This is a genomic window from Microbacterium enclense (genome assembly GCF_004022425.1).
Classification (GTDB): Bacteria; Actinomycetota; Actinomycetes; order Actinomycetales; family Microbacteriaceae; genus Microbacterium; species Microbacterium enclense_A.
Genome location: NZ_RBZY01000002.1, coordinates 1 through 56,856 on the forward strand (window position 1 = coordinate 1; position 56,856 = coordinate 56,856).

Annotated in this window: 55 protein-coding genes (1 of these 55 only partly in view); 44 read left to right on the top strand and 11 right to left on the bottom strand. The window is 70.5% G+C overall.

The genetic code is table 11. The annotated features are described in order from the left end of the window. On the top strand, positions 1–347 hold a 347-nt coding region (locus D8Y23_RS00535; RefSeq protein ID WP_205796680.1), incomplete at its 5' end, for a cellulose binding domain-containing protein. A 107-nt stretch (positions 348–454) separates the two neighbouring features. Here D8Y23_RS00535 and D8Y23_RS00540 read toward each other — a convergent pair. Further along, complete coding sequence (locus D8Y23_RS00540; RefSeq protein ID WP_128216230.1) at positions 455–1,252, bottom strand: alpha/beta fold hydrolase; 798 nt, start codon at positions 1,250–1,252, stop codon at positions 455–457. A gap of 57 nt (positions 1,253–1,309) precedes the next feature. Between D8Y23_RS00540 and D8Y23_RS00545 the strand changes: the two genes are divergently transcribed. The 5 genes from D8Y23_RS00545 to D8Y23_RS00565 all read left to right on the top strand — a co-directional run bounded on the left by D8Y23_RS00545 (position 1,310) and on the right by D8Y23_RS00565 (position 4,601). Continuing rightward, entirely contained in the window at positions 1,310–1,876 is a 567-nt protein-coding gene (locus tag D8Y23_RS00545; protein ID WP_128216231.1) for a mismatch-specific DNA-glycosylase, read from the top strand. Between the two features lie 77 nt (positions 1,877–1,953). Further along, on the top strand, positions 1,954–2,250 hold the full coding sequence (locus D8Y23_RS00550) for a DUF1905 domain-containing protein (protein WP_128216232.1): 297 nt from the start codon (positions 1,954–1,956) through the stop codon (positions 2,248–2,250). Between the two features lie 4 nt (positions 2,251–2,254). Further along, a complete protein-coding gene (locus D8Y23_RS00555) occupies positions 2,255–2,707 on the top strand; it encodes a prepilin peptidase (protein WP_128216233.1) in 453 nt (150 codons plus the stop codon). Between the two features lie 135 nt (positions 2,708–2,842). Then, a complete protein-coding gene (locus D8Y23_RS00560; RefSeq protein WP_128216234.1) occupies positions 2,843–3,865 on the top strand; it encodes a YihY/virulence factor BrkB family protein in 1,023 nt (340 codons plus the stop codon). 28 nt (positions 3,866–3,893) lie between these two features. Beyond that, the gene (locus D8Y23_RS00565) at positions 3,894–4,601 is read left to right on the top strand and encodes an NAD(P)H-hydrate epimerase (protein WP_128216235.1); all 708 of its coding nucleotides are present in this window, start codon (positions 3,894–3,896) and stop codon (positions 4,599–4,601) included. Positions 4,602–4,633: 32 nt separating this feature from the next. Here D8Y23_RS00565 and D8Y23_RS00570 read toward each other — a convergent pair whose 3' ends face one another. After that, positions 4,634–5,368 (bottom strand): glutamine amidotransferase, encoded by a 735-nt coding sequence (locus D8Y23_RS00570; protein WP_128216236.1) that lies wholly within the window; start codon positions 5,366–5,368, stop codon positions 4,634–4,636. 68 nt (positions 5,369–5,436) lie between these two features. On the opposite strand from D8Y23_RS00570, the gene D8Y23_RS00575 reads away from it, so the two are divergent. Together D8Y23_RS00575 and D8Y23_RS00580 are read left to right on the top strand one after the other, a co-directional pair. Beyond that, entirely contained in the window at positions 5,437–5,664 is a 228-nt protein-coding gene (locus tag D8Y23_RS00575; protein ID WP_128216237.1) for a response regulator, read from the top strand. Then, entirely contained in the window at positions 5,661–6,302 is a 642-nt protein-coding gene (locus tag D8Y23_RS00580) for a CYTH domain-containing protein (protein ID WP_128216238.1), read from the top strand. The genes D8Y23_RS00575 and D8Y23_RS00580 overlap by 4 nt, the downstream gene beginning before the upstream one ends. Before the next feature lie 59 nt (positions 6,303–6,361). Here the strand turns inward: D8Y23_RS00580 and lpdA are convergent, their stop codons facing one another. Together lpdA and D8Y23_RS00590 are read right to left on the bottom strand one after the other, a co-directional pair. Beyond that, positions 6,362–7,759 carry a dihydrolipoyl dehydrogenase gene (lpdA, locus tag D8Y23_RS00585; protein ID WP_128216239.1) on the bottom strand — a complete coding sequence of 466 codons (1,398 nt, stop codon included), beginning with the start codon at positions 7,757–7,759 and terminating at the stop codon, positions 6,362–6,364. Positions 7,760–7,768: 9 nt separating this feature from the next. After that, positions 7,769–8,410: a copper resistance CopC family protein gene (locus D8Y23_RS00590; RefSeq protein WP_240663708.1), complete on the bottom strand. Its 642-nt coding sequence runs from the start codon at positions 8,408–8,410 to the stop codon at positions 7,769–7,771. Between the two features lie 244 nt (positions 8,411–8,654). On the opposite strand from D8Y23_RS00590, the gene D8Y23_RS00595 reads away from it, so the two are divergent. From D8Y23_RS00595 to D8Y23_RS00605, 3 genes are all read left to right on the top strand, one after another. Continuing rightward, a complete protein-coding gene (locus D8Y23_RS00595) occupies positions 8,655–9,146 on the top strand; it encodes an FHA domain-containing protein (protein WP_128216240.1) in 492 nt (163 codons plus the stop codon). Next, entirely contained in the window at positions 9,146–9,832 is a 687-nt protein-coding gene (locus D8Y23_RS00600; protein WP_128216241.1) for a MerR family transcriptional regulator, read from the top strand. The genes D8Y23_RS00595 and D8Y23_RS00600 overlap by 1 nt, the downstream gene beginning before the upstream one ends. A gap of 96 nt (positions 9,833–9,928) precedes the next feature. Beyond that, positions 9,929–10,471, top strand: coding sequence for a MerR family transcriptional regulator (locus D8Y23_RS00605; RefSeq protein ID WP_077049868.1), 543 nt, complete (start codon positions 9,929–9,931; stop codon positions 10,469–10,471). 157 nt (positions 10,472–10,628) lie between these two features. Here the strand turns inward: D8Y23_RS00605 and D8Y23_RS00610 are convergent, their stop codons facing one another. Next, the gene (locus D8Y23_RS00610) at positions 10,629–11,441 is read right to left on the bottom strand and encodes a ParA family protein (protein ID WP_128216242.1); all 813 of its coding nucleotides are present in this window, start codon (positions 11,439–11,441) and stop codon (positions 10,629–10,631) included. A 69-nt stretch (positions 11,442–11,510) separates the two neighbouring features. Between D8Y23_RS00610 and D8Y23_RS00615 the strand changes: the two genes are divergently transcribed. The 3 genes from D8Y23_RS00615 to D8Y23_RS00625 are packed head-to-tail and all read left to right on the top strand — an operon-like array spanning position 11,511 to position 17,562. Then, positions 11,511–14,918, top strand: coding sequence for a pyruvate carboxylase (locus D8Y23_RS00615; RefSeq protein ID WP_128216243.1), 3,408 nt, complete (start codon positions 11,511–11,513; stop codon positions 14,916–14,918). A gap of 47 nt (positions 14,919–14,965) precedes the next feature. Further along, the gene (locus D8Y23_RS00620; protein WP_240663709.1) at positions 14,966–17,074 is read left to right on the top strand and encodes a MinD/ParA family ATP-binding protein; all 2,109 of its coding nucleotides are present in this window, start codon (positions 14,966–14,968) and stop codon (positions 17,072–17,074) included. Further along, positions 17,071–17,562, top strand: a complete 492-nt coding sequence (locus tag D8Y23_RS00625; protein WP_128216244.1) for a peptide deformylase — start codon at positions 17,071–17,073, stop codon at positions 17,560–17,562. Before D8Y23_RS00620 ends, D8Y23_RS00625 begins: the two co-directional genes overlap by 4 nt. 93 nt (positions 17,563–17,655) lie before the next feature. Here the strand turns inward: D8Y23_RS00625 and D8Y23_RS00630 are convergent, their stop codons facing one another. Further along, positions 17,656–19,482: an AMP-dependent synthetase/ligase gene (locus D8Y23_RS00630; RefSeq protein ID WP_128216245.1), complete on the bottom strand. Its 1,827-nt coding sequence runs from the start codon at positions 19,480–19,482 to the stop codon at positions 17,656–17,658. Positions 19,483–19,641: 159 nt separating this feature from the next. On the opposite strand from D8Y23_RS00630, the gene D8Y23_RS00635 reads away from it, so the two are divergent. The 3 genes from D8Y23_RS00635 to D8Y23_RS00645 are packed head-to-tail and all read left to right on the top strand — an operon-like array spanning position 19,642 to position 22,640. After that, a complete protein-coding gene (locus tag D8Y23_RS00635; RefSeq protein WP_128216246.1) occupies positions 19,642–20,577 on the top strand; it encodes an ROK family glucokinase in 936 nt (311 codons plus the stop codon). A gap of 2 nt (positions 20,578–20,579) precedes the next feature. Then, positions 20,580–21,293, top strand: coding sequence for a lysophospholipid acyltransferase family protein (locus D8Y23_RS00640; protein WP_128216247.1), 714 nt, complete (start codon positions 20,580–20,582; stop codon positions 21,291–21,293). Between the two features lie 9 nt (positions 21,294–21,302). Then, on the top strand, positions 21,303–22,640 hold the full coding sequence (locus D8Y23_RS00645) for a class II 3-deoxy-7-phosphoheptulonate synthase (RefSeq protein WP_128216248.1): 1,338 nt from the start codon (positions 21,303–21,305) through the stop codon (positions 22,638–22,640). A 73-nt stretch (positions 22,641–22,713) separates the two neighbouring features. Here D8Y23_RS00645 and pknB read toward each other — a convergent pair whose 3' ends face one another. Further along, positions 22,714–24,642 (bottom strand): Stk1 family PASTA domain-containing Ser/Thr kinase, encoded by a 1,929-nt coding sequence (gene pknB / locus D8Y23_RS00650; protein ID WP_128216249.1) that lies wholly within the window; start codon positions 24,640–24,642, stop codon positions 22,714–22,716. Between the two features lie 54 nt (positions 24,643–24,696). Continuing rightward, positions 24,697–25,716 carry a LysM peptidoglycan-binding domain-containing protein gene (locus D8Y23_RS00655; RefSeq protein ID WP_128216250.1) on the bottom strand — a complete coding sequence of 340 codons (1,020 nt, stop codon included), beginning with the start codon at positions 25,714–25,716 and terminating at the stop codon, positions 24,697–24,699. A gap of 138 nt (positions 25,717–25,854) precedes the next feature. On the opposite strand from D8Y23_RS00655, the gene D8Y23_RS00660 reads away from it, so the two are divergent. Continuing rightward, entirely contained in the window at positions 25,855–26,199 is a 345-nt protein-coding gene (locus D8Y23_RS00660) for an Rv2175c family DNA-binding protein (protein ID WP_128216251.1), read from the top strand. Positions 26,200–26,218: 19 nt separating this feature from the next. Here the strand turns inward: D8Y23_RS00660 and D8Y23_RS00665 are convergent, their stop codons facing one another. Continuing rightward, the gene (locus tag D8Y23_RS00665; RefSeq protein WP_128216252.1) at positions 26,219–27,310 is read right to left on the bottom strand and encodes a polyprenyl synthetase family protein; all 1,092 of its coding nucleotides are present in this window, start codon (positions 27,308–27,310) and stop codon (positions 26,219–26,221) included. A 64-nt stretch (positions 27,311–27,374) separates the two neighbouring features. On the opposite strand from D8Y23_RS00665, the gene D8Y23_RS00670 reads away from it, so the two are divergent. From D8Y23_RS00670 to D8Y23_RS00760, 19 genes are all read left to right on the top strand, one after another. Then, the gene (locus D8Y23_RS00670; protein ID WP_128216253.1) at positions 27,375–27,761 is read left to right on the top strand and encodes a DUF3040 domain-containing protein; all 387 of its coding nucleotides are present in this window, start codon (positions 27,375–27,377) and stop codon (positions 27,759–27,761) included. A 318-nt stretch (positions 27,762–28,079) separates the two neighbouring features. Next, positions 28,080–28,511 carry a division/cell wall cluster transcriptional repressor MraZ gene (gene mraZ, locus D8Y23_RS00675; RefSeq protein ID WP_128216332.1) on the top strand — a complete coding sequence of 144 codons (432 nt, stop codon included), beginning with the start codon at positions 28,080–28,082 and terminating at the stop codon, positions 28,509–28,511. Positions 28,512–28,607: 96 nt separating this feature from the next. Then, the gene (gene rsmH / locus D8Y23_RS00680) at positions 28,608–29,561 is read left to right on the top strand and encodes a 16S rRNA (cytosine(1402)-N(4))-methyltransferase RsmH (protein WP_128216254.1); all 954 of its coding nucleotides are present in this window, start codon (positions 28,608–28,610) and stop codon (positions 29,559–29,561) included. Next, entirely contained in the window at positions 29,558–30,175 is a 618-nt protein-coding gene (locus D8Y23_RS00685; RefSeq protein WP_128216255.1) for a hypothetical protein, read from the top strand. The genes rsmH and D8Y23_RS00685 overlap by 4 nt, the downstream gene beginning before the upstream one ends. Before the next feature lie 4 nt (positions 30,176–30,179). Further along, on the top strand, positions 30,180–31,976 hold the full coding sequence (locus tag D8Y23_RS00690; RefSeq protein WP_128216256.1) for a peptidoglycan D,D-transpeptidase FtsI family protein: 1,797 nt from the start codon (positions 30,180–30,182) through the stop codon (positions 31,974–31,976). Between the two features lie 51 nt (positions 31,977–32,027). Continuing rightward, positions 32,028–33,440: a UDP-N-acetylmuramoyl-tripeptide--D-alanyl-D-alanine ligase gene (locus D8Y23_RS00695; RefSeq protein WP_128216257.1), complete on the top strand. Its 1,413-nt coding sequence runs from the start codon at positions 32,028–32,030 to the stop codon at positions 33,438–33,440. Further along, complete coding sequence (mraY, locus tag D8Y23_RS00700; RefSeq protein WP_128216258.1) at positions 33,437–34,543, top strand: phospho-N-acetylmuramoyl-pentapeptide-transferase; 1,107 nt, start codon at positions 33,437–33,439, stop codon at positions 34,541–34,543. Before D8Y23_RS00695 ends, mraY begins: the two co-directional genes overlap by 4 nt. After that, on the top strand, positions 34,540–36,060 hold the full coding sequence (gene murD, locus D8Y23_RS00705) for a UDP-N-acetylmuramoyl-L-alanine--D-glutamate ligase (RefSeq protein WP_128216259.1): 1,521 nt from the start codon (positions 34,540–34,542) through the stop codon (positions 36,058–36,060). Before mraY ends, murD begins: the two co-directional genes overlap by 4 nt. A gap of 17 nt (positions 36,061–36,077) precedes the next feature. Then, positions 36,078–37,316 (top strand): putative lipid II flippase FtsW, encoded by a 1,239-nt coding sequence (gene ftsW, locus D8Y23_RS00710; RefSeq protein ID WP_128216260.1) that lies wholly within the window; start codon positions 36,078–36,080, stop codon positions 37,314–37,316. 58 nt (positions 37,317–37,374) lie between these two features. Next, complete coding sequence (locus tag D8Y23_RS00715) at positions 37,375–38,448, top strand: UDP-N-acetylglucosamine--N-acetylmuramyl-(pentapeptide) pyrophosphoryl-undecaprenol N-acetylglucosamine transferase (RefSeq protein ID WP_128216261.1); 1,074 nt, start codon at positions 37,375–37,377, stop codon at positions 38,446–38,448. 99 nt (positions 38,449–38,547) lie between these two features. Continuing rightward, complete coding sequence (gene murC / locus D8Y23_RS00720; protein ID WP_128216262.1) at positions 38,548–39,954, top strand: UDP-N-acetylmuramate--L-alanine ligase; 1,407 nt, start codon at positions 38,548–38,550, stop codon at positions 39,952–39,954. A 3-nt stretch (positions 39,955–39,957) separates the two neighbouring features. Beyond that, positions 39,958–40,893 carry an FtsQ-type POTRA domain-containing protein gene (locus tag D8Y23_RS00725; protein ID WP_128216263.1) on the top strand — a complete coding sequence of 312 codons (936 nt, stop codon included), beginning with the start codon at positions 39,958–39,960 and terminating at the stop codon, positions 40,891–40,893. Between the two features lie 150 nt (positions 40,894–41,043). Further along, entirely contained in the window at positions 41,044–42,222 is a 1,179-nt protein-coding gene (gene ftsZ / locus D8Y23_RS00730) for a cell division protein FtsZ (RefSeq protein ID WP_128216264.1), read from the top strand. Positions 42,223–42,288: 66 nt separating this feature from the next. After that, positions 42,289–42,972, top strand: a complete 684-nt coding sequence (locus D8Y23_RS00735; protein ID WP_128216265.1) for a YggS family pyridoxal phosphate-dependent enzyme — start codon at positions 42,289–42,291, stop codon at positions 42,970–42,972. 31 nt (positions 42,973–43,003) lie between these two features. Continuing rightward, complete coding sequence (locus D8Y23_RS00740; RefSeq protein ID WP_128216266.1) at positions 43,004–43,474, top strand: cell division protein SepF; 471 nt, start codon at positions 43,004–43,006, stop codon at positions 43,472–43,474. A 6-nt stretch (positions 43,475–43,480) separates the two neighbouring features. Continuing rightward, on the top strand, positions 43,481–43,783 hold the full coding sequence (locus tag D8Y23_RS00745) for a YggT family protein (protein WP_022877736.1): 303 nt from the start codon (positions 43,481–43,483) through the stop codon (positions 43,781–43,783). 121 nt (positions 43,784–43,904) lie between these two features. Next, on the top strand, positions 43,905–44,522 hold the full coding sequence (locus D8Y23_RS00750) for a DivIVA domain-containing protein (RefSeq protein WP_128216267.1): 618 nt from the start codon (positions 43,905–43,907) through the stop codon (positions 44,520–44,522). Positions 44,523–44,531: 9 nt separating this feature from the next. Then, on the top strand, positions 44,532–45,116 hold the full coding sequence (gene lspA, locus D8Y23_RS00755; RefSeq protein ID WP_128216268.1) for a signal peptidase II: 585 nt from the start codon (positions 44,532–44,534) through the stop codon (positions 45,114–45,116). A gap of 1 nt (position 45,117) precedes the next feature. Next, positions 45,118–46,041 carry an RluA family pseudouridine synthase gene (locus tag D8Y23_RS00760; RefSeq protein ID WP_128216269.1) on the top strand — a complete coding sequence of 308 codons (924 nt, stop codon included), beginning with the start codon at positions 45,118–45,120 and terminating at the stop codon, positions 46,039–46,041. A 6-nt stretch (positions 46,042–46,047) separates the two neighbouring features. Here the strand turns inward: D8Y23_RS00760 and D8Y23_RS00765 are convergent, their stop codons facing one another. Continuing rightward, positions 46,048–46,521, bottom strand: a complete 474-nt coding sequence (locus D8Y23_RS00765; protein WP_128216270.1) for an NUDIX domain-containing protein — start codon at positions 46,519–46,521, stop codon at positions 46,048–46,050. A 100-nt stretch (positions 46,522–46,621) separates the two neighbouring features. Here D8Y23_RS00765 and dnaE point away from each other — a divergent pair, with 100 nt between their 5' ends. The 5 genes from dnaE (at position 46,622) to D8Y23_RS00790 (ending at position 54,385) form a co-directional block, all read left to right on the top strand. After that, positions 46,622–50,086, top strand: coding sequence for a DNA polymerase III subunit alpha (gene dnaE / locus D8Y23_RS00770; RefSeq protein ID WP_240663713.1), 3,465 nt, complete (start codon positions 46,622–46,624; stop codon positions 50,084–50,086). Positions 50,087–50,184: 98 nt separating this feature from the next. Next, positions 50,185–51,480, top strand: coding sequence for a hypothetical protein (locus D8Y23_RS17020; protein WP_240663710.1), 1,296 nt, complete (start codon positions 50,185–50,187; stop codon positions 51,478–51,480). Positions 51,481–51,542: 62 nt separating this feature from the next. Further along, positions 51,543–52,844 carry a histidinol dehydrogenase gene (hisD, locus tag D8Y23_RS00780; protein ID WP_128216272.1) on the top strand — a complete coding sequence of 434 codons (1,302 nt, stop codon included), beginning with the start codon at positions 51,543–51,545 and terminating at the stop codon, positions 52,842–52,844. Positions 52,845–52,857: 13 nt separating this feature from the next. Then, the gene (gene nrdR / locus D8Y23_RS00785; RefSeq protein WP_128216273.1) at positions 52,858–53,349 is read left to right on the top strand and encodes a transcriptional regulator NrdR; all 492 of its coding nucleotides are present in this window, start codon (positions 52,858–52,860) and stop codon (positions 53,347–53,349) included. A 10-nt stretch (positions 53,350–53,359) separates the two neighbouring features. Next, positions 53,360–54,385 (top strand): quinone-dependent dihydroorotate dehydrogenase, encoded by a 1,026-nt coding sequence (locus D8Y23_RS00790; protein ID WP_128216274.1) that lies wholly within the window; start codon positions 53,360–53,362, stop codon positions 54,383–54,385. A gap of 69 nt (positions 54,386–54,454) precedes the next feature. Here the strand turns inward: D8Y23_RS00790 and D8Y23_RS00795 are convergent, their stop codons facing one another. Beyond that, on the bottom strand, positions 54,455–55,027 hold the full coding sequence (locus D8Y23_RS00795) for a DUF3043 domain-containing protein (RefSeq protein WP_240663711.1): 573 nt from the start codon (positions 55,025–55,027) through the stop codon (positions 54,455–54,457). Positions 55,028–55,073: 46 nt separating this feature from the next. On the opposite strand from D8Y23_RS00795, the gene D8Y23_RS00800 reads away from it, so the two are divergent. Continuing rightward, the gene (locus tag D8Y23_RS00800) at positions 55,074–56,468 is read left to right on the top strand and encodes a dipeptidase (RefSeq protein ID WP_128216276.1); all 1,395 of its coding nucleotides are present in this window, start codon (positions 55,074–55,076) and stop codon (positions 56,466–56,468) included. A gap of 72 nt (positions 56,469–56,540) precedes the next feature. Then, positions 56,541–56,856, top strand: partial view of an iron-sulfur cluster insertion protein ErpA gene (erpA, locus tag D8Y23_RS00805; protein ID WP_076490686.1) — the 5' portion only. 50 nt of this gene lie beyond the right edge of the window; only the first 316 of its 366 coding nucleotides appear in the window; it begins with the start codon at positions 56,541–56,543; the stop codon falls past the right edge of the window.

Genomic DNA, 56,856 nt, shown 5'->3' on the forward strand with positions numbered 1-56,856 from the left:
CCACGGCCACGCCCAAGCCGACGCCCAAGCCCACCGCGAGCCCGGCTCCCGCGTCGGTCGCGGTGGCGTACCTTCCCCAGAGCGCGTGGGGAGAGGGGTACGTGAGCGAGCTGACGGTCACGGCTGCCGGGCCCGTCACCTCCTGGACGGCCTCGTGGGAATCGCCCGGCGCACGGGCCGTCGTCAACGCCTGGGGCATGACCTGCAGCGTCGCCTCATCGACCGTCACGTGCCGCGGCGACGGGTGGGCGGCCTCTCCCGCTCCGGGGCAGACCGTCCGCGTCGGACTCCAGGTCGCCGCCTCGTCCGCACCGACCTCCCCGCGGCTGACCGTCACCGCGAAGTGACGCGCGTGCCCGCGGCGTCCCCGTGTCGTCGCGCGGGTGCGCGAGGGCTGGTGCGCGAGGGCCCGCCGTCCTTACGTCGGTGATCGCCGTCCCGGGCGGGGCGGCGTTCAGAGCCCGCGCGACAGGAACGCCACGCCGGCCTCACGGAACGCGCGGGCACCGGGGGCGTTGACGTGGTGCCGCCCCGGGATGTCGACGAACTCCCCCTGCGGGAGGAGGGACGCGAGCCGCGCCGACTGGTCGTGGATCGGGTCCTCCGTGCCGGTCGCGATGAGAACGGGCTGCGGCGGCGGTGAAGCAGGGTCGGGGTCGGTCTCGCCGAGACGCATGCCCTCCGCGATGGCGACGAGGGCGCGGAGGTCGTTGCCGGCGACACGATCGGCGAGCGACATGTAGCGCTGGGTGGTGGCATCCTGAACCGGCTCGCCGCGATCGAGGAACGCCCGGGCCTGATCGACGTGCAGGCGGGCGAGCGGTCGGCCGTCCGGGATACCGCCCAGGACCGCGCGCTCGACGTGCTCGGGGGCGTCGACGGCGAGCTGCCATCCCACCCGACCGCCGAGGGAGTAGCCCAGATACCGGACCTGGTCGACGAGGTAGGTGTCGAGCACGGCGACGAGGTCGGAGACGAGCGCGCTCATGCGGTACGACTCGGCGTCGTGCGGCTTGTCGCTCAGGCCGTGTCCGCGCTGGTCGACGGCGAGGACGCGGAAGCCGGCGCGCAGCAGATCGCGCACCCAGCCCGTGTTGACCCAGTTGTCGCGCGTCGACGACCCGAATCCGTGGACACACAGCACGGGCGGGGCGTCGGGGTCGCCCCACGCATACGTCGCGAGGCGGACGTTGTCGCCCACGATCACGAACTGCGCCGGGGGGACTTCGGTGAGCGCGGGCACGGCATCCATTCCGCCGATCCTGGCACAGCGGGTCGCCCCAGGCGTCGATGTGGTCATAGTGGTCGCATGGGGTATTCACGCGCCGAGCTGGAGACGTTCCGGGATGCCACGATCCCCGACCTCGCGGGACCGGGGGTGCGACTGCTGTTCGTGGGCATCAACCCGGGCCTGTGGACGGCCGCCACCGGCACCCCCTTCGCCCGGCCCGGCAACCGGTTTTGGCCCGCGCTGGTCGAGGCGGGGATCCTGTCGCGCCTTCCCGCCTACACGGGACCCCTGGATGCCACCGACCGCGAGATGATCGTCGCTGCGGGCGTGGGGGTGACCAACCTCGTCGCCCGGGCCACCGCGCGAGCCGACGAATTGACCCGCGACGAACTCCGGTCGGGCGCAGCCGCGCTGGAAGCGCGGGTCGCGGCGCTCTCGCCGCACGCGGTGGCCGTCGTCGGCCTGGACGCCTACCGCCGGGGCTTCGACCGTCCGAAGGCGGTGGCGGGCCGACAGGCCGAGAGCATCGGGGGAGTCCCGACGTGGGCGCTGCCGAATCCCAGCGGGCTGAACGCGCACGACACCGTCTCGTCGCTGGCCCGGGCCTACGCGGCGCCCGCGCGAGCCGCGGGGATTCTCGCGTGACCCCTCCTCCCCAGGGGAGAGCGGCGGCGAGCGATGACCGTCGACGGGTAGGGTGACGCCGTCGAAAGGAGACGCGCGTGATCGTGGAGTTCGAGGGGGCGGTCTTCCGCTGGGAGGCGCGACTCGACAGCGACTGGTACTTCGTCGCGCTGCCGCTGGAACTCAGCGAGGCTGTGCGCGAGACGCAGACGCACCGGCGCGGCTTCGGCGGTGTGCGGGTCGAGGCCTCGATCGGGGCGTCGACGTGGCGGACGTCCGTGTTCCCCCAGTCCGACGGGGCGTACGTGCTGCCCCTGAAGCGGGCGGTCCGCGAGAGCGAGGGCATCGCGCCCGACGGCATCGTCCTCGTCCACCTGTCCGTCATCGACGCCTAGCCGCGTGCTCGGCGTCGCCCTCGTCCTCTTCGCAGCGCTGTCCGTCCTGCTCGCCGTCGTGGATGCCCGCCGCCACCGTCTTCCCCACGCGCTCGTCCTGCCCGGCCTCGGCTGCGCGCTGGCCCTTCTGACCTCCGCGGCTCTGGCCGCCGGCACGCCCGGACGCCTCGCGGGGATCTGGGGCGGAGCGGCATCCGCGTTCCTGTTCTGTCTGGTGCTTCACCTCGTCCGTCCCACGGGCTTCGGAGGCGGGGACGTGACGCTCGCCGCGCTCATCGGCGCCCACCTCGGCTGGTTCGGGCTGGATGCCGTGATCGCGGGGCTCCTCGCCGGGTTCGTGTGCGGCGGGGTCGCGGCCGCGGGAGTGCTGCTCGCGGGTGCGCGGCGGGTCGAGTTCGCCTTCGGGCCACCCCTGCTGCTCGGGGCGTGGTGGGTACTGCTCGGCGAGGTGGGCTAGCGCGATGAACGTCGCAGGATCCGCCGGTCTTAGCAGATGCCGACCGCCATCCTGCGATCCCGGCGGCGTTCTGCGATGCGGGGCCGCCGGTCAAGCCTCCCGGGCGGATCCGTGCGGCCCGCCTAACCTGAGGAAATGGCTGATCTCCTCCGTCGCGTCACCGCGTGGGCCCTGCGGCTGCGCCTCGTGCGCGCCTACCTCGTCTACTCGGGACGGCGCGGGCCGATGCTCGCCGACAGCGTGACCTACCGCACCCTCTTCAGCGTCTTCGCCGGCGTGCTCATCGGGTTCTCCTTCGCGGCTCTCTGGCTCGCCGGGAACCCCGACGCGCTCGCCGCGCTCGTGCGATCGGTCGACAGTGTCATCCCGGGGCTCGTCGGAGCGGACGGGCTCATCGACGTCGAGAACATCCAGGCTCCGGAGGGGCTCACGGTCGCCGGCATCCTCGGATCCATCGGTCTGCTGGGCGCGGCGATCGGTGCGGTCGGGTCGCTGCGCTCGGCGCTGCGCCAGATCGCCGACGTCACCACCGAGGACACGTTCATCGTGTGGGTGCTCCTGCGGAACCTGGCGCTCGCGGTCGGGATCGGTGTCGCGCTCGCCGCGGCCGCGGGCGTGACCTTCCTCGCCACCGCGGGTCTGACCGTCGTACGGGATTGGCTGGGCATCTCGGCGGACTCGTGGATCACCGGCATCCTGACCTGGCTCGTCTCCACCCTCGTCGTCCTGGCCCTCGACACGGCCGTCGTCGCGGCGGCCTTCGCGCTGTTGTCGGGGGTTCGCGTGCGACGGGCCACGTTGCTGCGGGGAGCTCTCCTCGGCGGCGTCGGACTGGTCGCGCTGCAGCAGCTCTCCGGGCTGTTCGTCAGGGGAGCGGGGGGCAACCCGCTGCTGGCGACGTTCGCCGCGCTCATCGCGCTGCTGCTGTGGCTCAACCTGTCGAGTCAGGTGATCCTCATCGCCGGTGCCTACATCACCGTCGGGCACGAGGAGGACCAGGACCGCATCCGTGCCAAGTTCGGTGCGGAAACGCTCCTGCAGTTCCGCGTGCAGCGCGCCGAACGTGCGGTGCAGGCCGAGGTGAGTGAGTTGGATGCCGCTCGCGCGGCCGAGGCGAAGGAACGCGAAGCGGTGGCGAAGACTAACGCGGACGAGTGACGGGCACGGGCGCGTCTAGGGTGGCGGCATGACCGACCGAATCGTCGCGTACACCGCCGACGCGATCCGCTCGGCGGAGGCCCCGCTGCTCGCGGCCGGGCGACCGCTCATGCGCGACGCCGCGCGGGCCCTGGCCGATGTCGTCGTCGAGGAACTCGCCCGAACACCCGGCTCGGTGCTGGTGCTGGCCGGCTCCGGCGACAACGGCGGCGATGCGCTCTTCGCCGCGGCGGATTTCGCTCGTCAGGCGGACCGGGTCGACATCGTCCTCACCCGTGATCGGGTGCACCGCGAGGCTCTCGACGCGGCCGTCGCCGCGGGTGCCCGCCTCCGGGACGCTTCCGAGATCTGCCTCGCCGATGCCGATCACGCCCTGGTGGTCGACGGCATCCTGGGCATCGGTGCGTCGCCCGACGCGCGGTTGCGCGGGACGGGACGCGCCGTCGTCGAGGCGCTCCTGCCTGCCGTGGTCGCCGAACGCGTGCGGGTGGTGGCCGCGGACGTCCCGAGCGGTCTGCACCCCGACACCGGTGAGGCGGATGCCGCGGTCCTCCCCGCCCACGTCACGGTGACATTCGGCGCGGTGAAGGCCGGGTTGCTGCGCGGACGCGGCCCCGAGCTCTCCGGCCGCGTCGTGCTCGTTGACCTCGGCCTCGAGCCTCAGCTGCGGCTCGTGCAGCCGGCGATCACGGCCGCCGTGCCGATCGTCCGGCATACGCCCGCCGAGCGGGCGTAGCTCGGGCGGTCGGTCTCGGCGCCGCCCGCCGGTCAGTCGGCGTAACGCTCGACGAACGCGCGCAGGATGCCACCGGTCGCCGTCACGGGCGTACGACGCACGGCCGCGAGGGTGAGGTCGAGCTCATCCGGCGCGAAGTACCCGTACGACGCGTACGCGTGGATCCGCGTGACGATCCCGGCGAGGTCGAGTTCGGGATGGAACTGCGTGGCGTACACGTTCCGGCCGACGCGGAACATCTGCACGGGGCAGGTGGGGGACGAAGCGAGCAGTGTCGCCGTCGCCGGCAGGCGCGAGATCGCCTCCTTATGACCCACGAATGCCGGGAAGCGGTCCGGCAACCGGCCCAGGAGCGGGTCGACGCGGCCGGCCTCGGTCAGCGTGACATCCACGACGCTGATCGGTTCGGCGTACGTCCCGTCGATGGGCGCGCCGAGGTGCGTGCCGAGGGTGCCGACCCCGTAGCACGCTCCGAGGAACGGCGCGTCCCGGGCCACGACGCGGTCGACGAGCTCGGCCATCTCGGCCTCCACCCGCCGCTGCACCGCGGACTTCTTCTCCCAGGGGTCGGAGGCGTTGAACGGACTGCCCCCGACAAGGATGCCGGCGACTTCGTCGAGGTCGATCTCGGGCATCGGGTCGCGCTCGAGGCGGATGCGCCGCAGCCGCTCGGGCGGAAGGCCCGTGAACCGGAGGAAGAGGGCGTACTCCTCGTCGGCGGGGAGGTCCTCGGCGCGGGTCGCCAGGAGCACGAAAGGGCGATCCACCCGAGCGAGTCTAGGCGAGGGGTGTCAAGGCGCCGACCGCCGCGGGGACCCCGGTCTACTCTGGGCGCATGGCTATTGCACGACTGACCGGAGGCCCGCTCGACGGGCAGGCGATTCCGCTCGAGAACGAGTCCGACGACACGCTGATCATGCCCTACAGCGAGGGGCAGCTCGTCTACCGCCGCGAGGGCGGTCTCGAGAACACCGGCGATTCCGACGGGCCCACGCAGGCGGTCTTCACCTACATCGAAGAGACCGAGGAGATCAACCGCGAAGCGAACGAGCGGGACGATTGAGCGGGGCCGCCCAGGGGGCGTCGTCGGTCGAGGTCGAGTCCAAGTACGACGTCGACGGGGACACACCCCTCCCCGACTGGTCGCACCTGCCCGGGGTCGCCCGCGTCGGTGACCCCGAACCGCGCGACCTCGACGCGCGCTATCTCGACACTCCGGACACCGATCTGGCACGCAACGGCGTCGCCGTCCGCCGCCGTCGGGGTGGTCCCGACGAGGGCTGGCACGTGAAGGCCCCGGCCGAGGGCGGACGCTCCGAAACCCAGTGGCCGCTGGGAGAGCTCGGTGACCCCGAAGCCGACCCCGTCGTTCCGGAGGAGATCCAGGATGCCGTGGCGGCGTGGGCGCACGGCCCGTTCCTCCCGCTCGCGCGCGTGCGCAACCACCGCACGGCCTACGCGCTCTTCGATGCGGAGGGCGGCGTCGTCGCCGAGTTCGTCGACGACCGGGTCCGCGCTCGCGACGAGCGTCGCGGCGTCGAATCGGAGTGGCGCGAGTGGGAGGTCGAGCTCGGCCCGGCCGGGCCCGCCGATCGCGAGGGCCGCGCCGTCCTGTTCGCCGCAGTGGATGCCGCCGTGTTCGCCGCGGGCGGTCGCCCCGCGGCATCCGGATCCAAACTCGCCCGGGCGCTCGGCCACTGACGGGCCGTTACGAGAAAAGCCCGCCCGGACGACCCGGGCGGGCTTTCTTCGTGAGTCGATCAGAGGTTGATCATGTGGCCGACGAGGCCGTGGAAGGCCTCCTGCAGGCCCTCCGACAGCGTCGGGTGGGTGTGCACGTTCCGCGCGGCCTCGAGAGCGGTGAGGTCCCACTTCTGCGCGAGCGTCAGCTCGGGGAGGAGTTCGGAGACGTCGGGGCCGATGAGGTGGCCGCCGATGAGCTCGAGGGTCTCGGCGTCGGCGACGAGCTTGACGAAGCCGACGGGCTCGCCCAGGCCGTTGGCCTTGCCGTTGGCGGAGAAGGGGAACTTCGCGACCTTGATGTCGTGACCGGCGTCGCGGGCCTGCTGCTCGGTGAGGCCGAACGAGGCGACCTGCGGGTTGCAGAAGGTGGCGCGGGGCATGTTGCGGTAGTCGCCCAGGGTCTGGGTCTCGGCGTTGCCGATCGTCTCGGCGGCGACGACGCCCTGCGCCTCGGCGACGTGGGCGAGCTGCAGCTTCGCGGTGACGTCACCGATGGCGTAGATGTGCGGGACGTTCGTGCGCATGTGGTCGTCGATGTCGATCGCGCCGCGCTCGGTGAGCTTCACCCCGGTGTTCTCCAGGCCGAAACCGTCGACCTTGGGGGCGAAGCCGATGGACATGAGCACGCGGTCGGCGTCGATGGAGCCCTGCGCGCCGTCCTTGCCGGTGTACGCGACGGTGACCTTGTCGCCGTGATCGGTGACGGAGTCGACCTTGGTGGAGGTGAGGATGTCGACGCCGTAGCTCTTGTACTGCTTCTGGATCTCTTTCGAGACCTCGGCGTCCTCGTTGGGGAGGGCGCGGTCGAGGAACTCGATGATGGTGACCTTCACGCCGTAGTTCGTCATGACGTACGCGAACTCCATGCCGATCGCGCCGGCACCGACGATGACGATGGAGCCGGGGAGCTCGCGGGTGAGGATCTGCTCCTCGTACGTCACGACGTTCTCGGACAGCTCGACCCCGGGCAGCAGCCGCACGGTGGAGCCGGTGGCGATGATGACGTTGTCGAATGTGACCTGCTCGGTGGAGCCGTCGGCCTTGGTCACCGTGAGGGAGTGATCGTCGGTGAAGTGTCCGCGGCCCTCGTACTCGGTGACCTTGTTCTTCTTCATCAGGTAGTGGATGCCCTTGACGTGCCCGGCCGCGACCGAGCGCGACCGGTCGAACGCCTTCCCGAAGTCGAAGTGCACGTCGCCGGAGATGCCGAACAGGTCGGCCTTGGCGTGGAACGTGTGGGCCAGGTCGGCGTTGCGCAGCAGCGCCTTGGAGGGGATGCAGCCGACGTTGAGGCAGACACCGCCCCAGTACTTCTCTTCGATGACCGCGACCGACAGCCCCAGCTGCGCGCCGCGAACGGCTGCGACGTACCCGCCGGGACCCGCACCAAGAATGACCAGATCGTAATGAGGCATGCGGAAAGCCTATCGCCCGGCGGTGCCCGCTGAGCCTTCTCCGGACGAGCCTGCGCGACCCCGCGTGAGCAGGATCCAGACCACCGCGCCGATCACGACGACGAGGGCCACCGCGAGCAGGATCCAGGGCAGGGGAGAGGCCTCCGCGGTGTTCTCGGTCGGTGCGGCCGTCATCGTGACCGTCACCGTCGGTTCGGGCGTCGGCGTCGTCGATGCGGTCGCCGTGGGAGTGGGGGTCTCGGTCGGGGTCGGTGCTGCCGGCACTGTGAACGAGAGGGTTCCGTCGATGGGGTGGCCGTCACTGGAGACGACCCGCCAGACGACGGTGACGGCACCGGATGCCGTCCCCGCCAGGGCCTGCGTCACCGCGGTACCCGACACCGTCGGCGCGCCGTCGGTGAGCGAGGTGCCCGCGGCATCCGTCACCTGGATGACGGTGGCTCCCTCCGACGCGAGCACGTCGGCACTGTAGGTGAGGGTGATCTGCGCGGGGAGGGCGTCGAGGACCTCGTCGGCGGACGGGTCGGATGACACCAGCTCATCGTGCGCGAACGCCGGGGCGGCGGGGACGAGAAGCGCTGCGAGCGCGAGCGCCGCGGCGGCCAGGACAGCGGGCAGGGTGCGCCGATGCGGCGCCGAGGACGTGATCACGTCTCCGACCCTAACGATCGCGATCGGACACGACCTGGGAAACGGCGGCTCTCCGGGGTGACGCGGACTCGACAGGGCCGACCCGGGATGGGTAGGTTCGAGTGTCCCCCGTCGCACCGGGCCGTCACCCGAATGCGGTCCGCGTCGTCGGCGTCGGGAGAGTTGTACATCCCATGGCCCTGCGAGGTCGATCGGCCGCTCCGGCTCGGAGGCGGTCGGCTATGGTGGAAAAGAAGGAGAAGCCGTGGACGAGACCCGCAGATTCGAACGCGACGACATCCGGCGCGCCGCCGATGCTTCGTCCGACCGGTCGCAGGACACGACCCAGACTTTCGGTCACGATGCCGATCTCTCTTTCGTCCCCTTCGGAGCGGATCTCACCGAGACCGAGCTCGAGGCCATCGACGCGCTTCCCTCCGGCGCCGCGCTGTTGATCGTCCGGTCGGGCCCGACCACCGGTGCCCGGTATCTGCTCGACACCGACGTCACCACCGTGGGTCGGCATCCCGAGGCCGACATCTTCTTCGACGACGTCACCGTCTCGCGCCGCCACGCCGAGATCACGCGCTCCGGCAGCGCGTTCGAGATCGTCGACCAGCGCTCGCTCAACGGCAGCTACGTCAACGGCGAGCGCGTCGACCGCTCGGCACTCGTCAACGGTGCCGAGGTGCGCATCGGAAAGTTCCGGCTCAACTTCTTCGGCTCGCCCGTCGACCTCCCGCCGGCAGAGCACTGATGGCGGCAGCCCCCGCCCGTGGTCGTCCAGCGGCCGCGGGGCTGTTGAGCATCGGGCAGGTGCTCGCGCGGCTCACACCGGACTTCCCCGCTCTGTCCTCCAGCAAGCTGCGCTTTCTCGAGGTGCAGGGCATCGTCTCGCCCACGCGCACCGATTCGGGGTACCGGAAGTTCTCGCCCGCCGACCTCGAACGGCTCCGTCTCGCGCTGACGCTGCAGCGCGACCACTACCTTCCTCTCGCCGTCATCCGCGATTACCTCGCCGATGTGGATGCGGGGCGCAATCCCGCCCCGCCCACGGCGATCGCCTCGATGACGAACGCGCCGCGCCGGTATCGCCGCGACGAGCTGCTGTCCGCTGCCGGGGCGGCCCCCCAGTTGCTGAATGACGCGATCAGCACCGGCGTGATCACGGGGGCCGAGACGTACACCGAGCAGACCGTGACGCTGCTGCGCACACTCGTCGCCCTCGACCGCCACGGCATCGAGCCGCGTCACGTGCGGTCGCTGCGGCAGAGCGCCGAGCGCGAAGCCGCGCTGGTGGAGTCCGCCTTGGCCGCGCTGCTGCGTCGCCCCGACGCGGCGTCGCGCGCGCGGGCGAGTGAGCTCGCGCCCGAACTCGCGGCGCGTCTCGACGAGGTCCGGACGCTGTTCGTGCGCGAAGCGATCGACCGGGTCCTGTCCTGATCGCGACACGCCGACCCCTCGGGGCCGGATGTCGTTGCCGGGGGACCGTGGCTGATCTAGCGTGGAGACAACGAGCCGATGAGGAGGGACGCGAGCATGAACGCTGGCGACGCACTCGGTGAACCCCGGTTCGCCACCGACCTCCTCTTCACCGACGGTCTGCCCGAGATGGACGACGACACCGGCTACCGCGGTGCCGTCGCCGCCCGTGCCGCGGGGATCACCTATCGCCAGCTCGACTACTGGGCCCGCACCGAGCTGGTCGTCCCGACCGTCCGCGGTGCGAGCGGGTCCGGCTCGCAGCGGTTGTACGGCTTCCGCGACATCCTCGTCCTGAAACTCGTCAAGCGCCTTCTCGACACCGGGATCTCGTTGCAGCAGATTCGCACTGCCGTCGATCAGCTTCGCGCCGCCGGCATCCGCGACCTCGCCGGCACGACGCTGATGAGCGACGGTGCGTCGGTCTACCTATGCACGTCGAACGACGAGGTCATCGACCTCGTGAGCCGCGGCCAGGGTGTCTTCGGCATCGCCGTCGGCAAGGTTCTGCGCGAGGTCGAGTCCACGCTCGTGGACTTCGAGTCCGCGACCGAGGCCGTCGATGAGCTCGCCGCCCGTCGCGCCGCCCGCACCGCCTGACGCGGCGCCCCCGAACGTCAGAACCCCGGATGCCCTGGCATCCGGGGTTCTTCCCTGTCCCGCTCCTCCCGCGCGAGAGGTGAAGAACTGTCGCCTGCGGAGGTACGCAGGCGACAAGTATTGACCCCTCACGCTCGCGCAGCGAGACGCGGGGCGCCTACGCCTGCGGGGAGTCGCTGGCCACGGGGATACGGCCGGTGCGAACGATGCGATCGAGGAGGGCGTCGAAGTCGGCGGCGAGCTCCTGCGCCGAGTCACCGGGCCAGACGTGCAGCGGCTTCGCGGCGCCCTGGGCCTGCTGGAGTGACGTGCGCTCCGGGAGCTGAGGGTTCAGAACGAGCGGACCGAACATGTCGCGGAGTTCCTTGATGCGGAACTGGTGCTCGATCGACTGGGGGCGCACGCGGTTGACGACGACGCCGAGCGGCTGAAGGCGGGGGGAGAGGCCGCGACGGATCTCCTCGATCGCGCGCAGAGCGCGGTCGGCGGCGGCCACCGAGAACAGCCCGGGCTCGGTCACGACGATCACGCGGTCGCTCGCGGCCCACGCCGTGCGGGTCAGCGCGTTCAGTGAGGGGGCGCAGTCGATGAGGACGAGGTCGTAGTCGGACTCGATGGTGGCGAGGGCCTCTTCGAGCTTCCAGACGTCGCGCACGCTCGGGTGCGGACCGTCGAAGTTGATCGCCGACGGGCTGCCGATGAGCACGTCGATCGTGCCGGGGTGGACCTTCGCCCATCCGCTCGAGGTGATCGCCTGACGAACGACCTTCTCTTTCGGATTGGCCAGGACGTCGGCGATGTTCAGCCGCCCGGCGACCTGGATGTCCATGCCGGTGGACACATCGGACTGCGGGTCGAGGTCGACGACGAGAGTGCGAACGCCACGTGCGAAGGCGGCGGATGCCAGCCCGAGCGTCACGGTCGTCTTGCCGACCCCGCCTTTCAAAGAGCTGACGGAGAGTACGTGCACGGTCGTCTACGTTACCTTCCCCTAGGCTGTGAGCACATTCAGCTCCGCCAGCTTGACGTGAGGGTGTGCATGTTCTCGAAAATCCTGGTCGCCAATCGCGGAGAGATCGCCATCCGCGCGTTCCGCGCCGCCTATGAAGTGGGAGCCCGCACCGTCGCGGTGTACCCCTTCGAGGATCGCGCGTCGTTGCACCGGTTGAAGGCCGACGAGGCGTACCAGATCGGTGAGCGTGGCCATCCCGTACGGGCCTACCTCGACGTCGACGAGATCATCCGCGTCGCCCGGGAATGCGGAGCGGATGCCATCTACCCGGGCTACGGCTTCCTGTCGGAGAATCCGGAACTCGCAGAGAAAGCCGCGGCGCACGGCATCACCTTCATCGGCCCGCCCGCCGAGGTGCTGTCGATGGCCGGGAACAAGGTCACGGCCAAGGAGCACGCGATCGCCGCCGGTGTGCCCGTACTCCGCTCGACGGCGGCATCCGATGACATCGATGCCCTGCTCGCCGAGGCCTCGGAGATCGGCTTCCCGCTCTTCGCGAAGGCCGTCGCGGGCGGCGGCGGTCGGGGCATGCGCCGCGTCGAGTCCATTGGCGAGCTCGCCCCCGCGCTGGCCGAGGCGATGCGGGAGGCGCAGAGCGCGTTCGGCGACCCGCGGATGTTCCTCGAGCAGGCCGTGCAGCGTCCCCGCCACGTGGAGGTGCAGATCCTCGCGGATGCCACCGGCGAGACGGTACATCTCTTCGAGCGCGATTGCTCGGTTCAGCGGCGGCATCAGAAGGTGATCGAGATCGCTCCCGCGCCGAACCTCGACGACACGGTCCGGGAAGACCTGCACCGCTACGCCGTGGCGTTCGCGCGGTCGATCGGCTACCAGAACGCCGGCACGGTCGAGTTCCTGCTCGAGACGGCCGGACCCCGGACGGGTGAGGTCGTCTTCATCGAGATGAACCCGCGCATCCAGGTCGAGCACACGGTGACGGAGGAGGTCACGGACGTCGACCTTGTGCAGTCCCAGATGCGTATCGCGGCGGGACAGACCCTCGCCGACCTGCAGCTCACGCAGGACCGGATCCGCCTTCGCGGCGCGGCTCTGCAGTGCCGCATCACCACCGAGGATCCCACACAGGGCTTCCGCCCCGACACGGGCAAGATCACCACCTACCGCTCGCCGGGCGGAGCGGGGGTGCGTCTGGACGGCGGTACGACCGCCGCAGGGTCGCAGATCAGCCCGCACTTCGACTCGATGCTGTCCAAGCTCACCTGCCGAGGCCGCGATTTCTCCGCGGCGGTCGCCCGCGCCCGACGCGCCCTCGCGGAGTTCCGTATCCGTGGCGTCTCGACCAACATCCCGTTCCTGCAGGCGGTGCTCGACGACCCGGCGTTCGTCGCGGGAGACCTGAGCACCTCATTCATCGACGAGCGTCCCGAGCTCCTCCGGGGCCGGGAATCCAAGGACCGCGGGACGAAGGTGCTCTCGTGGCTCGTCGACACCACGGTCAACCGCCCGAACGGCGACAACCCGTTGTCGGTCGACCCCGGGAGCAAGCTCCCCGCGATCGACATCGCCGACCCCGCTCCGGCCGGGTCGCGTCAGCGCCTGCAGGAACTCGGACCGGTCGGTTTCGCGCGGGCACTCCGCGAGCAGACGGCGCTCGCGGTGACGGAGACGACGTTCCGCGACGCGCACCAGTCGCTCCTGGCGACCCGCGTGCGCACGCGCGACCTCGCCCGCGTCGCCCCCTACGTCGCACGCTCGACCCCGCAGCTGCTGTCGGTCGAGGCCTGGGGCGGTGCGACCTACGACGTCGCTCTCCGCTTCCTCGGCGAAGACCCGTGGGAGCGTCTCGACGCTCTGCGCCGGGCGCTGCCCAACATCGCGATCCAGATGCTGCTGCGCGGCCGCAACACCGTCGGCTACACCCCGTACCCGACGGAGGTGACGGATTCCTTCGTCGCCGAGGCCGCGGCATCCGGCATCGACATCTTCCGCATCTTCGACGCGCTCAACGACGTCGCGCAGATGCGTCCCGCCATCGACGCGGTGCTGGCCACGGGCACCGCCGTCGCGGAGGTCGCGGTGTGCTACACCGGCGATCTGCTCGACCCGCGCGAGGACCTCTACACGCTGGACTACTACCTCCGGCTCGCCGAGGAGATCGTGGACGCCGGCGCCCACATCCTCGCGGTCAAGGACATGGCCGGGCTCCTTCGCCCCGCGGCCGCGGCGCGGCTGGTGACGGCGCTCCGCGAACGGTTCGACCTGCCCGTGCACGTCCACACGCATGACACCGCGGGCGGACAGCTCGCGACCCTGCTCGCCGCGTCGGCGGCGGGGGCGGATGCCGTCGATGCCGCCGCCGCGCCGATGTCGGGCACCACGAGCCAGCCGTCGCTGTCGGCCCTGGTGGCGGCGCTCGCGCACACCGAGCGCGACACCGGGCTCGACCTCGCGGCTGTGTCCGATCTCGAGCCGTACTGGGAGGCGGTGCGCCACCTCTACCGCCCGTTCGAGTCGGGGCTGCCCGGTCCCACCGGCCGCGTGTACCACCACGAGATCCCGGGCGGGCAGTTGTCGAACCTCCGGCAGCAGGCGATCGCCCTCGGTCTCGCCGACGACTTCGAACTCATCGAGGACATGTACGCGGCCGCCGACCGCATCCTCGGGCGCGTCCCGAAGGTCACGCCGTCGTCGAAGGTCGTCGGAGACCTGGCCCTGCACCTCGCGGCAGTGAAGGCCGACCCCGACGACTTCGCGCGCAACCCGGAGAAGTACGACGTCCCCGACTCGGTGGTGTCGTTCATGGCGGGCGAGCTGGGCGACCTTCCCGGGGGCTGGCCCGAGCCGTTCCGTTCGAAGGTGCTGGCCGGCCGTGACGTGAAGGTCGGCGTGACACCGCTGACCGCGGAGGATGCGGCGGCCCTCGCCGGGGATTCGGCGACCCGCCGCGCGCGTCTGAACGCTCTGCTCTTTCCCCAGCCCACGCGCACATTCCTCGACACGCGCGCGACATACGGCGACCTCAGCGTGCTCGACACCGCGGACTACCTCTACGGCCTCCGTGCCGGTGAGGAGCACACGGTCGAGATCGAGCGCGGCGTGCAGCTGTTCGTCGGACTGGAAGCGATCGGTGACGCCGACGAGAAGGGCATGCGCACCGTCATGACGACGCTGAACGGTCAGCTGCGTCCGGTGTTCGTGCGGGACCGCTCGATCGACGTCGAGGCTCGTCAGGCCGAGAAGGCCGACACGTCCAAGCCGGGTCAGGTGGCCGCGCCCTTCTCCGGCGTCGTGACGCTGAAGGCCACCCCGGGCGAGCGGGTGTCGGCCGGTCAGGCCGTCGCGTCGATCGAGGCGATGAAGATGGAGGCGGCGATCACGAGCTCGGTCGACGGCGTCGTCGAGCGCATCACCGTCGGAGCGACGCAGCAGGTGGAGGCCGGCGACCTTTTGCTCGTCGTCCGTCCCTCGCAGTAGCCTGAAAGGGGGCGCTCTTCGCGCCCCCTTTTTCTTTGGAGACGGCAGTGACCCCCGACCGCACCGACGAGACCCCCGACGACGGCGCCGAACACGGTGTCCTCGACGACAGCGGAGCCCTCGACACCACCAGCATCAGCATCCTCGGTCAGCACACCGCACAGGTCAGCGTCGACCTTCCGGTGCCCGACGAGGACGACGTCGACGACGACGTCGTTGAGGACGAGATGCCGGTCATCGAGGCCGAAGACCGCGCGTTCGAGGTGGTGGGCATAGTGCATCTGCCCGACGCCGACAACCTCCCCCTCCTCACGCACGTGCCGGACCCCGACGAGCCCGCCGACGTGTCCGGGGCCGAGGAGATGACGACCGGCGAGATCGTCCTCGAGCCGCACGAGGGCGCAGACACCGACGACGCCGAGGTGCACGAGGCCGAGATCGTGCCCGATGACGCCGTCGAGACGGCCGACGGTGCCGTGGCGGACATCGAGATGGATGCCACGACCGACGACGCCCCCACCGCGGGCGTCACGCCGGCGGAGGCCGACGACCGCGATCTCGAGGCCGCGGCGCCCTCGACGCAGGAAGCCGACGAGGAGCCCGAGTCGGTGGAGGAGAACGCGGCCTCCGCTCCCGAGGTCGACGACGCGCCCGACGTCGAAGACGCGCCTCACGACGAAGTGTCCGACGTCGAAGAAGCGACGGTTCCCGCGGAGGCCGAAGAGGATTCCCCGGGCGAGTCGGCCGCGGAAGCGCACGAGCGGGTCGAGGGACAGCAGGCCGCTGCGGCCGCTGAGCCCGTGGATGTCGAGTCCGTGGCATCCGCCGCCGCGGAGGAGGAGCCCGCCGACGCGGATCCCGCTCGGGACGAGTCCGCCGCGCGCGAACCCGCCGCCGAGGCCGCCCCGACCACGGACGCTCAGCCCGAGCGCGAGCCCGAGCCCGAGGTCGTGGCCGTCAGTACCGCCCAGCCGACGCCCTCCGTCGCGGAGGAGTCCGAGGCGGCGCTCGTCACCGGACCGGTGCCGCGCACCCGCGCGGAGCGTGCCGCCACGGGCGCGATCGGCACCGTCCCGCTCACGCGCCGCGAGGTGCACCAGGCCGACGAGGCCGCGCGCGCGGGCCGTGTCCACGCGTCCGAGCGGGTGCGGACGCCGGGCACCGACGTGACGCTGACGTCGAAGCGCCTCGGCGAGATCGACGACGCCCGCGAGAGCCCGGATCTGCTCACCGCCGATCGGCTGCTCGACCCCCGCCAGATCGCCCGGCCGGAGCCCGAGGGACTGTGGCAGCAGCTGGTGTACTCCGTGTCGCGCCATCGCATCAACCTCGGTGACGGGCAGCGCGCCCGCGCGCGGAAAGACCTCGACCGTCGCATCTCCACCCCGCTCGCGGCTCAGGCCCGGTTCGTTCCCGTGCTCTCGCGGAAGGGAGGGGTGGGGAAGACCACCGTGACCGCTCTGCTGGGGATGGCTCTCGCCGACGCCCGCGACGACCGCGTCATCGCCGTCGACGCCAACCCCGATCGGGGGACGCTCGCCGACCGCGTCGGCCGTGCCAACGGCCGGACCGTCCGCGACCTCGTCCGGGCCCACGACGAGGTCGAGGGGTACAGCGACGTGTCGTCGATCGTCGCCCGCGACGCGACGCGGCTCGACGTTCTGGCATCCGACTCCGATCCGCGCGTCTCCGAGGCGTTCAGCGACGACGACTACCGCCGGGTGGCCGACATCGCCGCGCACTACTACTCGATCGTGCTCACCGATACCGGCACGGGGATCGTGCACTCCGTCATGGAGGCGACGCTCGAGCTCTCCGACTCGCTGGTGATCGTTGCGGGCCTGTCGGTCGACGAGGCGAGGCTGGCGTCCGAGACACTGACGTGGCTCGAGACCAACGGCTACGCGGACCGCGTGCGTGGTGCGGTCGTCGTGCTCAACAATGCCCGCCCGGGTGCGCCGCTCGTTCGCGAGAGCGAACTGGAAGCGCACTTCCGCAGCCGTGTGCGCACCGTGATCCGGATGCCGTACGACAGCCATGTCGCCGCCGGCAGCGCGATCGCGTTCCGCGACCTCCGGCCCGCGACCCGTCAGGCGGCGCGGGAACTCGCCGCCGCGGTCGTGGAGGGTCTGCGCACCCCGGCGGTCGTGGCATGACGGTTCGTCCCATCCGCCTGTTCGGCGACCCGGTTCTGCGGGCGCCCAGTGCCCCGATCGAGCAGATCGACGACGGCATCCGTGCTCTCGTCCGCGATCTCATCGACACGGTCGAGCCTCCGGGCCGTGCGGGTGTCGCCGCGCCCCAGATCGGCGTCGGTCTGCGCGCCTTCAGCTACAACATCGACGGCGACATCGGGTACGTGCTCAACCCGGTGCTCGTCGAGACCCGCGGCGAGCCGGAACTCGTGGGGGAGGGATGCCTCTCGGTCCCGGGCCTGTGGCACGAAGCGCTGCGCTACCCGTGGGCCAAGGTGGTCGGCATCGACCTCGACGGCGACGAGGTCGTTCTCGAGGGGGAGGGTCTGCTCGCGCAGGCTCTGCAGCACGAGACCGATCACCTCGACGGAAAGCTCTACCTGTCGCGACTGCCGGCCGAGAGCCGCCGCGAGGCGATGCGGCAGATCCGCGAGAGCGACTGGTTCTGACACGCGTCGCCCCGGAACAGGGGATGCCATGAGAACAGGCCGATCCGTGAAGGATCGGCCTGTTCTCGTCTCGGGGCCTGTTCTCGCGGCCGATTACGGCAGCGAGACGTTGGTGGTGTTGATGGGCACCGCGTAGATGTCCTCGATCTCTTCGGCGAAATCGCTGACGATGACGTTGCGCTTGATGCTCATCTTCGGGGTCAGGTGACCGCTCGCCTCCGTCCACTCGGTGGCGAGGATCGTGAACTTGCGGATCGACTCGGCACGAGAAACGCGCGCGTTCGCGCGATCGATCGCGCCCTGGATCTCGGCGCGCACCTTCTCGTTCGTGCTCGCGTCGGCCAGCGACATGTCGCCGGGCAGTCCGTTGTTCGCCAGCCACGTCGGGAGCATCTCCGGGTCGAGCGTGACCAGGGCCGAGATGAACGGCTTGTGGTCGCCGACGACCACGACCTGACCCACGATCGGGTTGGCGCGGATGGGGTCTTCGAGGGCGGCGGGGGCGACGTTCTTACCGCCCGCGGTGACGATGATCTCCTTCTTACGGCCCGTGATCGACAGGAAACCGTCGGCGTCGAAGGCACCGATGTCGCCGGTCTTGAACCACTCGCCGTCGAAGGCTTCGGCCGTGGCCTCGGGGTTCCGCCAGTACTCGGCGAAGACGTTGATGCCGCGGACCTGGATCTCGCCGTCGTCGGCGAGGCGCACGCCCACACCGGGGAGCACGGGACCGACGGTGCCGATCTTCGACTTCGTGGCGAGGTTCACCGTCGCGGGGGCGGTCGTCTCGGTCAGGCCGTACCCCTCGAGGATGACGACCCCGAGGCTGCGGAAGAAGTGCCCGAGACGCGGGCCCAGGGGAGCAGACCCCGACACGGCGTACACGACGCGTCCGCCCATGGCATCCCGGAGCTTCGAATACACGAGCCGGTCGAACAGCGCGAACTTGATCTTCAGCAGGAGCGGGATGGACCGGCCCTGCTGCTCGCGCTCGGAGTGCTCCACGGCGGCCGCGGCGGCCGCGCGGAAGATCTTGCCCTTGCCGCCCGCCTCGGCCTTCTGCTCGGCAGAGTTGTAGACCTTCTCGAACACACGCGGCACCGCGAGCAGGAAGGTGGGCTTGAAGGAACCCAGCGCCGGGAGGAGCTGCTTCGTGTCGGGCTGATGACCCGTCTTGACGCCGGCGTGCACGTTCAGCAGCGAGATGAAGCGCGCGAAGACGTGTGCGGTCGTGATGAACAGCAGGGTGGAGGCGCCGGGGGTCTCGACGACCTCGTGCAGAGCCTTGGCGGAATTGCGGGCGAGTTCGACGAAGTTGCCGTGCGTGAGGACGCAGCCCTTCGGGCGGCCGGTCGACCCCGAGGTGTAGATGAGGGTGGCGATGTCGGAGCTGTTCGCGATCGCGCGGCGCCGCGCGATCTCGGCGTCGTCGATCTGCGCTCCGCGGGAGACGAGCGCGTCGAGGTCGCCGGCGTGCATCGCCCAGACGTCGCGGATGAGCGGCAGGTCGCTGCGGACTTCGCCGAGGCGCTCCCCGTGCTCGCTGGATTCCACGATCGCCGCGATCGCGCCGGAATCCGAGAGGATCCACGAGATCTGCGCGGGGGAGCTCGTCTCGTACACCGGCACCATGACGGCACCGGCGTAGAAGAGGGCGAAGTCCACGAGCGTCCAGTCGTAGGTCGTGCGAGCGATGAACGCGACCTTCTCTCCGGGCTGGATGCCGGCGGCGACGAAGCCCTTCGCGAGGGCGATGACCTGCTGCTCGAAGTCGCGAGCGGACACGTCGCGCCAGTCGGAGCCGTCGGGAACGGCGAACAGCGCACGATCGGGTGTGGCGGCCACCCGGTCGGCGAGCAGGTCGGACGCGTTCGCCGTCGGGTCGGCGGGGACGACGGGGGGAAGGTCGAACTGGATCACGGCAACTCCTTTGTGTACCGGAAAGAACGTCGATCGGTCTGACGAGTCTAGTCGTACGGCGCCGAGGACTCCCGCGGGCTCCGCGGTGTCGTCGTGCTTCCACGGCGATGACTAGACTGCTGCGGGCCGAGCCGCGGGGCGGGCCGAGAGGGGAGCGCGGTGCGCAACATCGGTATCGACATCGGCGGCACGAAGATCGCCGGTGGCGTGGTCGACGAGGACGGCACCATCGTCGAGAAGCTCCGCGTGGACACTCCGCTCGATCCGATCGCCCTCGTGGACGCGGTCGTCGACATGGCCGACCACCTGCGCCGCGCGCACGAGGTGCACGCGATCGGCGTCGCCGCCGCGGGCTTCATCAGCCGCGACCGGAGCACCGTCATCTACGCACCCAACATCGATTGGCGCGACGAACCTCTGCGGGCGCGTCTCGAGGTGCGCCTCGACACCCCCGTGACGATCGAGAACGACGCCAACGCCGCCGGGTGGGGCGAGTACCGCTTCGGTGCAGGGCGGGGCGTTCGCGACATGGTCATGCTGACGATGGGCACCGGGGTCGGCGGTGCCGTCGTGAGCGACGGCGAGCTGTTCCGCGGGGGCCACGGCATCGGCGCCGAACTCGGTCATCTCCGGTTCGTTCGCGGCGGCCACCCGTGCGGGTGCGGACAGAACGGATGCCTCGAGCAGTACGCGTCGGGGCGCGCCCTGCAGCGCGAGGCCAACGCCATCGCCGACGAGGGCGGCATCGGTGCGGCACTGGCCGCCGTCCGCGACGAGAAGGGGGCGATCCCGGGCCCCACGGTGTCGCGGCTCGTGCTCGCGGGCGATCCCGGCGCCATCGAGGCGCTGCGCCGCGTCGCCACAGCCCTGGGCGAGGCGTGCGGCGGGTTCCAGGCCGTGCTCGATCCCGAACTGTTCGTCATCGGCGGGGGAGTGGCCCAGCTCGGCGCCGACCTCCTCGTCCCCGTGAAGCTCGCCTACGAGACGTCGCTTCCGGGGTACGGTGAGCGTCCGGTGGCCGAGTTCACGATCGCGCGACTGGGCAACGACGCCGGTCTCATCGGGGTTGCAGACCTCGCCGGGAAGGAGCGCTGACGATGTTCTACTGGCTCATGAAGTACGTGGTCATCGGGCCGGTCATCAAGGCCGTGTTCCGCCCTTGGATCGTGGGCCGGCGGAACATCCCGCGCGACGGAGCGGCGATCCTCGCGAGCAATCACCTGTCGTTCTCGGACTCGATCTTCCTCCCCCTGATGATCGACCGGCGGATGGCGTTCCTCGCCAAGAGCGACTACTTCACCGGCCGGGGGCTGAAGGGCTGGGCGACCCGGCTGTTCTTCACGGCGACGGGGCAGCTTCCCATCGACCGCTCGGGCGGCAAGGCCTCGGAGGCGTCGCTGAACACCGGGCTCGGCGTGCTCGGGCGGGGTGAGCTCCTCGGCATCTACCCCGAGGGCACCCGCAGCCCCGACGGCACGCTGTACCGGGGGCGCACCGGCATCGCGCGGATGGCGCTGGAGGCCCGCGTCCCCGTCATCCCCGTCGTGATGGTCGACACCGGCGCGGTCATGCCGATCGGTCAGCGCCTCCCGCGCGTCGGACGGGTCGGAATCGTCATCGGCGAGCCGCTCGACTTCTCCCGCTTCGAGGGGATGGAGAGCGACCGCTACATCCTCCGCTCGGTCACGGACGAGATCATGGTCGCTCTCCAGCGGCTCGGGGAACAGCGCTACGAAGACGTCTACGCCTCCACGGTGAAGGACCGTCTGGCCAGTGCACAGGCGGCGAAGGCGCCCGCGGCGCGCCACTAGACTTCAGGGGTGAATCAGCAGCTCCACGACCTCGACCACTGGCGGACCCTGCCCATCAAGCAGCAGCCCCAGTGGTATGACGAGGCCGCGGTGGCCGCGGCATCCGCCGAACTGGCCACCCTCCCGCCGCTCGTCTTCGCCGGCGAGGTCGACAACCTCCGCGATCGTCTGGCCCGCGCCGCGGCCGGTCAGGCGTTCCTGCTCCAGGGCGGCGACTGCGCCGAGACCTTCGCCGGTGCGACCGCCGAGCAGATCCGCAACCGCATCAAGACGGTGCTCCAGATGGCCGTGGTCCTCACCTACGGCGCCTCGATGCCCGTGGTGAAGATGGGGCGGATGGCGGGTCAGTTCGCCAAGCCGCGTTCGAGCGACACCGAGACCCGCGGCGACGTCACCCTGCCGGCGTACCGCGGTGACATCGTCAACGGCTACGACTTCACCGAGGAGTCCCGAAAGGCCGACCCGGCGCGCCTGCTCAAGGGCTACCACACGGCCGCGTCGACGCTGAACCTCATCCGGGCGTTCACTCAAGGCGGCTTCGCGGATCTCCGCGAGGTCCATAGCTGGAACAAGGGCTTCGCGAGCAACCCGGCCAACCAGGCGTACGAGAGCATGGCGGCCGAGATCGACCGTGCCATCAAGTTCATGGAGGCCGCCGGGGCCAACTTCGACGAGCTGACCCGCGTGGAGTTCTACACCGGGCACGAAGGTCTGCTCATGGACTACGAGCGTCCGATGACCCGCATCGATTCACGCACGGGCCTGGCGTACAACACCTCGTCGCACTTCCAGTGGATCGGCGAGCGCACGCGCGAGCTCGACGGCGCGCACGTCGACTATTTCTCGAAGATCCGCAACCCCATCGGGGTGAAGCTGGGACCCACGACGACGCCCGAGACGGCCCTCGCTCTCATCGACAAGCTCGATCCCGAGCGCGAGCCCGGACGGCTCACGTTCATCACCCGCATGGGTGCGGGCAAGATCCGCGAGGCACTGCCGCCGCTCCTCGAGGCCGTTCGCGCGTCGGGCGCGACCCCGCTGTGGGTGACCGACCCCATGCACGGCAACGGCATCACGACGCCCACCGGGTACAAGACCCGTCGCTTCGACGACGTGGTCGACGAGGTGCGCGGGTTCTTCGAGGCACACCGCCAGGTGGGCACGCACCCCGGTGGCATCCACGTCGAATTGACCGGCGACGACGTCACGGAGTGCCTGGGCGGTTCCGAGATGATCGACGAGGCCACCCTCGCCACCCGGTACGAGAGCCTGTGCGACCCGCGCCTTAACCACCGTCAGAGCCTCGAGCTCGCGTTCCTCGTCGCCGAGGAGCTCGAGAAGCGCTGAGTCCGCAGACGCGCTCCGGACAGAACGCCCCCGACCCTCCCGGGTCGGGGGCGTTCTCTCTCGAGTGGCGGGATCAGCCGGTACTGAATACGCGCACCGAGGTGCCGGGGCGATGGCTCGTTCCCGGCTGAGGATCGGTGCGGCTGACGGTGAAGATGCCCCACACGAGCTCGGGCAGGGCGGTGCCCGGCTCGAAACCGGCGGCACGCAGGGCGTCTATCGCGTCGGCGACCGTCCGACCGGAGACGTCGGGAACCATGATCGGGCGAGGACCTTCCGAGATGAGCAGCGTGACAGTCTCGCCGGGTCGCCAGTTGCCCTCCTCCGGTCGATCCAGGATGCCGATGACCGCCCCCTCGTCGACCGAGTTGCTGTACTCGGTGGGGCGGTCGCCCGACACCTGCAGGCCCGCGGCCTCGAGCTCGCGGACCGCGCGGTCCACGCCGAGCCCGGCGACATCAGGCACGGGACCGCTGGAGACCAGCATGGAGGCGGAGTCGCCTTCGAGCACGGTGCAGCCGTCGGTGCAGGCGAACGACTCGCCCCCCGCCCGCGGGGTCACGGTGACGGAGAGCACCGTGCCGGCGTCGGCGTCGGCGAACTCCTGGGCGTCGTCGCCCACGGTCACCACAGCGGCGGTCAGGATGCCGCGGGCGTCGTCGGCCGGGCGCCCACCCAGGCCCTCGATCTCATGCGAGGCCGGACCGACCGAGACGAAGACGGTGACCGGCGCGCCCTTGTCGAGGCGCGTGCCCCATGTGGGATCCGACCCGACGGTCGTCCCGGCGGGGATCTCGAGGTCGTTCACCTCCTTCGCCTGCGGGACGAGCTGCTGCTCGGCCAGCAGGGCCTCGGCGTCGGCGAGACTCATCCGCGACACGTCGGGGACCGCTACGAGCGAGCCGGGCCCGGAGCCGAACCACCACCCGGCGCCGGCGGCGCCGGCGGCGAGCATCAGAACGAGGGCGAACAGCCAGATCCCGCGCGTGGTCCGGCGACGCGTGCGCTGACGCAGGCGCGTGGAGTTGTCGACGTCTTCGGTCGCCGCGGTCGGGGTCACCGCCGTCTGGGGAAGGACCTTGGTCAGTTCGCGCGATTCCGCCGCGTCGGCAGTGACCATGCCGACGGCGACCGCGCGAGCGACCTGCGGGGCCAATCCGAGTTCCTTCTCGATGTCGCGCAGCCGGGCGAGCATGGTGCCCGCATCGACGGGCCGCTCCGCCGGTTCGCGCTCGGTCGCCCACAGCACGAGCTCGTCGAGCTGCTCGGGCACCCCGGGGTTCTTGGCGCTGGGACGCGGCACCGAGTCGGTCGCGTGCTGGTACGCGATCTGCATGGGCTGCTCGCCCTTGTACGGCTGCTCACCGACGAGCATCTCGTACAGCATGATGCCGAGCGAGTAGATGTCGCTGCGCGCGTCGGCGGTGCCGCGCGTGACGAGCTCGGGGGCGAGGTAGGCGATCGTGCCCATGAGCTGCGCGCCGCTGGCGGTGTTCGCCGTGGTGGCGCGCGCGAGCCCGAAGTCGCCGATCTTGATGCGGCCGTCCTCGGCGAGGAGCACGTTCTCGGGCTTCACGTCGCGGTGGACGATACCCGCGCGGTGGGCGGCGGCGAGCCCTGAGAGGATGGCATCCATGATCGTCAGGGTCTGATCGACCGTGAGGCGCTTGTGCTCGCGCAGCAGCTCGCGCAGCGTGATGCCGGGCAGGTACTCCATGACGAGGTAGGCCATGTCGCCGTCCTGGCCCTGGTCGAACACGTTGACCACGTGGGGATCCGCCAGACGGGCCGCGGAGCGGGCTTCCTGGATGAACCGGCTCTGGAACACGGTGTCGTCGCTCAGGTGGCCGTGCATGACCTTGAGCGCGATCCGGCGCTCGAGGCGCAGGTCGGTTGCGACGTAGACGGTCGCCATGCCGCCGCGCGCGATGCGCGCACGCACGCGGTATCGGCCGTCGACGAGACGGCCGATCAGCGGGTCGGCCTGCTGACTCGTGCTCACGGGTCGAGTCTACGGAGCGCCCCCTGTGAGCCCGGGGAGCGGCTCACCTTCGCATCAGCCGAGAACCGCGAGCCACACGGTCGCCGGAGCCTCCCACTGGGCGTACCGGTCGGGGTAGGCCGAGATCTGCACCGCCTGCGCGGCGTCCGCGTAGGCCATGCCTTCCCACCCCGGGATGTCGAGCAGGCCGCGCGTCGCGGAGCCGTTCGGGTCGGCCGCGCCGCCGTAGAAGACGCGCGTCGCACGATCGCGGTCGAGGATCTGCTCGCGCGTGCCCCAACCGCTGCTGGGGCGCTGCTGGAACAGCCCCAGCGAGTCGCGGTCGCCCCAGTCGAGGTTGCGCAGCCACGACTCCTGCATCGCGGTCCCGAGGGCGATGGCGATCCCGTGGTCCGAGACACCGAGGTCGCGGCCGATGCGGATGATGAGCCGCGCGTTCTCGGACTGCTCGGCGTCGAGTCCGGGCGCCGTCGCCGGAGCGGTGGATGCCACGGAGCCGGTCGCTCCGCCGTCGGACGGTGCCGGGACCCGCAGCGTCTCGCCGGGGTAGATGATCGAGGACCGCGTCAGGCCGTTCGCGGTCAGGACCGCGTCGATCGACACGCCGTGCGCCGCGGCGATGCCCGACACGGTATCGCCCGGACGCACGTGATGCTCGCGCGCGGACGGGGCGGACTCGGCGGCCGCGGGCGGAGCCGGCGGGGCGGCGGGCACCAGGGCGAGCACCTGGCCCGGACGGATGACCGCGGACGCGTCGAGCGCATTCGCGGCGAGGATCGCGGCGGTGTCGAGCCCGTGGGCACGGGCGATGGCCCACACGGTGTCGCCGGGCTGCACGGTGTACGACACCGCGGAGGTCGTCGCCGTGAGGGTGGGTCCGCCGAGCGTGCGCGGGGCCGGCGGCACCGCGGAGAGGGCGGGAGCCGGCGGCGCGGCGTGAGCGGCGTTCTGGCCGGAGAGGGCGAGCGCGATCGTGCCGGCCACGGCGGCGGGCCAGGCCAGGGCGCCGCGAGCGCGTGTGGTGTGGGGGGAGTATCCGTGCGGGCGCGCGGACAGGGGGGACAGTCGTCGCATGGTGGGGGATCCGTTCTTCCGACTGCCGGCCACGGTCGCACGCCCCGGGACGGATGTCAACGCGTGAGGCTCCTGTGACCGGTGGGACGCGTGATGTCGTCGTTCCCCCTCCCGACCGAGGGATGAGATAGTGGCAGGGTGACCGAGACGCCCCGCTTCGCAACCGACTGGCTGACCCTCCCCGACCTCGTCGATCTGCTCGGGGAGCCGCTCGGACGCGTCCGCCGCCTGCTGGACGATCACTACCTGATCGGGACGCGGCGCGACGGCGTGTTGCGGGTACCCGCCGCGTTCATCGTCGAGGGGCGGCCGCTCCCGTCGCTGCGCGGGACGATCATCGTGCTTCACGATGCCGGGTTCGACGCGGACGAGACGATCGACTGGCTGCTCACTCCGGAGGAGACCATCGGGGCGGCCCCGATCGAGGCCCTCCTCGCCGGACGCAAGAGCGAAGTGCGGCGAGTGGCGGCCGCGCTCGCCTGAACCCGGGCGGCCCGACCGGTCAGGACGTACGCTGCGTCGCGGCGCGCGCGAGCGCCCGGAGGTCCTCGACGGCCGCGCGACCGAGAGATACCCCGTTCAGCGCGCCGTCGGCTCGCCGCTCGTACTCGGCGATGAGTTCCTCGGTGCGCGCGAGCGCACCCGTGTCGACGATGGTCTGCTGCATCTCGCGGATGCGGCCGGCGTCCAGGCTCCGGTCCCCGAGCAGGGCATCGAGGTCGGCGCGGCGCGCGACGGGCAGTGCCTGACGCGCGTAGGCGACGAGGACGGTGCGCTTGCCCTCTCGGAGATCGTCTCCGGAGGGTTTGCCGGTCACGGCGCTGTCGCCGAAGACGCCGAGGACGTCGTCGCGCAGCTGGAACGCCATGCCGATGTCGTGCCCGAATCGACCGAGCGCCTCGAGCTGCGCCTCGTCGGCGCCGGCGAGAGCGGCCCCGATCTGAAGGGGCTTCTGGATGCTGTAGCGCGCCGACTTGTAGGAGGCCACGCGCAGCGCGCGGTCGGCGTGCGCGGCGTCATCGTGCGAGACGTACGCGGACTCCTCGGCGACATCGAGGAACTGTCCGATCGTGACGTCCCGGCGCATCTGCGCGTACTGCCGGCGGGCCGGTCCCGCGGTCGCCATCCCGTCGAGCGACTCCTCGAGCAGATCGTCGCTCCAGGCGACGAGCAGATCGCCCAGGAGGACGGCGGCGGAGCGTCCGAACGTCTCGGCGTCGCCGGCCCATCCGGCCTCGATGTGGCCGGCCTGCAGAGCCCGGTGGGCGGCCGGCTGTCCGCGCCGGGTGTCGGAGTTGTCGATGAGGTCGTCGTGCACGAGCGCGGCTGCCTGGAAGACCTCGAGGGCCGCAGCGACCCCGACTGCGGCGGACTCTCCCGCGGAGTCGTCGCCACCGGACAGCTCGGTCACCGCACGTCGTCCGCAGAGGAGGAATCGGGCGCGCAGGCGCTTGCCGCCGCGCAACGAGGCGGCGCCGGCGCGGGCCATTCTCTCCGCCTCGTCTCCCAGCGCGGAGGCGTACGATATCTGTTCAGACACGAACTTGTCGAGTCGCTGAGAAACAGCCTCGATCGGTTCCGGGGAGGTCGGCACGGGCCTAGCCTAGTGATCCACGCCCCGGGTAGAATCGACCGTACGAAGCAATAGAGGGGGACGCATGCCACTCTCCGAACAGGAGCAGCGTCTGCTGGACGAGATGGAACGCCATCTCATGAGCAACGACGCCGATGTCGTCACGGCGCCCAGTCGTGCGCTCAGCTACCGCAACATCGTGCTCGGCTCGATCCTCGTGCTCGCCGGGCTCGGTGCTCTCATCGTCGGCGTGTCGATCGGCTTCAATACCGGCTTCCTCGGCATCGCCGTGGGTGTCGTCGGCTTCCTCGTGATGGTCGCGGGCGTCGTCTTCGCCGTGACCCCGACCCGGAACTCGTCGCGGGTGCCGTCGGCGCGAGCGGCCGCGGGCACGCGCGCCCCCCGCGCCTCCGGCGGATCCTTCATGGACCGGATGAACGACCGCTGGGATCGTCGCAACGAAGGTCGCTGACCCCCTCCCCGAACCTCACTGAACACCGGCTCTTCGGAGCCGGTGTTTTTTTGTGCCCGGCGGGGTGAGCCCGTGGGCACGGGGAGAGGCGCGCGGCCCGGAATTCCTCCCTTTCCCTCCACTCGGGGGTGCCTGGGCATGGTCGTCCGCGCGTTTCCCGCGTGATCACGCGGGTGCTGTACCCCCGCCACCGGGCGGGTGACGACCATACACGGCGCACGATCGTCGGGAAAGCCCCATGTTTCGATAGCAAAGTGGAGGACGGTGGAGTAAAGTGGGGGAAACTTCGCAGGCCGGACGAAGGGGGTGGACGCCCGAATGCTGCTCGGCACGCACACTCCCAAGCTCGACGACAAAGGGCGCGTCATCCTGCCCGCGAAGTTCCGCGACGATCTCGGCGCCGGCGTGGTGATCACCCGGGGGCAGGACCGCTGCCTCTACGTGTTCAGCACGGAGGAGTTCGAGCGCGTGCACGAGCGGATCCGTGAGGCGCCGCTCAGCAACAAGCAGGCCCGCGACTTCCTGCGCATGTTCCTCTCGGGGGCGAGCGCCGAGAAGCCCGACGGCCAGAACCGCATCACCGTCCCCCCGGCGCTCCGCGCCTACGCGGGCCTGGATCGGGAGCTGGTCGTCACCGGTGTCGGCGCCCACGCCGAGATCTGGGACGCCACGGCCTGGAACACCTACGCCGAGAGCAACGAAGAGACCTACGCCGAGATGGAGCAGGAGGTGATCCCGGGACTGTTCTGATCGCCGGCTGTGATTCCCAGCCGCACGCCCTGACGCACTTCCCCGGCGCCAGGTCGAGCGGATGGGGATCAGAGCCCGCGACCTCGCCCCGTCATCATGGACATCCGCGACATCCACACCCCCGTGCTCCTCGAGCGTTGCGCCGCGCTGCTCGCTCCCGCCCTCCGCCGCGACGGCGCCGTCTTCGTCGATGCCACCCTCGGTATGGGAGGTCACTCCGAGGCCTTCCTCGAGCGTTTCCCGACGGCCCGGTTGATCGGCCTCGACCGCGACACCGACGCTCTGCGCATCGCGGGGGAGCGCCTGGCCCGGTTCGAGGGCCGGACGACGTTCGTCCACACGGTCTACGACGGGATCGTGGATGCCGTGTCGTCCGCCGGAGTCGACAAGGTCGATGGCATCCTGTTCGACCTCGGTGTCTCCTCCCTCCAACTCGACGAAGCCTCGCGCGGGTTCGCCTACGCGCAGGACGCGCCGCTGGACATGCGCATGGACCAGACGTCCGGCGTGACCGCCGCCGACATCCTCGCCACGTACGGCGAGGGCGACCTTCGCCGCATCTTCGAGCGCTACGGCGAGGAGAAGCTCGCCGGCCGCTACGCCCGCGCCATCATCGCGGCCCGTCAGCAGGCGCCACTGGAGCGCTCGGGCCAGCTCGTCGACGTGCTGCAGGCGGCCACGCCCGCCGCCGTCCTGCGCGAACGGCATCCCGCCAAGCGGGTGTTCCAGGCCCTGCGCATCGAGGTCAACGCCGAACTGTCGGTGCTCGAGCGTGCGATTCCCGCGGCGCTGAGCGTCCTGGGCGTCGGGGGACGCATCGTCGTGCTGTCGTACCAGTCGCTCGAGGACCGCCTGGTCAAGCGCGTGTTCGCCGAGGCCTCGGCATCCGCCGCCCCCCGTGGGCTGCCCGTCGAGCTTCCCGAGCACGCCCCGAAGTTCCGGCTGCTCGTTCGTGGAGCCGAGCTGGCGAGCGACGACGAACGCGCGGCCAACCCCCGCGCCACCCCCGTGCGGCTGCGCGCGGCCGAGAGGATCCAGGAGGACGCATGAGCGCTCCCCAGACCATCGACGCGGCGTTCCTGCCGGAGTTCCCCGTCCCGGTGCGCGAGCCCCGGCGCCTGCACGTCGTGGACGCGCCGGCGCGTCGACGCGCACCGCGCCGCGCGTTCGGCGTCATCGCGGTGCTCGGCGCCGTCCTGATCGCGCTCGTGCAGATGGGGCTGTCGATCCTCACGACGCAGAGCTCGTTCGAGATCGCCTCGCTCACCCAGCAGCAGCGCGACCTCACCTACCAGAAGCAGATCCTCTACGACGAGGTCGCCGGGCTCAATTCGCCGCAGTACCTCGCCGCCAACGCCGCTGCCCTCGGCATGGTGATCGATGAGACGCCGACCTACCTCCGGCTGAGCGACGGGGCGGTCATCGGTGCGGGCCAGCCCGCCGAGGGGACGTCGTCGGTGGATGCCATGGGCCGAGGATCGGTGCGCAACGCCCTCATCTCGGGTGTGCCGCTCGTGACCGACCCGCAGAAAGCCGCCGGTCCCGCGGTCGCGACCGACGCCGCTGCCGCCGACGCCGCGCCGACCGACGGGACCGCTCCGACGACGGGTTCCGCAACACCCCCGCCGATCAGCGACGGTCTGCCGACCCCCGCGACACGATAAGCCCATGACGACGACTCTTTCGCGCTCTCCCCGGCGACGCACGGTGGTGGTGCTGTCCATCGTGCTCATCGTGCTCGTCGCCTTCGTCGTGCGTCTGATCGACATTCAGGTCGTGAACGCGCGGGAGCACGTGGACGATTCGCTCGCGATGGGGCTGCAGAACTCCCGCGTCGAATACGCCTCGCGCGGCTCGATCGTCGACGAGCACGGGGTGACACTCGCCTCGAGCGTGCACCGCTACGACGTGCAGGCCGACCCGATGCTGGCGGCGCAGGGCCTGACCGCCCGGAACGCGGACGGCACGACGACCACGACGCGGACGTGGACCGACATCGCGGCGCAGATCGCCGGCATCCTCGGGCAGGATCCCGCCGCCGTGGAGAAGGTCGTGACGGATGCCGTCGCGGCCGACCCGGGGTCGCGCTACGCGATCATCGCGAAGAACGTCTCGACCGAGCAGTACCGCGCGCTCGCGGAGTTGGGCCTGCCCTTCCTGGTGTTCCCGCCCCAGGCGGGTCGGGTCTACCCCGACGGCGCGGTCGGGGGCAATCTGCTCGGATTCGTCGGCAGCGACGGGCAGCCTCTCGCCGGGCTCGAACTCACCGACGACGACTGTCTCTCGTCGCAGAACGGCAAGGTCGTGTTCCAGCAGGGCCGCGATGGCGTCGTGCTCCCCGGGACCGAGGTGCAGACCGAGCCGGCCGTCGACGGCGGGACGCTGAAGCTCACGATCGACCGCGACCTCCAGTGGTACATGGGTCAGCTGATCGCCGAGCAGGTGCAGAACACCGGATCCCTCCGTGGAGCGATCACCGTCGTCGAGGCGAAGACGGGCAAGGTCCGCGCCGTCGCCGAGTACCCGACCGTCGACCCCAACGACCCCACCGCGACACCCGTCGACGAGCGCGGCAGCTGGACGTTCACCGACCCCAACGAGCCGGGATCGACGTTCAAGGCGATCACGGCGGCGATCGGACTGGACAGCGGCGCGTTCAGGGCCGACACCACCGTCAGCGCGGCCTCCAGCGAGACGCTCCGCGGAGGCGCACGGGTCACGGACGCCTTCGCGCACGGAACGAACCAGTACACGCTCACCGGCGTCCTCATCGACTCCTCGAACGTGGGCATCTCGAAGTTCGCCGACATGATCCCCGCGCAGACGCGCTACGACTACCTGAGGAAGTTCGGGATCGGCAGCAGCACGGCGATCGGGTTCCAGGGTGAGTCCGAGGGCATCCTCCACCCCGTCGCCGACTGGGGCGACCAGACGTTCTACAACACCGCGTTCGGTCAGGGCCTCGCGGTGACGGTTCCGCAGCTGGTCGGTGCATACCAGACCATCGCCAACGGGGGAGTGCGGATGCCGCTCTCGCTCGTCGAGAGCTGCACGGCCGCCGACGGCACCGTGACCGACGTCGCGCCGACCGACGGGCAGCGCGTGATCTCGGCCGAGTCGGCCGCAACGGTCACGCGGATGCTCGAGAACGTCGCGACGCAGGGCACGCTCGCCACCCAGGTCGCCGTACCGGGGTACCGCGTCGCCATCAAGACCGGAACCGGTGAGAAGACCGACCGCAACACCGGGGCCTACAAGCCCGACGCGTACTTCACGACGATGATCGGCTTCGCCCCCGCCGACGACCCGCAGTACATCGTCTCGGTCAACCTCGACGAACCGCGGACGGTAAAGTCGTCTGCGGCCACGGCTCCCGCCTTCCAGAAGGCACTCACCCAGGTGCTGAAGAACTACCGGGTGATTCCGTCCGGAACCACGACCCCCGAACTGCCCAAGTTCGGCTGACTACCGGATGCCGGTCTCCTCCCGACACGGAAAGGGCGTCCGTACACAGCAATGATCTCCTCCAGCCTCTCCCACATCGCATCCGTGCTCGGCGGCCGTCTCGTCCTGCGCGGCACCGACACCCCCGAGACCCGCATCGACGGTCTCGTCGACACCGATTCGCGGCTCATCGAGCCGGGGGGTGTCTTCGTCGCCAAGCCCGGCGAGACCACCGACGGCCACCTCTTCGTCCCGGCCGCCATCGAGCGCGGCGCCGTGCTCGCCCTCGTCGAGCGTGAACTGGACGAGCCGATCAGCCAGATCGTCGTCGGCGACGTCGTGACGGCGCTGGCCGACCTGGCGCGCGACGTCGTCGCGCGCGTGCGCGCCGCCGGCGACCTGCGGATCGTCGGCATCACCGGGTCCAACGGCAAGACGACGACGAAGAACCTTCTCGCGCGCATCCTCCAGGACGACGGACCCACCGTCGCCCCTCGCGCGTCGTTCAACAACGAGGTCGGCGCCCCGTTGACGATGCTGCGGGTGAGCAAGGACACGCGGTTCCTCGTCAGCGAGTTCGGCGCCAGCGCGCCCGGCGCGATCGCGCAGCTCGCCGGCCTCGTCACCCCCGACATCGGGGTCGTTCTCATGGTGGGCATGGCTCACGCCGGCGGCTTCGGCGGCATCGAGTCCACCTTCCACGCCAAGAGCGAACTGGTGCGCGCGACCCGGGAGGGCGGCCTCGCCGTCCTGAACGTCGACGATCCGCGGGTGGCCGCGATGGAGCCGATCGCCCGCGAGCGCGGGCAGGACGTGCGCTGGTTCGGCCGCGGCGAGCGCGCCGCGGTGCGCGCCGTCGACGTCGAGGTCTCGGCATCCAGCACGCGTGCGCAGCTCGTCGTCGACGGCGAGGAGCACACCCTCGAGCTGCGCGTGCTCGGCGAGCACCACGTGATGAACGCCCTCGCCGCGATCGCGGCGGCCACGGCGCTGGGGGTGTCGGCGGCGGATGCCATCGCGCGCCTGTCGACCGTCGAGCTCGCCGAGCGGTGGCGCATGCAGCCGCTCGGCTCCGAGCGCGTGCGCATCATCAACGACGCGTACAACGCCAGCCCCGACTCCATGGCCGCGGCCCTGCGCACGCTCGCGCAGATCACGGGACCCCACGAGCGGACCGTCGCGGTGCTCGGGGCGATGAGCGAGCTCGGCGAGTACGCCGACGACGAGCACGACCGCGTCGGGCTGCTGGCTGTGCGCTTGCGCATCCAGCGGATCGTCGTCATCGGTCAGGAGGCCCGCCGCATGTACCTCGAGGCCATCGCGCAGGGCTCGTGGGACGGGGAGGCCGTCTTCTTCCCGGATGCCGATGCCGCCTACGACTACCTTCGGGGCGAGCTGCGCGACGGCGACCGCGTTCTCGTGAAGTCGTCCAACTCCGCCGGGCTGCGGTTCCTCGGCGACCGTCTGGGAGAATCGTTCGCGTGAGATCACTTCTGACGTCGGCGGGGATCTCTCTGGCCTTCACGCTGTTCCTCACTCCGGTGTTCCTGCGGGCATTTCGGAAGTGGGGCTGGGGGCAGGTCATCCGCACGCCCGAGAACGTGCACAACCCCTCTCACGGGGCGAAGCGCGGCACGCCCACCATGGGCGGCACGATCTTCATCCTCGGCACGATCGTCGGGTATCTCATCGGCGCCTACGCCGGGAACAACCCGCCGACGCTGTCGGGCCTGCTGGTGCTCTGGCTCATGCTGGGCTTCGGTGTCGTCGGGTTCATCGATGACTACATGAAGGTCCGCTTCCAGAACAGCCTCGGTTTGTCCGGATGGCGGAAGATCGCGGGTCAGGTGCTCGTGACGGTTCCGTTCGCGATCGTCGGGCTGAACTTCCCGAACGCCTTCGGGCAGACGCCTGCCTCGGAGTACATCTCTATATTCCGCGACATTCAGGTGCTGTCGCTGTTCGCGCTGGGGCCGGTCCTCGGGTGGTTGCTCTACCTGGCCTGGATCTCGCTCATCGGTACCGCGACGTCGAATTCGGTCAACGTCGCCGACGGGCTCGACGGTCTCGCCGCCGGCTCGGGCGTCTTCGTCGTGGGGGCGTACAGCCTCATGGCGTTCTGGCAGAACAAGCAGATGTGCGCCGACGTGCTCGATCCGTCGGTCCAAGCCGGGTGCTACGCCGTTCGCGATCCCTTCGACCTCGCGATCGTGGGGGCCGCGTTCGTCGGCGCCCTCGTCGGCTTCCTCTGGTGGAACGCGCCCAAGGCCCGGGTCTTCATGGGTGACTGCGGCTCGATGGCGATCGGCGGCGTCATCGCGGCCATGGCCATCCTCACCCGCACCGAACTGCTCCTCATCCTCATCGCCGGCGTCTACGTGATCGCCTCCGGCTCCGTGATCCTGCAGCGCGCATACTTCAAGATCACGCGCGGGAAGCGGCTGTTCCTCATGAGCCCGCTTCACCACCACCTCGAGATGCGCGGGTGGCCCGAGGTCACGATCGTCGTGCGCATGTGGATCATCGCGGGGCTGCTCGCCGTCTCGGGCGTCGGCTTCTTCTACGTCGAGTGGCTGGCTCTCGTATGAGCGCGGAGCGGGTGGCATCCCTCCACAGCTGGTACGCCGAGTGGAGGGGACTCAAGGTCGCCGTGCTCGGGCTCTCCGTCACGGGTTTCTCCGCCGCCGACACGCTCGCCGAGCTCGGCGCCCACGTGCTGGTGGTCACCGAGAAGGCCGACCCCGAGTACGCGCGTCTGCTGCCGGTGATCGGGGCCGATCTGCACGTCGGGCCGCTGAATGCCGTGCCTCCCGTGCTCGCGGACTTCGCGCCCGACGTCGTCATCGCCTCGCCGGGCTTCCCCCCGACGCACCCGCTCATCGCGTGGGCGCTGGCCGAGGGGATCCCGCTCTGGGGCGACGTCGAGCTGGCCTGGCGCGTCCGAGACAAGGTCGTCCGGCCCGACGGGCGCCCGGCCGACTGGATCCTCATCACCGGAACCAATGGCAAGACGACCACGACGCGCCTCACCGCCGAGATGCTCGTCGCCGGCGGGCTGCGCGCGGTCCCCGTGGGCAATATCGGCACGCCCGTGCTCGATGCGATCCGTGATCCCGAGGGCTTCGACGCGCTCGTCGTCGAGCTGTCGAGTCACCAGCTGTGGTACCTGAATCTCCAGACCGGCGATCAGGCGCTCTCGCCCCACGCCGCCGTGTGCCTCAACCTCGCCGACGATCACCTCGAATGGCACGGGAGCTTCGCGGCCTACCGGGACGCGAAGGCCGGCGTCTACGCCCGGACCCGGGCGGCGTGCGTGTACAACAAGGCGGATGCCGCCACCCGCGAAATGGTGGAGGAAGCCGAGGTCGTCGAGGGAGCCCGCGCGATCGGCTTCGACCTCGGCGTCCCGGGTCCGAGCGACCTCGGCGTCGTCGACGGCATCCTCGTGGACCGCGCGTTCCTCGAGGAGCGCGCGACCTCCGCTCTGGAACTCACGACCGTCGCCGATCTCGCAGCCCAGGGACTGGCCGCCCCGCACGTCGTGTCGAACGTGCTCGCCGCCGCCGCGCTCGCGCGCTCGCTGGGCGTGGCACCGGCGGACATCCACGACGCCCTCGAGCGCTTCCGTCTCGACCCGCACCGGATCCAGGTCGTCGCCGCGCACCGGGGGGTGACGTGGGTCGACGATTCCAAGGCCACCAATCCGCACGCCGCGGGGTCGTCCCTCGCCGCCTACCCGGGAGCGGTGTGGGTCGTAGGGGGCCTGCTGAAGGGCGTCGATCTCGCCGACCTCGTGCGCGTGCGCGGCGCGGCGACCCGGGCCGCGATCATCATCGGAACCGAACGGGCCGAGATCGTCGCCGCGTTCGAGCGACACGCCCCCGCGGTTCCTCTCTTCGAGGTCGACCACACCCAGACTGAAGACGTCATGGCACGGGTCGTCGAACTGGCGGCCGGCGTCGCTCGGGACGGAGACACCGTGCTCCTCGCGCCCGCGGCGGCGTCGTTCGATCAGTTCGCGTCGTACTCCGACCGCGGCGAACGTTTCGCCGAGGCGGTGCGGGCGTGGGTCGCCGGCCAGGACGAAGGATCGGCCCGACCGTAGGACGAGGGGAACACCGCGTGACCACCACCGCACCCCCGCCCCGCCAGGTGCCCGACGGCGAGCCGTCCCGCTCCGGACTGGCCGCCCGCGTGTCGCTCGGGCGCGCCTTCCAGCCCGTTCCGAGCGAGTTCCTGCTCATCGCCTCGGCGGCCCTGCTGCTGACAGGCTTCGGTCTGGTGATGGTGCTGTCGGCGACGTCGGCCCTCGACGGCGGACAGAACCCGTTCGAGCACGTGCTCAAGCAGGCGATCTTCGCGGTCGTCGGCATCCCGTTGATGTTCGTCCTCAGCCGTGCGCCGATGCAGTTCTGGAAGGGCATCGCCTGGCCCGCGCTCGTCTTCGCGACGATGTTCCAGCTGCTCGTGTACGTTCCCGGCCTCGGCGTCGAGTCGTACGGAAACCGCAACTGGGTGCAGCTCGCCGGGTTCCAGTTCCAGCCGGCGGAGTTCCTCAAGCTCGCCCTCGCGCTGTGGATGGCGACGGTGCTGTACCGCAAGCGTCGCCTGCTGACCTCGTGGAAGCACGTGTTCATCCCCGTCGTCCCCGTCGCGGTGCTCGTCATCGGCACCGTGCTCGGCGGTCGCGACCTGGGCACGGTGATGATCCTCGTCCTCGTCGTGCTGGGCGCGCTGTTCTTCGCCGGGATCAAGATGCGCATGTTCATCGTGCCCGCGGTGCTGTCGCTCGTCGTCGTGCTCGTCTCGGCGTTCGGCAGCGAGAACCGCATGGCCCGCATCGCGAGTCTCTTCGACCCCGATGACGCGTCGTGCTACTACACGACGTGCTACCAGTCGCTGCACGGGGTGTGGGGCCTGGCGAGTGGTGGCATCCTGGGTCTCGGTCTCGGCAACTCGAAAGAGAAGTACGACTGGCTGCCCGCCGCCGCCAACGACTACATCTTCGCGATCATCGGGGAGGAGCTGGGACTCATCGGATGCCTCGTCGTCCTGGTCCTGTTCGCGCTGTTCGCCGTCGGCGCCTTCCACGTCATCCGCCGCACCGACGACGCGTTCGTGCGTATCGTCGCCGGTGCGATCACGCTGTGGATCGTGGGCCAGGCGCTGGTCAACATCGGTGTCGTGCTGCGCATCTTCCCGGTCCTGGGCGTTCCTCTGCCGTTCATGTCGCAGGGCGGAACATCGTTGCTGTCGGTCCTCATCGCGTGCGGCGTGCTGCTGTCGTGCGCGCGGACGCTGCCCGACCGGCACGCGGTGGCCGCCGCTCCCGCACGCACCGCCACGCGTCGCCGCCGCTGAGCTGCGCCAGGGCCCGGGCGTGGCATCCGGTGTCCGTCGACCTGGTTAGGGTCGAGGAGTGACGACGACGCTTCTGGCCGGCGGCGGGACCGCCGGACACGTGAACCCTCTGCTCGCGGTGGCCGACGGACTCCGTGCCCGCACCGCCGACGACGAGGTGCTCGTGCTCGGCACGCGCGAGGGGCTCGAGGCGCGGCTCGTCCCGCTGCGCGGGTACGAGCTGCTTTTCGTCGACAAGGTGCCGTTCCCGCGACGGCCCGACCGGGCGGCGCTGGCGTTTCCGTCGCGGTTCCGTCGGGCGGTGGCCCAGGTGCGCCGGATCATCCGCGAGCGCGGTGTGGACGCGGTCATCGGTTTCGGCGGGTACGCCTCGGCTCCCGCCTACGTCGCGGCGCGGTGGGAGCGGGTGCCGTTCGTCGTGCACGAGGCCAACGCGCGGCCGGGGCTCGCGAACGTGCTCGGCGCCCGCGCCGCCGCCGGGGTGGGCGTGGCGTTCGAGGGCACGCCGCTGCCTGGCGCGCGCGTCGTCGGCATGCCGCTGCGTCGCGAGATCGTCGACCTCGATCCCGCGGCTCGGCGCGCCGAGGCGGCCGCGCACTTCGGACTGGATGCCGACACCCCCACGCTCCTCGTCTTCGGGGGGTCGCTCGGGGCGCAGCGCCTCAACGAGGCGTTCGCGGGCGCCTGGCGCGACGTGCGCGACGCCGGCTGGCAGCTGCTGCACGTCACGGGGGAGAAGTCCGACCTCGTCGACCCCGGGGTCCCCGGCTACGCACTGGTGCGGTACGTCGACCGCATGGACCTCGCCTTCGCCCTGGCCGACTTCATCGTGTCGCGTTCGGGTGCGGCGACCGTGAGCGAGATCAGCGCCCTCGGCATCCCCGCGGTGTACGTGCCTTACGCGGTCGGAAACGGTGAGCAGAGCCTCAACGCGGCCTCCGCGGTGCGCGCGGGTGCCGCGCGTCTCATCGCCGACGCGGAGTTCACCGCCGATCGCGTGCGCGCCGAGATCGTCCCGCTGCTGCGCGACGCCGAGGCCCGCGAGGCGATGCACGCCGCCGCCGGGCGAACCGGAACGCGCAGCGGCACCGAGAACGTCATCGCCCTGCTCGACGCGGCGCTCGCCCGCTGAGCATCGGGCGCTCCGCGCCGCCGGTTCGCCGCGGCGCCGGCGGGCGGACGGGCGCGCCGAGACCGGGCCGTCCCCCGCGCGACGTAGGATCGCAAGGTCATGATCAGACCCGACCTGAGCCTCCCCATCCCCGACTCCATCACCTCCGCGCACTTCATCGGCGTGGGCGGTTCGGGGATGTCCGGACTCGCGCGCATGTTCCTCGACCGTGGCATCCGGGTCTCCGGTTCCGACCGCGCGGACAGCGCGGCGCTGCGTGACCTTGCCGCCCGTGGCGCGACGGTCCACGTCGGCCACGACGCCGCCCACCTCGGCGACGCCGACACGGTCGTGCACACCGGGGCCATCTGGCCCGAGAACCCGGAGTTCGTGACGGCGAAGCAGCGCGGGTTGCACGTGATCCACCGTTCGCAGGCTCTGCACTGGCTCATCGGCGGCCGCCGCCTGGTCTCCGTCGCGGGGGCCCACGGCAAGACCACCTCGACCGGCATGATCGTGACGGCGTTGCGGGCGCTCGACGCCGACCCGACGTTCGTCAACGGCGGCGTCATCGCCGACCTCGGCGCGTCCAGCGGCACGGGCTCGGACGAACTCTTCGTCATCGAGGCCGACGAGTCCGACGGCACCTTCCTGCTGTACGACACGTCCGTGGCGCTCATCACGAACGTCGACCCCGACCACCTCGACCACTACGGCTCGCGCGAGGCCTTCGACGCGGCGTTCGCGCGGTTCGCCGACGCCGCTCGCGAGGCCGTGGTCGTCTCGGCCGACGACCCCGGTGCCCGCGCCGTCACGGCGCGCCTGACGCATGCGAACGTCGTGACGTTCGGAGAGGATGCCACGGCCGACGTGCGGCTCACCGACATCCGCACCGACGGTCCCGTGGCGTTCACCCTGACCGCGGGCGACGAGAGCGTCGAGGTGCGACTCACGGTTCCCGGCGCGCACAACGCGGTCAACGCGGCCGGTGCCGTCGCCGTGCTCCGCGTGCTCGGGTACGGTCTCGCCGAGGCCGCACGGGCTGTCGAAGGCTTCGGCGGTACAGTCCGCCGCTTCGAGCTGCACGGCGTCGAGCGGGGCGTCAGCGTCTACGACGACTACGCCCACCACCCGACCGAGGTGGCCGCGGCGCTCTCGGCCGCGCGCACGGTCGTCGGCGACGGGCGGATCATCGCGATCCAGCAGCCGCACACGTATTCGCGTACGCAGGAGATGTACCGCGAGTTCGCCGAGGTGCTCGAGTCGCTCGCCGACCACACCGTGATGCTCGACGTCTACGGCGCGCGGGAAGACCCGGTGCCGGGCGTCACCGGCGAACTCGTGAGCAACGCGTTCACCGACCCCGCGCGCGTGCACTACGTCCCCGACTGGCAGAGCGCGGCGGACTACACCGCGGGCATCGCCCGCCCCGGTGACTACGTCATCACCCTCGGCTGCGGCAACGTGTACCAGATCATCCCGCAGGTGCTCGAGGCGCTCTCCCGCACCGAGGCCGCGGCGGTCTGAACCGTGCGCCGGCCCTCGCCCCTGCCCCCGAGCCCCGGGTCGCCGTCGGGTGCACCGCAGGACGTCGACGCGCCGGCCGCCCGGGCTCGTCCCGCGCGCGAGCCGGAGGCCGAGGTCGTCCCCTTCCCGCTCCCGTCGCCCGGTGAGGGCGGAGAGCCGTCGCCCGGGGCCCGTGACACGGGCCTGCGCGACGTGTGGCGCGCGTCGCGGGCGCGACGGCGCGCCCTGCGTGCCGAGGTCCGGCGCTTCACCGTGCGTCAGCGTCGCCGTCGCCGTGTGTGGATCGGCGTCGGCATCGCGTTCATCGTCATGGTCCTGGGGACCGCGGGTGCTGCCTACAGCCCCCTGTTCGCCGTCGAACGCATCGACGTCGTGGGGACGTCGCAGTTGGATGCCGCAGCGGTCGCCGACGCGCTCAGCGGCCAGGTCGGGACGCCCCTCGCATTGGTGGACGACAGCGCCGTGAAGGCGACGCTGGTGCGTTTCCCGCTCGTGGAGTCCTACACGCTCGAGGCGCGCCCGCCGCATGATCTCGTCGTGCGCATCGTCGAGCGCACCCCGGTCGGCGTGATCGAGACCCCGGCCGGATACACGCTCCTGGACGCCGCGGGGGTCGTGCTGTCCACCACCCCGACCGCGCCGGCCGGCCAGGCGGTCATCGAGGTGGCGGGAGGGACGGATGCCGAGCCCTTCCGCGCGGCCGGACGCGTCATGCGTGCGCTGCCGGATGGCATCCGCTCGCAGGTGACGGGCGTGTCGGCGTCGACGCCCGACGACGTGACGCTCACCCTGGGTGCCACCGACACGCGCGTGGTGTGGGGGAGCGCCGACCGCTCGGCGGAGAAGGCGCGTGTGCTCGACCTGCTCATGCAGAAGAGCCCGCCCGATCGCACGCGTGAATACGACGTCACCTCTCCCGAGGCCGGCGTCGTCCGCTGATCCGCGGCGCGATAATCCGACACGCCGCGTGTCGGGCGGGTCGGGCCCGATCGTCGGCCTACCTTCGAGCTAAGGAATTGCATACCGGGCAATTCTTTAACCCTCAACATGAGGTTTAGAGTTTCAGGTTCGGGGATAACGGAGGCCGGCATGAGCCAGAACCAGAACTACCTCGCCGTCATCAAGGTCGTCGGTGTGGGCGGGGGCGGCGTCAACGCCGTCAACCGCATGATCGAGCTGGGCTTGCGCGGCGTGGAGTTCATCGCGATCAACACCGATGCGCAGGCGCTGCTGATGAGCGACGCCGACGTCAAGCTCGACGTCGGACGTGAACTCACCCGCGGCCTCGGTGCCGGTGCGGATCCCGAGGTCGGCCGTCGCGCCGCCGAGGACCACGCCGAGGAGATCGAGGAGGCCCTCCGCGGCGCCGACATGGTCTTCGTCACCGCGGGCGAGGGTGGCGGAACGGGCACCGGTGGTGCACCCGTGGTCGCCAAGATCGCCAAGTCGATCGGCGCCCTGACGATCGGCGTGGTCACGAAGCCCTTCTCGTTCGAGGGTCGTCGCCGTCAGAGCCAGGCCGAGGCCGGTGTCGGGCGCCTGAAGGACGAGGTCGACACCCTCATCGTGGTGCCGAACGACCGCCTGCTCGAGATCAGCGACCGCGGCATCTCGATGATCGAGGCCTTCGCCACGGCCGACCAGGTGCTCCTGGCCGGTGTGCAGGGCATCACCGACCTCATCACGACTCCGGGCCTCATCAACCTCGACTTCGCGGACGTCAAGTCGGTCATGCAGGGGGCGGGTTCGGCGCTCATGGGCATCGGCTCGGCCCGCGGCGCCGATCGCGCGATCAAGGCCGCCGAACTCGCCGTCGAGTCGCCGCTGCTCGAGGCCTCCATCGAGGGAGCGCACGGCGTTCTGCTCTCGATCCAGGGCGGGTCAAACCTGGGCATCTTCGAGATCAACGACGCAGCTCAGCTGGTGAAGGAGGCCGCGCACCCCGAGGCCAACATCATCTTCGGAACGGTCATCGACGACACCCTCGGCGACGAAGTGCGCGTGACGGTCATCGCGGCCGGCTTCGACGGTGGGGAGCCGTCGTTGCGCATCGACCCGGTCGGCGCTCAGCGTCCCGTGTCCGCGCCGGCGGTCCCGGCGATCCCCGCCGACGACGTCGCGCGCGACCTCGACGCCGCGGAGGAGCAGAAGGCGCACACCACCGAGCGCGCGCCCGAACCGGCCCCGGTCGCCGCCCGCGTCCCCGACACGTCTTACGACACCGGCTTCGCCGACGACGACCTGGACGTGCCCGACTTCCTCAAGTGAACACGAGCGTCTGACGCAGCGGGTCCGGTGTCCACCGGGCCCGCTGCGTCGTCGAAGGAGTACCGCATGGACACCGCCCTCACCGACCGCCTCGCCGCCGTCGACGCGCGCATCGTGGAGGCCGCCCGCGACGCCGGTCGCGATGCGTCCGAGATCGCGCGCATCGTCGTGACCAAGTTCCACCCCGCATCTGTGATCGCCGATCTGTACGCGCTCGGGGTGCGCGATGTCGGTGAGAACCGTCAGCAGGAGCTCTCGGCGAAGCACCGCGAGCTGCACGGACTCGATGGTCTGCGGTGGCACTTCATCGGGCAGGCGCAGACGAACAAGGCGCGCGCCGTGCGGGCGGCATCCGATGTCGTCCATTCGGTCGATCGAATCCGCATCGCGGACGCCCTGGATGCCGCGGCCGACGGCCCCGCGCTCGATATCCTGCTGCAGATCAACCTCACGGACGACGCCGGTCGCGGCGGCGTTGCGCCCCGCGAGGTCGAGGCGTTGGCCGCCCATGTGCACTCCCTCGCGACGCTCCGCGTCCGGGGTGTCATGGCGGTGGCTCCGCTGGATGAGGAACCGGGTCGCGCCTTCGCGCGCCTGCGCGCGTGCGCCGACGACGTGCGTCGTGTCGTACCCGACGCGACCTGGATCTCGGCCGGTATGACCGGCGACTTCCCCGAGGCGATCGCGATGGGCGCGACACACCTGCGGATCGGCTCCGCAATCACGGGTCCGCGCCCCGCGCGCGACTAGCCTCGACGTAGACGAGCGAACGGAGGATGCGATGTCGAACCCGCTCAAGAAGACGATGGTGTACCTGGGCCTCGCCGACGAGGAGGAGACCTATGAGGAGACCGCCCCGCAGCCGGTCGCGCGCAAGCAGTCCGCGCAGCCCGCTCCGGTCGAGAAGGCCGCTCCGGTGACGCCGCTGCACCGGCCCGCCGTGGTGCGTCAGCCCGCCGCGGGCCCGGTGAGCGAGATCCTCACCGTGCACCCCAAGCAGTACCGCGACGCGCAGACGATCGCCGAGAACTTCCGTGAGGGGATCCCGGTCATCATCAACCTGTCGCAGATGAGCGACGCCGACGCGCGCCGCCTGATCGACTTCGCGAGCGGCCTGTCGCTCGGTCTCTACGGACGTATCGAGCGGGTCACGAGCAAGGTCTTCCTGCTCTCGCCCGAGAACATCGCCGTCTCCGGCGATGGCGCGATCGCGCAGGCCGACCCCGAGGCCGCGCCCTTCGCGTCCCAGTAAGCGATCGTGGCGGTCCTGAGCCTGGTCGGCTCCATCCTCAGCGCGCTCCTGTTCATCTACATCGTCCTGCTGCTCGCGCGGCTGGTGCTTGAGTACATTCCCATGTTCAACCGCGAATGGCGCCCCCGTGGCGCGATGCTCGTGGTGGCCGAGATCGTGTACACCGTCACCGATCCGCCGATCCGGCTCCTCCGGCGGGTGATTCCGCCGTTGCGCATCGGCGGGATCGCGATCGATTTCGCGTTCGCGATCACGATGTTCGCTTGCTTCCTGCTGCTCAGCGTCACCCGGTCGCTCGCGGCCCTGTGACCCGGCCCCGCCGCCGCCCTTCGACACCGGAGAAGGGCGGCGGCTATGCTGTTCCGAAGCGGTGTGCCCCGGTGCGACACCCCCCACGTTCCCATTCAGAGCTCTCGAAAGAGGAATCACCATGGCACTGACCCCCGATGACGTCGTCACCAAGCAGTTCCAGCACGTCCGCTTCAAGGAGGGCTTCGACCCCGACGAGGTCGACGACTTCCTGGACGAGATCGTCGTCGAGTGGCGCAAGACCATCGCCGAGAACGAGGAGTTGAAGGCCAAGGTCGCCGCCCTTGAATCCGGCGAGTCTGCCCCCGCCGCTCCCGTCGCCGAGGCTCCCCAGGCCGAGGAGCCCGTCGTCACCGAGGTCCCCGCCTCGGTTCCGGCCCCCGCCGCCGCTGCCGACAACGGTGCGGCTCCCGCGGCCCAGAGCGCCGGCATCATCGAGCTGGCGCAGCGCCTGCACGACGAGCACGTCGCCGAGGGCAAGGCGCAGCGCGACCAGCTCATCTCCGAGGCTCAGGCGCAGGCCGCCTCGATCGTGGCCGAGGCGGAGAAGCAGGGCCGCGAAGAGCGCGCCCGCCTCGAGAAGGAGCGCACCACGCTCGAGGGTCGCATCACCGAGCTCCGCAACTTCGAGCGCGATTACCGCTCGCAGCTGCGCACGTACATCGAGGGGCAGCTCCGCGACCTCGACACCGCCGGTTCGTCGTCGGGTTCGACGCCCGTTTCGGCGATCGGTCTGTAGGCCGACTCTTTGCGCAGTCGATCACCTCTGCGTACGGCGGCGGCCGGCGCCCTCGTCGCGATTCTCGCGACGTTGGTGCTGGCCGCCGACCAGTTGGCGAAGATGGTCGCCATCGACAACCTCCCCCCGGAGCGCGTCGTCCCGGTCATCGGCGAGGCTCTGCAGTTCTACCTCGTCCGCAATCCCGGCGCGGCGTTCTCCCTGGGTGAAGGCGTCACCTGGATCTTCACGATCGCCCTCGCGGTCGTCGCGGTCATCATCGTGTATCTCGCGGCGACGCGCGTCCACTCGCGTCTGTGGGCCGTCGTGCTCGGATTGCTGCTGGGCGGGGTCCTCGGCAACCTGACCGATCGGCTGTTGCGCGCACCCGGGTTCCCCGTGGGGCATGTCGTGGACTTCATCTCCACCCCGTGGATGATGCCCGCGATCTACAACGTCGCCGACATCTTCATCGTCTCGATGATGATCTCGGTCGCGCTGCTGGTCCTCTTCGGTTTCCACCTGGACGGCACGCGCGAGACGCGCGGCTCGCGCACGGCCGAGGCGGAAGCGGCGGGCGCGGTCGAGAGCCCCGGCGAGTCGGGCAGTCGCTGACATGGACTCGCGGAGTCTGCCCGTCCCGGACGGGCTCGAGGGCACGCGTGTCGATCAGGCCCTCGCCAAGATGCTCGGCTTCTCGCGGACGTTCGCGGCCGAGGTGGCCGACGCCGGCGGCGTCACCGTCGACGGCCGCACGGTCGGCCGGTCGGACCGGCTCGCGGCGGGCGCCTGGCTGAACGTCGAATGGGAGCCCAAGCGCGAGCCCGAGGTCGTGCCCCTCGCCGTTCCCGACCTGGGGATCGTGTGGGACGACGACGACATCGTCGTCGTCGACAAGCCCGCCGGCGTCGCCGCGCACCCCTCCGTGGGCTGGGAGGGGCCGACCGTCCTCGGCGCTCTCGCCGCGGCGGGTTTCCGGATCGCCACGAGTGGCGCCGCGGAGCGTCGGGGCATCGTGCACCGTCTGGACGTCGGCACGAGCGGCCTCATGGTGGTGGCGAAAGCGGAGCGCGCGTACACGGTGCTGAAGGCGGCGTTCAAGGAGCGGACGGTGGATAAGATCTACCACGCCGTCGTCCAGGGCCACCCCGATCCGCTCGCGGGCACGATCGACGCCCCGATCGGGCGGCATCCGCATCACTCGTGGAAGTTCGCCGTGACTCCCGACGGCAAGGACTCCGTGACCCATTACGAGACGCTCGAGGCGTTTCCGCGGGCATCGCTGCTGGAGATCCACCTCGAGACGGGACGAACGCACCAGATCCGCGTACACATGGCCGCGCACCGGCATCCGTGCGCCGGCGACCCTCTGTACGGGGCCGATCCCACGCTGTCTGCGCGGTTGGGTCTCACCCGTCAGTGGCTCCACGCGCACCGGCTCGCCTTCGCACACCCCGCGACGGGGGAGTGGTCGAGCTTCGAATCCGCCTACCCGGCGGATCTGCAGCACGCGCTCGACGTGCTGCGCGACGGCGTCTGACGCGGGTCAGCGCCCGCCCTCGAACGTCGTCGGTCCGTCCGTGAGCGCCGCACGCACGCGCGCGGCCATCTCGGCATCCAGGATCGTGTCGATCTCGGACACCGGATGCCACCCGACCTCGGTCATCTCGCCGTCCACCGGCTCCGGCTCGCCGTCGATCCACGTGCACGCGAAGGTCAGGTCGAGGTAGTCGCTCTGGTCGCCGTTGGCGTAGGTGACCCGGGGGATCTGATGCACCCACGCCAGACGCTCGACGCGGATGCGCACCCCCGCCTCCTCCTCGGCCTCGCGCGCCGCGGCGTCGGCCGGTTCTTCGCCCGGGTCGACGATGCCCGTGATCGGCGTGAGTCGGCCGGTGTCGCTGCGGCGTCCGAGGAGCAGGTCTTCGCCGCGTACGATGACGGCGGTCACTCCGACGAGCGGCAGGGGCATCGTGCCGACGTGGCGGCGCAGTTCCAGGATGAAGTCGGGAGTCGGCACGCGCCCACGGTAACCCAGGCCGATGTCGGAGGGGGGAACGTACACTCGACGGGTGGCAGCAGACTCCTTCGTTCACCTTCACGTGCACAGCGAGTACTCGATGCTCGACGGGGCAGCGCGAATCGGTCCCATGGTGCAGGAAGCGGTCAAACTCGGTATGCCGGCCATCGCGGTGACCGACCACGGCAACACTTTCGCCGCGTACGAGTTCTACAAGACCGCGAAGGATGCCGGCATCAAGCCGATCATCGGCATCGAGGCCTACGTCACCCCCGGCACCCACCGCTCCGACAAGTCGCGCGTGCGGTGGGGAACCCCCGAGCAGCAGAGCGACGACGTGTCGGGGTCCGGCGCGTACACGCACATGACGCTGCTGTCCGAGACCACCGAGGGCATGCACAACCTCTTCCGTCTGTCGTCGCGGTCGAGCATGGAGGGCTACTACTTCAAGCCCCGCATGGACCGCGAGCTGCTGCAGACCTACAGCAAGGGCCTCATCGCCACGACCGGGTGCCCGTCGGGCGAGGTGCAGACCCGCCTGCGGCTCGGGCAGTACGACGCGGCCAAGGCCGCCGCGGCCGAGTTCCAGGACATCTTCGGAAAAGACAACTACTTCGCCGAGATCATGGATCACGGCCTGTCCATCGAGCGCCGCATCATGTCCGATCTGCTTCGGATCGCGAAAGAGCTCGACATCCCGCTCGTCGGTACGAACGACCTGCACTACACCCACCAGCACGACGCCACCAGTCATGCGGCTCTGCTGTGCGTGCAGTCCGGTTCGACGCTCGACGACCCCAAACGCTTCAAGTTCGACGGCGACGGCTACTACGTCAAGTCCGCCGCCGAGATGCGGCAGGTGTTCCGCGACAACCCCGAGGCCTGCGACAACACGCTTCTCATCGCCGAGCGCTGCGAGGTCGAGTTCAACACCTCGGCCAACTACATGCCGCGCTTCCCGGTTCCCGACGGCGAGACGGAGGACAGCTGGATGATCAAGGAGGTCGAGACGGGCCTCCACGACCGCTACCCGGCCGGCATCCCGGACGAGGTGCGCAAGCAAGCCGAGTACGAGACGGGCGTCATCCTGCAGATGGGCTTCCCGGGGTACTTCCTCGTCGTCGCCGACTTCATCAACTGGGCGAAGGACCACGGCATCCGCGTCGGTCCCGGCCGAGGTTCGGGCGCCGGCTCGATGGTCGCGTACGCGATGAAGATCACCGACCTCGATCCGCTGCAGCACGGCCTCATCTTCGAGCGCTTCCTCAACCCCGACCGCGTCTCGATGCCCGACTTCGACGTCGATTTCGACGATCGTCGCCGCGGCGAGGTGATCCAGTACGTCACCGAGAAGTACGGCGACGAGCGCGTCGCGCAGATCGTCACGTACGGCACGATCAAGGCGAAGCAGGCATTGAAGGATGCCGGACGCGTGCTGGGCTTCCCCTTCAGCATGGGTGACAAGCTCACCAAGGCCATGCCCCCCGCGGTGATGGGCAAGGACATGCCGCTGGACGGCATGTTCAACCCCGAGCACCCGCGCTACAAGGAGGCGGGGGAGTTCCGTACCCTGATCGAGACCGATCCGGAGGCCAAGACCGTCTTCGACACGGCCCTCGGGCTCGAGAACCTCAAGCGTCAGTGGGGTGTGCACGCGGCCGGCGTGATCATGTCCAGCGAGCCGCTGATCGACATCATCCCGATCATGCGCCGCGAGCAGGACGGTCAGATCGTCACGCAGTTCGACTACCCCGCGTGCGAGTCGCTCGGCCTCATCAAGATGGACTTCCTGGGGCTGCGCAACCTCACGATCATCAACGACGCGCTGGACAACATCGAAGCCAACCGCGGCCACCCGCTGGTCCTGGAAGACCTCGCTCTCGACGACGCGGCATCCTACGAACTCCTCGCCCGCGGCGACACGCTGGGGGTGTTCCAGCTCGACGGCGGGCCGATGCGCTCGCTCCTGCGGCTCATGCGCCCCGACAACTTCGAGGACATCTCGGCCGTGCTCGCGCTCTACCGCCCGGGCCCGATGGGCGTTAACTCGCACATCAACTACGCGCTGCGAAAGAACAAGCAGCAGGAGATCGAGCCCATCCACCCCGAGCTCGAAGAACCGCTGGCCGACATCCTCGACACGACCTACGGCCTGATCGTCTATCAGGAGCAGGTGATGGCCGTTGCGCAGCGCGTCGCGGGATACACCCTCGGCCAGGCCGACCTCCTTCGTCGCGCGATGGGCAAGAAGAAGAAGAGCGAGCTCGACAAGCAGAAAGAGATCTTCTTCGGCGGCATGACCGAGCGCGGCTACGGCGAGGTCGCGCAGCAGACGCTGTGGAAGGTCCTCGAGTCGTTCGCGGACTACGCCTTCAACAAGGCGCACACCGCCGCATACGGTCTGGTGTCGTACTGGACGGCGTACCTCAAGGCCCACTATCCCGCCGAGTACATGGCCGCGCTCCTCACGAGCGTCGGCGACTCGAAGGACAAGATGGCGGTCTATCTCAACGAGTGCCGCCGCATGGGCATCAAGGTGCTGCCGCCCGACGTGAACGAGTCGATCCGCTTCTTCGCGGCCGTCGGCGAAGACATCCGTTTCGGTCTGGGTGCCGTCCGAAACGTCGGGACGAACGTCGTCGACGGAATCGTGGCGGCGCGCCAGGAGGCGAAATACACCTCGTTCCACGACTTCCTGTCGAAGGTGCCGCTGCACGTCGCGAACAAGAGGACGGTGGAGTCCCTCATCAAGGCGGGGGCGTTCGACTCGCTCGGGTCTACGCGGCGGGCTCTGGTCGAGATCCACGAGGACGCCTGCGAGGGCGCGGTGCTGGACAAGCGTCGCGAGGCCAACGGCGAGGTCGGCTTCGACTTCGACTCGCTATGGGACGAGCCGCAGCAGTCCGTGAAGGTGCCCGATCGCCCGGAGTGGACGAAGAAGGACAAGCTGGCGTTCGAGCGCGAGATGCTCGGTCTCTACGTCTCCGACCACCCGCTCGCGGGCCTCGAGGTGCGTCTCGCCAAGCACGCGTCGACGTCGATCCACGATCTGCTGGCCTCCGACGATGTGCAGGACGGCGATCAAGTGACGGTGGCGGGGCTGCTCACGAGCGTGCAGCACCGGGTCGCGAAGCAGAGCGGCAACCCCTACGGCATGGTGACCGTCGAGGACTTCAACGGTGAGGTGACCGTGATGTTCATGGGCAAGACCTACGCCGAGTTCGCGCCGGTTCTGCAGGCCGACTCGATCCTCGTGGTGCGCGGACGCGTCTCCCGACGGGACGACGGACTCAACCTCCACGCGCAGTCGGCCTTCGCCCCCGATCTCGAGGGACTCGACGCCCTCAGCGGGCTGACGCTGGTGGTTCCCGAGCAGCGGGCGAACGAGACGCTCGTGGGCGAGCTCGCCCAGATGCTGCGTCGGCACGCCGGCGACACGGAGGTGACTCTCAAGTTGCACAAAGGTGGGACCGCCAAGGTCTTCGAGGTGCCGATGCCCGTACGGGTGACCGCCGACCTCTTCGGAGAGCTCAAGGGACTGCTGGGTCCCAACTGCCTGGGCTGACGTCCGGGCCGTGTTGTCAAGCGGGGTGGCCCCCGATGGCGACGCCGCCAGGCTCATAGTGACGACGGATGCCGAGGCATCCGAACGAAAGGACCATCGTGACCGATCGCTACGACGACCCGTTCGCGCCGCCCGCGGGCCCGCCGACGGATGACGACGCTGCACGCTCGACGCACGGCCCGGTTGCCGCGGGCGACCGCCCCGCCGACCCGGCATCCGCCCCGGGAGACGTCGACCGTGACGCAGATGACGCCGTGGGTGCGGGGCAGCACGTCGAGGCGCGCACGCACGTCAACGCGCGTCGCTCGACGCACACCGAACTGCCCGACGCCGAGGCGCACGCGGCGGGCAGGGGTGCCGACGCACCGGCGCCGTATGCGGGGGAGTCGGCTCGTGACCGCGGCGTCTCCGATGACGCGCCCCAGTACGGCGTGGGCCCGTTCTCCGTGCGCGAGATCGCGCTGCTCGGCATCTGGGCCGTGACGTTCCTCGTCTCGTTCTTCCCGCTGAACAACCTGCCGGCGAACATCCGCGTGCTCGGCGGAGGAACGAACGTGTGGCTGTCGGGTCTGTGGTGGATTCCGACGGTCGCGCTCCCCACCGTCGCCGTCGGCCTGCTCGTCCTGCGACGTCTGTCGCCGCAGGGCATCCGTCGAGTGGGATCGCTCGGCATCGACCAGTTCGCGTCGGTGGCCTTCTCGGTCGCGGCTCTGGTGTGGATCGCCTGGGTGTGGGACACGGTGTCTGTGGCCGCCGAGACCGGGATCTGGACGCGGACGTGGGTCGTCTGGGTGGGTGCTGTCTTCACGCTCGCCGGCGTGGTCCTCACGGTCTTCGCGCCCGTCATCCCGCCGTTCGAGCAGGACTTCCAGGGGCGTCCCGAGGCGCCCGCGCATCGCAACGCGCGGCCGGTCCGCGCCGTGACCGCGCGTCCTCGACGTCCCCGCCCGGTGCGGACCGCACCCGCGACCGCCCACGACGACTCCGCGCACGTCCCGGTGGTGCCGCACGGCGACGACGCCGGTGATCACGGGCCGGTTCCGGGCAGCTACACCGGGTCCACCGACCTGCCGCACACCACCGACGCGGAGCCCGTGACCTCGGTCTTCCCCACGCACGGCGACACCCACGACACCGACGTCATCGGTGACCGAGACTCCTCGGAATCCGCGCGGGACCACGAGTCCGTGTCGCGCCACCCGCAGCCGCAGGCGTTCTGGGCGCTCGCGCCCGAGGAGCGCGACGTCGTCGACGATTACGGCACCCCGATCTTCCGCGTCGGTCCGACGGCGTGGGCCCTGGTGATCGAGGACCGCGGAGAGACCTTCGTCATCCGGCACGACGACGGACGTGTCGGGTACCTTCACGACGTCGCGGGCGTCACACGCGGCTGAGCACCCCCTGCGAGCCGTCCGCCCCCGGCGGGCGGCTCGCCACCGGGCGGTAGCCTGGACCAATGCTTCGCACCATCGATCTGCGCGGCCGGGTGCTCTCGCCGGCCGAGTTCCTGGCCGCGGTTCCCCGCGCCGATGCGGCACGCGACGAGGCCCTCGCCATCGCCGCCCGCATCGTCGACGACGTGGCACGCCGCGGCGAGGAGGCGCTCCGCGAGCAGGCGGAGGCATTCGACCGTGTCCGTGGCCACGCCATCGCTGTTCCCCCCGCGCACCTCGACGAGGCCCTCGCCGAGCTCGATCCCGGCATCCGTGCCGCCCTCGACGAGGCGATCCGCCGCGTGCGTGCCGCCTCGGCGGCCCAAGTGCCCGCGCCGTCGGTGACCGAGCTCGGTCCCGGGGCGCGCGTCACCCAGCGCTGGCAGCCGGTGCGCCGCGTCGGCCTGTACGTCCCCGGCGGCAAGGCCGTCTACCCCTCGAGCGTCGTGATGAACGTCGTCCCCGCCCAGGTCGCGGGCGTGCGCGAGGTGGCGCTGGCCTCGCCGCCGCAGGCGGAGTTCGACGGTCGCGTGCACCCCGTGATCCTCGCGGCGGCCAAGCTCCTCGGCGTGACCGAGGTCTACGCGATGGGCGGTGCCGGTGCCGTCGGCGCCTTCGCCTCGGGCGTGCCCTCTGTGGGGCTGGACCCCGTCGACGTCGTCACAGGGCCGGGCAACAACTTCGTCGCCTCCGCCAAGCGCGCCGTGGGGGGCCGCGTCGGCACCGACTCGGAGGCCGGCGCCACCGAGATCCTCATCGTCGCCGACCAGACGGCCGACGCCGCGCTGGTCGCCGCCGACCTGGTCAGTCAGGCCGAGCACGACGAGCAGGCTTCGGCCGTCCTCGTGACCGACGCTCCCGCGCTGGCCGACGCGGTCCGCGCCGCCCTCGAACCGCGGGTGGCCGCGACCCGGCACGCCGAGCGCGTCCGCGCGGCGTTCGGTGGCCCGCAGTCCGCCGTCGTGCTCGTCGACGACATCGCGCAGGCCACCGCTTTCAGCAATGCCTATGCGCCCGAACACCTCGAACTGCACCTGGCCGACCCGCGTCCGCACGAGTACGTCAACGCGGGCGCCGTGTTCGTCGGTCCCTACACCCCGGTGAGCCTCGGGGACTATCTCGCCGGCAGCAACCATGTTCTGCCGACCGGTGGGCAGGCGCGGTACGGTTCCGGACTCTCCGCTGCCACCTTCCTGCGTCCCCAGCAGGTAGTGGAGTACGACCGTGCCGCCCTCGCGGCGGTGCACGAGTCCATCGTCACCCTGGCCGAGGCCGAGGCGCTCCCCGCCCACGGCGAGGCCGTGACGGCCCGGTTCGCCGACTGATCGAGGATTCCGCATGCACTGCCCGTTCTGCCGCAACCCCGACTCGCGCGTCATCGACTCGCGCACGAGCGACGACGGACTCAGCATCCGTCGTCGCCGCCAGTGCCCGAAGTGCGGGGGTCGTTTCTCGACGGTGGAGACCGCGAGCCTGAACGTCATCAAGCGCTCGGGTGTCGTCGAACCCTTTAGTCGCGAGAAGGTCATGTCGGGCGTGCGCAAGGCGTGTCAGGGCCGGCCCGTGACCGATGCCGATCTGGCGATGCTCGCCCAGCAGGTCGAGGAGACGATCCGCCAGACGGGTTCGTCACAGATCGAGGCGAACGAGATCGGCCTGTCGATCCTGGGTCCGCTGCGCGAGCTCGACGAGGTGGCCTACCTGCGATTCGCGAGCGTCTACCAGGCGTTCGACTCGTTGGACGACTTCGACGCCGCGATCGCGCAGCTGCGTTCGGATCACGCGGAGCGGGCGGCGGTCGGTCCCGCCTCGAACGAGGCCGTCCAGTAACCTGGCGGGGATGTATCCCCTTCTCTTCCGGTCGCTCCTGAGTCGCCTCGACCCCGAGTTCGCACACCACTTGGGTGCCCTCGTCATCCGTGCCGCGGGCGTCGGGCTCGTGGCATCCCTCGTCCGCCCCACCACCGCCGCCGATCCGTCCCTGCGCGTGCGCGCGCTGGGGCTGACGTTCGACTCCCCGTTCGGCGTGGCCGCCGGGTTCGACAAGAACGTCACGATGGTGTCGGGCCTCGGCGCGCTGGGGTTCGGTCACGTCGAGGTGGGGACCGTGACGTCGTTGCCGCAGCCGGGCAACCCGAAGCCGCGTCTGTTCCGCCTCGTGGCCGATCGCGCGGTGATCAATCGGATGGGGTTCAACAACGAGGGCGCGCAGGTCGCGGCCCGACGCTTGACCCGACTACGCAGCGCGCGCCGGCGCCCGGTGATCGGCGTCAACATCGGCAAGAGCCGGGCCGTCGCCGTCGAGGATGCCACGACCGACTACGTCCGAAGCGCCCGGCTGCTCGCGCCGCTCGCCGACTATCTCGTCGTCAACGTCTCGTCACCCAACACGCCGGGCCTGCGCGGACTGCAGGCCGTCGAGACGCTGCGGCCGCTTCTCACGGCGGTGCTCGAGGCGGCCGGGGCGACACCCCTGCTGGTGAAGATCGCCCCCGACCTCGCCGACGACGAAGTAGGCGACATCTCTCGGCTCGCGGTCGACGTGGGCCTCGCCGGGCTCATCGCCACGAACACGACGATCGGCCGCGGGGGCCTGCGCACCCCGGCCGCCACCGTCGAGGCCGCGGGTGCCGGTGGACTGTCGGGTGCGCCGCTGAAGGCGCGTGCGCTCGAGGTGCTCGACCTCGTCCGGGCCGCTGTCCCCGACGACTTCGTCGTCATCTCGGCCGGGGGAGTCGATACCGCCGCCGACGTCCGAGAGCGGTTGGCGCACGGCGCCACCCTCGTGCAGGGCTACACGGCGTTCCTGTACCGCGGCCCCTTGTGGGCGCGTCAGATCAACCGCGGGCTCGTCGCTCGCCGCTGAGACGGATCCGCTCGACACGGTGATGGCGGCGTACCCCGAGGGGCACGCCGCCATCACCGCCGGATCGGATCAGGCCGGGTGCTGACCGCGCTTGACCTGCGCCTTCGGCAGACGCATGAAGCGCATCTGCACGGTCCGCATCGCGGCGTACCAGCCCAGGCCCTTCTCGACCTTGCCGTCGCCGAACTTCGCCTTCGCCGCGCGCTTCACGCGGATCGACGTGATGATCATGTCGCCGATGACGAAGAGGATGAAGATCCACAGCGCCACGAACGACCAGTACTGGAAGAAGCCGTTCGGCACGAGCGTGAGCACGATCACCAGGATCATGAACGGCATGACGCCCTCGCCCAGGTGCCAGCCGGCGTCGACGAAGTCGCGCGCGAACCGACGCTGCGGCCCCTTGTCGCGCACCGGCAGGTATCGCTCGTCCCCGGCGGCCATGCCGGCGCGGGCCTTCTCGCGCTGAGCGGCGAGCTCGGACCGGGCACGCGCCTTCGCCTCCTTGGTGTCGGGCACCAGAGGACGCTTGCGGGCGGCCTCCTGCTCGGCCCGCGACGGCGTCGCGCGCCCCTTGCCCGCGGCGGTGAGATCCGACTCGACGGGGGTGTCGTTGGGGACGGGGGCGGGGGACTTGGCCACGGATAACCTCGAGAGCTCACTGGATCGGAGACTTAAGATTACCCGCATGACCCCTGACCTGTCCCGGCAGGATGCCGTGCGCGCCACCGCGTCCGACGGCATCCCCGCAGCCCTTGCCGATCTGGGTGCGCTCGTGCGCATCCCCTCCATCGCCTGGCCGGCGTTCGACCAGTCCGCGGTGGAGCGGAGCGCCGATGCCGTGGCTGAGCTGCTGCGCGGCACGGGCGTGTTCGAACGTGTCGACGTCGCACGCGCCGCGATCGCCGACAGCAACGAGCTTGGGCAGCCCGCCGTGCTGGCATCCCGTGCGGCCCGCAACGGCCGACCCACCGTCCTTCTCTACGCCCACCACGACGTGCAGCCCCCGGGCGACGAGGCGCTGTGGGATTCCCCGCCCTTCGAGCCGACGGTGCGGGACGGTCGCCTGTACGGACGCGGCGCCGCCGATGACAAGGCCGGCGTGATGGTGCACGTCGGGGCGATCCGCGCTCTCGCCGAGGCGCTGGGCGACGATCTCGACCTCGGTATCGCCGTCTTCATCGAAGGGGAGGAGGAGTACGGCTCGCGTTCGTTCGCGCAGTTCCTCGTCGATCACGCGGACGTCCTCCACTCCGACGTCATCGTCGTGGCCGACTCGGGCAACTGGGACGAGCGCACCCCCGGTCTCACCGTGTCGCTGCGCGGCAACGCGCGCTTCACGCTCACCGTCCGCACGCTCGCCCATGCGTCCCACTCGGGGATGATGGGCGGCGCGGTTCCGGATGCCATGCTCGCGACCGTCAAGCTCCTCTCGACGCTCTGGGACGACGACGGAGCCGTGGCGGTCGACGGTCTCGCGGTCCGCGACGCTGAGACCCCGGAGTACGACGAGGCGACGCTGCGCGCCGAGTCCGGGCTCCTCGACGGCGTCTCGCCCATCGGACGCGACAGCATTCTGAGTCGCCTCTGGAACAAGCCGTCGGTGACGATCACCGGATGGGATGCCACCCCGGTGGAGTCGGTATCCAACACCCTCGCGCCCGAGACGCGCGTCGTGATCAGCGCCCGCGTGGCCCCCGGCCAGTCCGCGCCCGAGGCGTTCGCCGCGATCGAGGCGCACCTGCGGTCCCACGCGCCGTTCGGTGCGCAGCTGGAGTTCTCCGATGTCGACTGCGGCGACGCGTTCCTCGTCGACACGGCGGGGTGGGCGGTCGAGGACGCGCGCGCCGCCTTCGCCGACGGGTATGGCGTGGACGCGGTCGACGTCGGTGTCGGCGGATCCATCCCGTTCATCGCGGACCTCGTGCGCGAATTCCCCGGCGCGCAGATCCTCGTGACCGGTGTCGAGGATCCGCACGCGCGGGCGCACAGCCCGAACGAGTCGCTACACCTCGAAACGTTCCGCAACGCCCTCGTCTCCGAGGCCCTGCTCCTGGAGCGAATGAACCGCCGCACCGTGTGATCGGCTCCACGGGGACGAGGCGGGCGTAGAATCGACTCGTCCCCGCGACCGAACGACCCGAAGGGCCACGCCATGACCGACACGACACTGTCGTCCGACGCCGTCACCCGCGAGCACGGAGTCGCCCTGACCGACGCCGCCGCCGACAAGGTGAAGAGCCTGCTGTCGCAGGAAGGCCGCGACGACCTGCGCCTGCGCGTCGCCGTGCAGCCCGGCGGATGCTCGGGCCTGATCTACCAGCTCTACTTTGACGAGCGCTACCTCGACGGTGACAAGGTCGCCGATTTCGACGGCGTCGAGGTCATCGTCGACGACATGAGCGTCCCGTACCTCGACGGGGCGAGCATCGACTTCAAGGACACGATCTCGGAGCAGGGCTTCACGATCG

What these genes read in the sequence shown, in the direction of transcription:
- nrdR (WP_128216273.1), top strand. Translation starts at nt 52,858, where the DNA reads ATGCACTGCCCGTTCTGCCGCAACCCCGACTCGCGCGTCATCGACTCG.
- D8Y23_RS00605 (WP_077049868.1), top strand. Translation starts at nt 9,929, where the DNA reads ATGAACGCTGGCGACGCACTCGGTGAACCCCGGTTCGCCACCGACCTC.
- D8Y23_RS00790 (WP_128216274.1), top strand. Translation starts at nt 53,360, where the DNA reads ATGTATCCCCTTCTCTTCCGGTCGCTCCTGAGTCGCCTCGACCCCGAG.
- D8Y23_RS00545 (WP_128216231.1), top strand. Translation starts at nt 1,310, where the DNA reads ATGGGGTATTCACGCGCCGAGCTGGAGACGTTCCGGGATGCCACGATC.
- D8Y23_RS00740 (WP_128216266.1), top strand. Translation starts at nt 43,004, where the DNA reads ATGTCGAACCCGCTCAAGAAGACGATGGTGTACCTGGGCCTCGCCGAC.
- D8Y23_RS00575 (WP_128216237.1), top strand. Translation starts at nt 5,437, where the DNA reads ATGGCTATTGCACGACTGACCGGAGGCCCGCTCGACGGGCAGGCGATT.
- murC (WP_128216262.1), top strand. Translation starts at nt 38,548, where the DNA reads ATGATCAGACCCGACCTGAGCCTCCCCATCCCCGACTCCATCACCTCC.
- rsmH (WP_128216254.1), top strand. Translation starts at nt 28,608, where the DNA reads ATGGACATCCGCGACATCCACACCCCCGTGCTCCTCGAGCGTTGCGCC.
- D8Y23_RS00670 (WP_128216253.1), top strand. Translation starts at nt 27,375, where the DNA reads ATGCCACTCTCCGAACAGGAGCAGCGTCTGCTGGACGAGATGGAACGC.
- D8Y23_RS00695 (WP_128216257.1), top strand. Translation starts at nt 32,028, where the DNA reads ATGATCTCCTCCAGCCTCTCCCACATCGCATCCGTGCTCGGCGGCCGT.
- D8Y23_RS00600 (WP_128216241.1), top strand. Translation starts at nt 9,146, where the DNA reads ATGGCGGCAGCCCCCGCCCGTGGTCGTCCAGCGGCCGCGGGGCTGTTG.
- D8Y23_RS00690 (WP_128216256.1), top strand. Translation starts at nt 30,180, where the DNA reads ATGACGACGACTCTTTCGCGCTCTCCCCGGCGACGCACGGTGGTGGTG.
- D8Y23_RS00750 (WP_128216267.1), top strand. Translation starts at nt 43,905, where the DNA reads ATGGCACTGACCCCCGATGACGTCGTCACCAAGCAGTTCCAGCACGTC.
- murD (WP_128216259.1), top strand. Translation starts at nt 34,540, where the DNA reads ATGAGCGCGGAGCGGGTGGCATCCCTCCACAGCTGGTACGCCGAGTGG.
- D8Y23_RS00685 (WP_128216255.1), top strand. Translation starts at nt 29,558, where the DNA reads ATGAGCGCTCCCCAGACCATCGACGCGGCGTTCCTGCCGGAGTTCCCC.
- dnaE (WP_240663713.1), top strand. Translation starts at nt 46,622, where the DNA reads ATGCTCGACGGGGCAGCGCGAATCGGTCCCATGGTGCAGGAAGCGGTC.
- D8Y23_RS00760 (WP_128216269.1), top strand. Translation starts at nt 45,118, where the DNA reads ATGGACTCGCGGAGTCTGCCCGTCCCGGACGGGCTCGAGGGCACGCGT.
- D8Y23_RS00625 (WP_128216244.1), top strand. Translation starts at nt 17,071, where the DNA reads ATGACGGTTCGTCCCATCCGCCTGTTCGGCGACCCGGTTCTGCGGGCG.
- D8Y23_RS00640 (WP_128216247.1), top strand. Translation starts at nt 20,580, where the DNA reads ATGTTCTACTGGCTCATGAAGTACGTGGTCATCGGGCCGGTCATCAAG.
- hisD (WP_128216272.1), top strand. Translation starts at nt 51,543, where the DNA reads ATGCTTCGCACCATCGATCTGCGCGGCCGGGTGCTCTCGCCGGCCGAG.
- D8Y23_RS00565 (WP_128216235.1), top strand. Translation starts at nt 3,894, where the DNA reads ATGACCGACCGAATCGTCGCGTACACCGCCGACGCGATCCGCTCGGCG.
- D8Y23_RS00615 (WP_128216243.1), top strand. Translation starts at nt 11,511, where the DNA reads ATGTTCTCGAAAATCCTGGTCGCCAATCGCGGAGAGATCGCCATCCGC.
- D8Y23_RS00735 (WP_128216265.1), top strand. Translation starts at nt 42,289, where the DNA reads ATGGACACCGCCCTCACCGACCGCCTCGCCGCCGTCGACGCGCGCATC.
- D8Y23_RS00655 (WP_128216250.1), bottom strand. Translation starts at nt 25,716, where the DNA reads ATGCGACGACTGTCCCCCCTGTCCGCGCGCCCGCACGGATACTCCCCC.
- D8Y23_RS00540 (WP_128216230.1), bottom strand. Translation starts at nt 1,252, where the DNA reads ATGGATGCCGTGCCCGCGCTCACCGAAGTCCCCCCGGCGCAGTTCGTG.
- D8Y23_RS00560 (WP_128216234.1), top strand. Translation starts at nt 2,843, where the DNA reads ATGGCTGATCTCCTCCGTCGCGTCACCGCGTGGGCCCTGCGGCTGCGC.
- D8Y23_RS00800 (WP_128216276.1), top strand. Translation starts at nt 55,074, where the DNA reads ATGACCCCTGACCTGTCCCGGCAGGATGCCGTGCGCGCCACCGCGTCC.
- mraZ (WP_128216332.1), top strand. Translation starts at nt 28,080, where the DNA reads ATGCTGCTCGGCACGCACACTCCCAAGCTCGACGACAAAGGGCGCGTC.
- ftsZ (WP_128216264.1), top strand. Translation starts at nt 41,044, where the DNA reads ATGAGCCAGAACCAGAACTACCTCGCCGTCATCAAGGTCGTCGGTGTG.
- lpdA (WP_128216239.1), bottom strand. Translation starts at nt 7,759, where the DNA reads ATGCCTCATTACGATCTGGTCATTCTTGGTGCGGGTCCCGGCGGGTAC.